At 62.3% G+C, this 56584-nt stretch carries 52 protein-coding genes, 2 tRNA genes and 3 pseudogenes (1 of these 57 cut by a window edge); 29 read left to right on the forward strand and 28 right to left on the reverse strand.

Annotated elements, in window-relative coordinates; all coding sequences use genetic code 11:
* Positions 1 to 74: 74 nt before the first annotated feature.
* A pseudogene (locus LB536_RS27555) lies at positions 75 to 614 on the reverse strand (SOS response-associated peptidase); the annotation flags it as partial.
* A 261-nt stretch (positions 615 to 875) separates the two neighbouring features.
* On the opposite strand from LB536_RS27555, the gene LB536_RS27560 reads away from it, so the two are divergent.
* Entirely contained in the window at positions 876 to 1355 is a 480-nt protein-coding gene (locus LB536_RS27560) for a hypothetical protein (protein ID WP_224598133.1), read from the forward strand.
* A gap of 69 nt (positions 1356 to 1424) precedes the next feature.
* Here LB536_RS27560 and LB536_RS27565 read toward each other — a convergent pair whose 3' ends face one another.
* Positions 1425 to 1829, reverse strand: a complete 405-nt coding sequence (locus LB536_RS27565; RefSeq protein WP_224598134.1) for a YgjP-like metallopeptidase domain-containing protein — start codon at positions 1827 to 1829, stop codon at positions 1425 to 1427.
* Positions 1830 to 2295: 466 nt separating this feature from the next.
* Between LB536_RS27565 and LB536_RS27570 the strand changes: the two genes are divergently transcribed.
* On the forward strand, positions 2296 to 3003 hold the full coding sequence (locus LB536_RS27570) for a hypothetical protein (protein ID WP_224598135.1): 708 nt from the start codon (positions 2296 to 2298) through the stop codon (positions 3001 to 3003).
* Positions 3004 to 3341: 338 nt separating this feature from the next.
* On the opposite strand, the gene LB536_RS27575 is transcribed toward LB536_RS27570, so the two are convergent.
* Together LB536_RS27575 and LB536_RS27580 are read right to left on the reverse strand one after the other, a co-directional pair.
* Positions 3342 to 4247, reverse strand: coding sequence for a hypothetical protein (locus LB536_RS27575; RefSeq protein ID WP_224598136.1), 906 nt, complete (start codon positions 4245 to 4247; stop codon positions 3342 to 3344).
* Between the two features lie 233 nt (positions 4248 to 4480).
* The gene (locus tag LB536_RS27580; RefSeq protein ID WP_224598137.1) at positions 4481 to 5344 is read right to left on the reverse strand and encodes a hypothetical protein; all 864 of its coding nucleotides are present in this window, start codon (positions 5342 to 5344) and stop codon (positions 4481 to 4483) included.
* 590 nt (positions 5345 to 5934) lie between these two features.
* Here LB536_RS27580 and LB536_RS27585 point away from each other — a divergent pair.
* The gene (locus tag LB536_RS27585; protein WP_224598139.1) at positions 5935 to 6168 is read left to right on the forward strand and encodes a hypothetical protein; all 234 of its coding nucleotides are present in this window, start codon (positions 5935 to 5937) and stop codon (positions 6166 to 6168) included.
* Positions 6169 to 6296: 128 nt separating this feature from the next.
* On the opposite strand, the gene LB536_RS27590 is transcribed toward LB536_RS27585, so the two are convergent.
* Positions 6297 to 6371, reverse strand: a tRNA-Thr gene (locus LB536_RS27590).
* A gap of 161 nt (positions 6372 to 6532) precedes the next feature.
* Between LB536_RS27590 and LB536_RS27595 the strand changes: the two genes are divergently transcribed.
* The 9 genes from LB536_RS27595 (at position 6533) to yacG (ending at position 12372) form a co-directional block, all read left to right on the forward strand.
* Positions 6533 to 6709, forward strand: coding sequence for a hypothetical protein (locus tag LB536_RS27595; protein WP_140758919.1), 177 nt, complete (start codon positions 6533 to 6535; stop codon positions 6707 to 6709).
* Positions 6710 to 6838: 129 nt separating this feature from the next.
* A complete protein-coding gene (gene murA / locus LB536_RS27600; protein WP_015316269.1) occupies positions 6839 to 8131 on the forward strand; it encodes a UDP-N-acetylglucosamine 1-carboxyvinyltransferase in 1293 nt (430 codons plus the stop codon).
* 304 nt (positions 8132 to 8435) lie between these two features.
* Positions 8436 to 8867: a DUF2948 family protein gene (locus tag LB536_RS27605; protein WP_140758918.1), complete on the forward strand. Its 432-nt coding sequence runs from the start codon at positions 8436 to 8438 to the stop codon at positions 8865 to 8867.
* Positions 8868 to 8874: 7 nt separating this feature from the next.
* Positions 8875 to 10167: a histidinol dehydrogenase gene (hisD, locus tag LB536_RS27610; RefSeq protein WP_224598141.1), complete on the forward strand. Its 1293-nt coding sequence runs from the start codon at positions 8875 to 8877 to the stop codon at positions 10165 to 10167.
* Between the two features lie 6 nt (positions 10168 to 10173).
* Positions 10174 to 10659, forward strand: coding sequence for a UPF0262 family protein (locus tag LB536_RS27615; protein ID WP_140758916.1), 486 nt, complete (start codon positions 10174 to 10176; stop codon positions 10657 to 10659).
* Positions 10647 to 11117 (forward strand): low molecular weight phosphatase family protein, encoded by a 471-nt coding sequence (locus LB536_RS27620; RefSeq protein ID WP_224598237.1) that lies wholly within the window; start codon positions 10647 to 10649, stop codon positions 11115 to 11117. The genes LB536_RS27615 and LB536_RS27620 overlap by 13 nt, the downstream gene beginning before the upstream one ends.
* 197 nt (positions 11118 to 11314) lie before the next feature.
* Positions 11315 to 11533, forward strand: coding sequence for a translation initiation factor IF-1 (gene infA / locus LB536_RS27625; RefSeq protein ID WP_006329283.1), 219 nt, complete (start codon positions 11315 to 11317; stop codon positions 11531 to 11533).
* An 18-nt stretch (positions 11534 to 11551) separates the two neighbouring features.
* Positions 11552 to 12178 carry a Maf-like protein gene (locus LB536_RS27630; RefSeq protein ID WP_140758914.1) on the forward strand — a complete coding sequence of 209 codons (627 nt, stop codon included), beginning with the start codon at positions 11552 to 11554 and terminating at the stop codon, positions 12176 to 12178.
* A complete protein-coding gene (yacG, locus tag LB536_RS27635; RefSeq protein ID WP_140758913.1) occupies positions 12175 to 12372 on the forward strand; it encodes a DNA gyrase inhibitor YacG in 198 nt (65 codons plus the stop codon). Before LB536_RS27630 ends, yacG begins: the two co-directional genes overlap by 4 nt.
* A gap of 32 nt (positions 12373 to 12404) precedes the next feature.
* On the opposite strand, the gene LB536_RS27640 is transcribed toward yacG, so the two are convergent.
* From LB536_RS27640 to LB536_RS27665, 6 genes are all read right to left on the reverse strand, one after another.
* Complete coding sequence (locus tag LB536_RS27640) at positions 12405 to 13775, reverse strand: alpha-glucosidase/alpha-galactosidase (RefSeq protein ID WP_224598143.1); 1371 nt, start codon at positions 13773 to 13775, stop codon at positions 12405 to 12407.
* Positions 13776 to 13794: 19 nt separating this feature from the next.
* A complete protein-coding gene (locus LB536_RS27645; RefSeq protein WP_140758911.1) occupies positions 13795 to 15462 on the reverse strand; it encodes an ABC transporter ATP-binding protein in 1668 nt (555 codons plus the stop codon).
* A gap of 10 nt (positions 15463 to 15472) precedes the next feature.
* On the reverse strand, positions 15473 to 16609 hold the full coding sequence (locus LB536_RS27650; RefSeq protein ID WP_224598145.1) for an ABC transporter permease: 1137 nt from the start codon (positions 16607 to 16609) through the stop codon (positions 15473 to 15475).
* Positions 16610 to 17617 (reverse strand): ABC transporter permease, encoded by a 1008-nt coding sequence (locus LB536_RS27655; RefSeq protein WP_140812931.1) that lies wholly within the window; start codon positions 17615 to 17617, stop codon positions 16610 to 16612.
* Positions 17618 to 17753: 136 nt separating this feature from the next.
* Positions 17754 to 19835 (reverse strand): ABC transporter substrate-binding protein, encoded by a 2082-nt coding sequence (locus tag LB536_RS27660; RefSeq protein WP_224598147.1) that lies wholly within the window; start codon positions 19833 to 19835, stop codon positions 17754 to 17756.
* A 161-nt stretch (positions 19836 to 19996) separates the two neighbouring features.
* On the reverse strand, positions 19997 to 21463 hold the full coding sequence (locus LB536_RS27665; RefSeq protein ID WP_140812933.1) for an alpha-glucosidase/alpha-galactosidase: 1467 nt from the start codon (positions 21461 to 21463) through the stop codon (positions 19997 to 19999).
* Between the two features lie 213 nt (positions 21464 to 21676).
* On the opposite strand from LB536_RS27665, the gene LB536_RS27670 reads away from it, so the two are divergent.
* Positions 21677 to 22585, forward strand: coding sequence for an AraC family transcriptional regulator (locus tag LB536_RS27670; protein ID WP_224598149.1), 909 nt, complete (start codon positions 21677 to 21679; stop codon positions 22583 to 22585).
* 22 nt (positions 22586 to 22607) lie between these two features.
* Here LB536_RS27670 and LB536_RS27675 read toward each other — a convergent pair whose 3' ends face one another.
* The 5 genes from LB536_RS27675 to LB536_RS27695 all read right to left on the reverse strand — a co-directional run bounded on the left by LB536_RS27675 (position 22608) and on the right by LB536_RS27695 (position 28885).
* The gene (locus tag LB536_RS27675) at positions 22608 to 24635 is read right to left on the reverse strand and encodes an aldo/keto reductase (RefSeq protein ID WP_224598151.1); all 2028 of its coding nucleotides are present in this window, start codon (positions 24633 to 24635) and stop codon (positions 22608 to 22610) included.
* Positions 24636 to 24671: 36 nt separating this feature from the next.
* Complete coding sequence (locus LB536_RS27680) at positions 24672 to 25751, reverse strand: ABC transporter ATP-binding protein (protein WP_224598153.1); 1080 nt, start codon at positions 25749 to 25751, stop codon at positions 24672 to 24674.
* Positions 25752 to 25759: 8 nt separating this feature from the next.
* On the reverse strand, positions 25760 to 26596 hold the full coding sequence (locus LB536_RS27685) for a carbohydrate ABC transporter permease (RefSeq protein ID WP_027146569.1): 837 nt from the start codon (positions 26594 to 26596) through the stop codon (positions 25760 to 25762).
* Complete coding sequence (locus tag LB536_RS27690; protein ID WP_224598155.1) at positions 26593 to 27453, reverse strand: carbohydrate ABC transporter permease; 861 nt, start codon at positions 27451 to 27453, stop codon at positions 26593 to 26595. Before LB536_RS27690 ends, LB536_RS27685 begins: the two co-directional genes overlap by 4 nt.
* A gap of 160 nt (positions 27454 to 27613) precedes the next feature.
* Positions 27614 to 28885 (reverse strand): ABC transporter substrate-binding protein, encoded by a 1272-nt coding sequence (locus LB536_RS27695; RefSeq protein WP_140758902.1) that lies wholly within the window; start codon positions 28883 to 28885, stop codon positions 27614 to 27616.
* 83 nt (positions 28886 to 28968) lie between these two features.
* Between LB536_RS27695 and LB536_RS27700 the strand changes: the two genes are divergently transcribed.
* Together LB536_RS27700 and LB536_RS27705 are read left to right on the forward strand one after the other, a co-directional pair.
* Positions 28969 to 29862, forward strand: coding sequence for a helix-turn-helix domain-containing protein (locus LB536_RS27700; protein ID WP_224598157.1), 894 nt, complete (start codon positions 28969 to 28971; stop codon positions 29860 to 29862).
* Positions 29863 to 30033: 171 nt separating this feature from the next.
* Positions 30034 to 30109 (forward strand) — tRNA-Phe (locus tag LB536_RS27705).
* Positions 30110 to 30394: 285 nt separating this feature from the next.
* Here LB536_RS27705 and LB536_RS27710 read toward each other — a convergent pair.
* Positions 30395 to 30621, reverse strand: a pseudogene (locus LB536_RS27710) (transposase); the annotation flags it as partial.
* A gap of 298 nt (positions 30622 to 30919) precedes the next feature.
* Here LB536_RS27710 and LB536_RS27715 point away from each other — a divergent pair.
* On the forward strand, positions 30920 to 33595 hold the full coding sequence (locus tag LB536_RS27715; RefSeq protein ID WP_224598159.1) for an EAL domain-containing protein: 2676 nt from the start codon (positions 30920 to 30922) through the stop codon (positions 33593 to 33595).
* A 20-nt stretch (positions 33596 to 33615) separates the two neighbouring features.
* Here LB536_RS27715 and LB536_RS27720 read toward each other — a convergent pair whose 3' ends face one another.
* Together LB536_RS27720 and LB536_RS27725 are read right to left on the reverse strand one after the other, a co-directional pair.
* Positions 33616 to 33837 (reverse strand): hypothetical protein, encoded by a 222-nt coding sequence (locus LB536_RS27720; RefSeq protein WP_224598161.1) that lies wholly within the window; start codon positions 33835 to 33837, stop codon positions 33616 to 33618.
* Between the two features lie 361 nt (positions 33838 to 34198).
* On the reverse strand, positions 34199 to 34378 hold the full coding sequence (locus LB536_RS27725) for a hypothetical protein (protein ID WP_224598162.1): 180 nt from the start codon (positions 34376 to 34378) through the stop codon (positions 34199 to 34201).
* Between the two features lie 123 nt (positions 34379 to 34501).
* Between LB536_RS27725 and LB536_RS27730 the strand changes: the two genes are divergently transcribed.
* The 4 genes from LB536_RS27730 (at position 34502) to LB536_RS27750 (ending at position 37568) form a co-directional block, all read left to right on the forward strand.
* The gene (locus LB536_RS27730) at positions 34502 to 35182 is read left to right on the forward strand and encodes a GntR family transcriptional regulator (protein ID WP_318013507.1); all 681 of its coding nucleotides are present in this window, start codon (positions 34502 to 34504) and stop codon (positions 35180 to 35182) included.
* Positions 35183 to 35760: 578 nt separating this feature from the next.
* Positions 35761 to 36057, forward strand: coding sequence for an adenylate cyclase (locus LB536_RS27740; protein WP_140758875.1), 297 nt, complete (start codon positions 35761 to 35763; stop codon positions 36055 to 36057).
* A 327-nt stretch (positions 36058 to 36384) separates the two neighbouring features.
* Positions 36385 to 36825 carry a hypothetical protein gene (locus tag LB536_RS27745; RefSeq protein ID WP_140758874.1) on the forward strand — a complete coding sequence of 147 codons (441 nt, stop codon included), beginning with the start codon at positions 36385 to 36387 and terminating at the stop codon, positions 36823 to 36825.
* Between the two features lie 254 nt (positions 36826 to 37079).
* On the forward strand, positions 37080 to 37568 hold the full coding sequence (locus tag LB536_RS27750) for a hypothetical protein (RefSeq protein ID WP_224598164.1): 489 nt from the start codon (positions 37080 to 37082) through the stop codon (positions 37566 to 37568).
* Here LB536_RS27750 and LB536_RS27755 read toward each other — a convergent pair.
* Positions 37557 to 37745, reverse strand: a pseudogene (locus LB536_RS27755) (hypothetical protein); the annotation flags it as partial. The gene LB536_RS27750 and the pseudogene LB536_RS27755 sit on opposite strands and share 12 nt — an antisense overlap.
* 306 nt (positions 37746 to 38051) lie before the next feature.
* On the opposite strand from LB536_RS27755, the gene LB536_RS31260 reads away from it, so the two are divergent.
* The gene (locus LB536_RS31260) at positions 38052 to 38393 is read left to right on the forward strand and encodes a hypothetical protein (RefSeq protein WP_135916977.1); all 342 of its coding nucleotides are present in this window, start codon (positions 38052 to 38054) and stop codon (positions 38391 to 38393) included.
* Positions 38394 to 38477: 84 nt separating this feature from the next.
* On the opposite strand, the gene ggt is transcribed toward LB536_RS31260, so the two are convergent.
* The 3 genes from ggt to LB536_RS27775 all read right to left on the reverse strand — a co-directional run bounded on the left by ggt (position 38478) and on the right by LB536_RS27775 (position 43821).
* Positions 38478 to 40217: a gamma-glutamyltransferase gene (gene ggt, locus LB536_RS27765; RefSeq protein WP_224598168.1), complete on the reverse strand. Its 1740-nt coding sequence runs from the start codon at positions 40215 to 40217 to the stop codon at positions 38478 to 38480.
* A 116-nt stretch (positions 40218 to 40333) separates the two neighbouring features.
* Positions 40334 to 41626, reverse strand: a complete 1293-nt coding sequence (gene rhaI, locus LB536_RS27770) for an L-rhamnose catabolism isomerase (RefSeq protein ID WP_224598171.1) — start codon at positions 41624 to 41626, stop codon at positions 40334 to 40336.
* Between the two features lie 92 nt (positions 41627 to 41718).
* Positions 41719 to 43821 (reverse strand): bifunctional rhamnulose-1-phosphate aldolase/short-chain dehydrogenase, encoded by a 2103-nt coding sequence (locus LB536_RS27775; RefSeq protein WP_224598174.1) that lies wholly within the window; start codon positions 43819 to 43821, stop codon positions 41719 to 41721.
* 187 nt (positions 43822 to 44008) lie between these two features.
* Here LB536_RS27775 and LB536_RS27780 point away from each other — a divergent pair, with 187 nt between their 5' ends.
* The 7 genes from LB536_RS27780 (at position 44009) to LB536_RS27810 (ending at position 51152) form a co-directional block, all read left to right on the forward strand.
* Complete coding sequence (locus tag LB536_RS27780; protein ID WP_140758870.1) at positions 44009 to 44812, forward strand: DeoR/GlpR family DNA-binding transcription regulator; 804 nt, start codon at positions 44009 to 44011, stop codon at positions 44810 to 44812.
* Positions 44813 to 44866: 54 nt separating this feature from the next.
* Complete coding sequence (gene rhaS / locus LB536_RS27785; protein WP_140758869.1) at positions 44867 to 45862, forward strand: rhamnose ABC transporter substrate-binding protein; 996 nt, start codon at positions 44867 to 44869, stop codon at positions 45860 to 45862.
* An 83-nt stretch (positions 45863 to 45945) separates the two neighbouring features.
* The gene (locus LB536_RS27790; RefSeq protein ID WP_224598177.1) at positions 45946 to 47487 is read left to right on the forward strand and encodes a sugar ABC transporter ATP-binding protein; all 1542 of its coding nucleotides are present in this window, start codon (positions 45946 to 45948) and stop codon (positions 47485 to 47487) included.
* Entirely contained in the window at positions 47484 to 48464 is a 981-nt protein-coding gene (locus tag LB536_RS27795; RefSeq protein ID WP_224598179.1) for an ABC transporter permease, read from the forward strand. The genes LB536_RS27790 and LB536_RS27795 overlap by 4 nt, the downstream gene beginning before the upstream one ends.
* Complete coding sequence (locus LB536_RS27800; protein ID WP_224598182.1) at positions 48461 to 49462, forward strand: ABC transporter permease; 1002 nt, start codon at positions 48461 to 48463, stop codon at positions 49460 to 49462. The genes LB536_RS27795 and LB536_RS27800 overlap by 4 nt, the downstream gene beginning before the upstream one ends.
* Positions 49462 to 49779, forward strand: coding sequence for an L-rhamnose mutarotase (gene rhaM, locus LB536_RS27805; RefSeq protein WP_224598184.1), 318 nt, complete (start codon positions 49462 to 49464; stop codon positions 49777 to 49779). Before LB536_RS27800 ends, rhaM begins: the two co-directional genes overlap by 1 nt.
* Positions 49776 to 51152 (forward strand): FGGY-family carbohydrate kinase, encoded by a 1377-nt coding sequence (locus tag LB536_RS27810; protein ID WP_224598187.1) that lies wholly within the window; start codon positions 49776 to 49778, stop codon positions 51150 to 51152. The genes rhaM and LB536_RS27810 overlap by 4 nt, the downstream gene beginning before the upstream one ends.
* Here the strand turns inward: LB536_RS27810 and LB536_RS27815 are convergent, their stop codons facing one another.
* The 5 genes from LB536_RS27815 to galE form a co-directional block, all read right to left on the reverse strand.
* Positions 51153 to 52085 carry an arginase family protein gene (locus LB536_RS27815; RefSeq protein ID WP_224598191.1) on the reverse strand — a complete coding sequence of 311 codons (933 nt, stop codon included), beginning with the start codon at positions 52083 to 52085 and terminating at the stop codon, positions 51153 to 51155.
* Between the two features lie 107 nt (positions 52086 to 52192).
* Entirely contained in the window at positions 52193 to 52408 is a 216-nt protein-coding gene (locus LB536_RS27820; RefSeq protein WP_224598194.1) for an alanine racemase, read from the reverse strand.
* Between the two features lie 24 nt (positions 52409 to 52432).
* Positions 52433 to 52636, reverse strand: coding sequence for a hypothetical protein (locus tag LB536_RS27825; protein WP_224598197.1), 204 nt, complete (start codon positions 52634 to 52636; stop codon positions 52433 to 52435).
* Between the two features lie 111 nt (positions 52637 to 52747).
* Entirely contained in the window at positions 52748 to 53998 is a 1251-nt protein-coding gene (locus tag LB536_RS27830) for a D-amino acid dehydrogenase (RefSeq protein ID WP_224598201.1), read from the reverse strand.
* 120 nt (positions 53999 to 54118) lie between these two features.
* Positions 54119 to 55114, reverse strand: coding sequence for a UDP-glucose 4-epimerase GalE (gene galE / locus LB536_RS27835; RefSeq protein WP_224598204.1), 996 nt, complete (start codon positions 55112 to 55114; stop codon positions 54119 to 54121).
* Between the two features lie 279 nt (positions 55115 to 55393).
* On the opposite strand from galE, the gene hemA reads away from it, so the two are divergent.
* Positions 55394 to 56584, forward strand: partial view of a 5-aminolevulinate synthase gene (hemA, locus tag LB536_RS27840; RefSeq protein WP_224598207.1) — the 5' portion only. 87 nt of this gene lie beyond the right edge of the window; the window shows 1191 of its 1278 coding nt (coding positions 1-1191); it begins with the start codon at positions 55394 to 55396; its stop codon lies off the right edge, out of view.

Genomic DNA, 56584 nt, shown 5'->3' on the forward strand with positions numbered 1-56584 from the left:
GAACGCTTCATTCGTCCGTCTCCTTGAGCGGGACGAACTCTACCAAAAACTGGAGGAGCTTCAGGGTCTCAGGTCACCGGCATAGCCTTCTCGTGGATCGGCGCTATGAGGGCATTGGGCTTAGTCGTTAGGAAGCCGTAAAGCTCGAAGTCGCCCGGCCCATCCTTGACCCTGCGGACCCCCTGCCAACGCGTCCACATGCCTGCGAAGAAGAACAAAGGCCGGCCCTCACTTCGGGCAAACCAGAAGTTCCGCTGTATGCCCGTCTCCGGGTCCTTATCGTTAGGCTTGGGGCTCGGCTCCGCGAAGCTCGTGACGGGCACCACACAGCGGTTCTCCACGCCAACATATTGCTGCCAATGGCCATACTGCGGATTGCGAATGTTGGTGGTGCCATAGTCCGCCTTGCCCTTCACCCGCTCTATCGGCGTTGGCATCCCCCAGAGCAGCTTGCCAAGCTCTCGCTGTCCGTCGGGGGCATTACGGACCACAGCCCCTGGCATGTTGGGATAGACATCCAGCGAGGGCTCAAGGTTACCCATGATGTCCCGCATGGCGCGGGTCCACTCCCGGATGGCGTCCTGGCTGGTGGTGATATTATAAAGGTTGCACATGATGGGATATGTGCCCGAAAGGCTTCAACCGCGCTAGAGTGGATTAGCTCTCGCATAGCAGAGTCCCTCCGCGTTGTATGCCGGCTCTGGGCTTCCCGAATTCAGTGCCCTCCATTGAAAGCGTCGCTCGCGCATCTTGGGCGGCCCGGTTGTCAGACGCTCATATTCTAGGCTGACCTCTGGGCAGTAGGCCCGTGGAAACTATCCTCGATTATCCGTGGCGGTCTGCTATGACCTCGGAGGTGACCGGGGAAACAAATCATGATCGAAAAGCAGGATCGTCAGAAGCAGCTCGCTGTTCGGATAGCGGAAAACGCCACGCCAAGCCAGAATCACGCTCTGCAGACCCTTGTGGTAAGGCTACTAGATCTTCGCCGATCGGATTTATCCGTTTATCAGAAGGCGCGGGAAGCTATCTCCGCGACAATCACGAGCAAGGCGATCTGGCCTGTGCTGAAGATCATCGCCTTAGAGACCAAGAAGCATGGCTGGGACAAGCGCACAGCCGCGCAGCGATTAGGGCTCAGTGCGGCCGCTGTGAGTGTAGCGATGTTCGGCGGAGCAAATGCAGGGATTGCGGCCCTCGGCAGTGCGGTTGGGGTTCCGCTTTGGGTGGTTTTGGGCGGCGGCGCGATGTTTGCTCGATACCTTTTTGAGGAACTTCAACGATCGCAAAAAGTCGACAGCGGTGTGACGTACTCGGTGTTGGATGGTGAACGCGTCGATCCGCCGAAGGAATAGTTCGACGAACGCTCATGGCGCCGCCCTTTGCCGCACATCACGTCTCGGACTCTCATCTCAACCCAAGCCTCAATCGTTCAAGATGATCTCGGCGCTGTGATCCAGCCGCGACTTGATGCCCTCCCAGCCTGGCATGGAGCGCGTCAGGAGGCGGAAGAACTCGGGGCTGTGATTGTGTTCCCTGAGGTGGCAAAGCTCGTGGGTGATGACGTAATCGATCGCTTCGCGCGGAGCCTTGACCAGGAACGGATTGAGGGTGACCGAACCGCCCGTCGCGCAGCTTCCCCACTGCCGCTTCATGTCGAGCAGACGAAAGCGCGGCGACTCCTGGACCCACGGCAGCGCCTTCGAGATTGCCTCGATGCGGCCGGCGAAATAGTCACGCGCTCTGAGGCGATACCAGGCCCGGATGCGAGCCCGAAGCGCCGACCTATCGATGCTGTCCGTCGCCACGATGAGCAGCCCGCGCTTCAACTTTATGGACCGCTCGGCCTTGACCGAGATCGAGGCGCTTGGTCATCGCGCAAGCGCCCTTGTGGATAAGGGCCGTCTGTTCTTCCCCAATGTACCGTCTGGAACTGGGTCCACGAAAGATGAAGGGATCAGAGTCCGCCTGCTGGATCAAGTGCTGCGGGCCTGCTACGTCGCTCGGCATCTAGTAGTACATGGTGGCCAAGACGGATTGGTCTTGAGAGGCCAAGTATGGGAATCTCGGCGGCGCTTCGTGATAATCCTTCAGGACGAGATGGCCGGCTCCCTACGTAGAGTGGGAGCGGACAGCAGGGGCGACCATGTGCCTATAGACCCTCGAACCTGGCAGAAACCGACCAGACCGCTTAAACTTCCCGTTGCAGATGAAAGGCAATCGCCTTGAACCTGCGTTGCGCTATTGCGGGGCAATGGCACGCGGTCCGGATGTGATCGATGGGATGAGAAACCAATGCAAGACCGCTATGCAGGCGACGTCGGCGATTACGCGAAATTCGCCTTTCTCAGGTGTCTAGCTCAAGGGCGCAGCCTTGGGATAGCTTGGTATCTCCATCCGGATGAAGGTCACAACTCGGACGGCAAGCATATTTCCTACCTGAACAGCCCGGACAATTGGAGGCACCTCGACCCGGTCCTTTTCGATACGCTTTCTACAGTGGTAGCCAACGGACGCTCTATATCATCCATTGAGCGTTCGGGCGCGTTGAAAGCTCAATTCTCAGGCGAAAAGCTCGTTTCCGCTTCCCTTCCGTGGCAACTACGCTCCCAATGGAGAAGAGCTTGGTTTCGGCGATTGGTGACAGACCTCGACGGAGCTGATCTCGTCTTTGCGGACCCTGATAATGGCCTTGTGGACGACGATCCTTCACGGCCAAAGCGAAGACCCTTTGGGAAGCAAATGCCGCTGTCAGAAGTGAACGCGCTTGCGCAAGGCCGAACCACCGTCGTCTACCATCACAACAGCCGTTTCAAAGGTGGCCATGACGCCGAAGTGGAGCATTGGCTTCGCCGCCTCGGCAACAGAACTATCGCCGTCAGGGCAACTGCATTTAACTGCCGCACATTCTTCGTAGTGAATCCTGATGACACAATTGTCGAGCGAGCGAAAGAGTTCTGCGGCCGCTGGTCAGGGCACAAAGTTCGTTTCCATGTCTCTTGACCCGTCTGTACGGCCCTGTGTACATCCGCTCTACTTGGCTTCAAAGACATTTAAATATCAAAGCTGGAACGTGCGGATGTCGTTCTGCCGGCCGGCGCCGTCGATAGGCTACCAGGCGGCGCATGTCACCATCAATATCGCCCCGCGAACCGTCGGCTTTCGGGTCAGGCGATTAATGGCTTCCCTCAAGGCTGGCGATGTCTGCCGTGGTGGCAATTTGGCGCATGATCCCCCCAGCAGTCCCGGCCCCTGGTGCTCCGCTACCCGGCCCGGGCGGAGCCCGCGCTCTGCCGCGCAGATTGGAGCCTTCGCGTGGGCGACCCCTTCTAGTGATCCGGCTACCGAGCTACACGGGTAAGAAAATCATAAATGACCTGATCCAGGACTTCCGAAGGGTCGTTAGAAAAATCGCGAACCGGCGTCCCAGCATCCGTTTCCTGGCGGACCTGTGTCTGGCGAATGTCGAGCATCTCCGCGAGGTGCTTGTCATGAAGCAACACGAAAAGCTTGCCGCCCTCCCGCATTGCCCCAAACGCTGCCAATTCCGCGTTCTCCTGAGGCTCTTTCCGACTGACCAGAAAGCAGACTGATCTCAAGGCGCTAACATTAACATAGCGCTCAGTGGAGTAGATTTGATTAGGCGTGATCCCGTCGCTGTAGTTCTTACACTCGAAGATGATCGCTCTTGTACGGAAGTCGCGAGTCAGCGTGTCCCAGAAAGGGTGCCCGGCCCTAACTCGGTAAACGATGTCCAGTATGTCCAGCCCCTCCTCGGTCCGGCTTTGCGGCTTGGGGTCGACCAGGAACCTACCAAAGAGATAGAAAACAATCTCCTGAATCACTGCCTCATAGGCCTTTGCGTGCTCCCGTCCTGGTGGAATGGCGGCCAGCTTGTTCCGAAGACGCGTGCCTTCGTATAGCGGGTCTTCCTTCCCGGCAGTAAAGCTTGCCGGCGCCCCTGACACTGAAAGGCGCCCGGTTTCTGCTTCCAAGCTATAGGGCGTCTCGGCAATGTTACGCGCCAGTTCGCCGACGTACTCGACCTCCGCAACTTCATGGAAGAACTTTGCGAAGCGTCCCATCAGGCCAGTGTGTCCAGAGGGAAGGCGATTCAATTCCTCCTCCAACTGCCTCCTATCCCACACCCGGATTCGGAAATTGCTCTGCGCCCATGCAAGATGACCAGGTTCAACATTGCAGCTCACGATGACCACATGGCTGCCGGCTTGGTCCACCAAGGACAACAAGGCCTTCGACCGAGCGACGGTATCTCTTAATTCGCTTAGGCTTGGTGGGTTTGATGGGACGACCTTTGTGTCAACCGAAAGACGTTCGCCCTTTGATTCGGCCAATATGTCAGCCGCCTGAGGCCAACCTTCCGTGGGCCGCCACTCCGTAGTGGTTGCGTAGCCCATGGCTCGAAGAAGTTCGGCGCAAAGTCTCCCGAATTCCTCCCCTAGCCTGCGAACCTCCATCACTATCCTCCGTTCGGCCGCGCAAACAATGACTCAATCTTCCTCAGTTCTGTCGCGAGTCCTGGCAGCATAACATCAGAAGAGCCATACTTCGCGTGGACCGTCTGGCTAGAATGCCCCGCGAGATACTCCGCCGCGCTCCCCTCCAGTCCATAGCGGCGACATAGCCCGACGAAGAGATGGCGGAGCCCGTGGTTAGGAGCAACCCCCGGCCTCACCAGCCCCACCGTCTTCCCTCTCACCCACCGGCCAATCAGGGACGTTGCGCCGTCCCTGAAGAGCTGGCCTTGAGGAGCCGCCTCGACCCACGCCAGAAATCCCTCCCCCTCCAATGCCGGATGGACCGGGATGCGCCTCTCGCTGTTTGTCGTCTTGAGGGAGCGCTTTCCGGCGCTGGTCACCTTGAAGAACCAGAGGCCCTCCGCCTGAAAGAAGTCGGACTTCCTAAGCGTGTTCGCCTCACTGATCCGCAGGCCCGCATAGAGGCACAGCCAGGGCAGCCACCGCTTGCTGGTATCGTCCTCCCTCCGCGCCGCGAGCAGAACCGAGCGGGCTTCCTCCATGGTATAGGAGGTCTCGTCTGCCGGCTTCTCCATATAGCTGGGCAACTCCACGCGCCCCGAGACGGTCTCTGCCTGAGCCATGGTGTCACGGTGGTCCCGCTGCTTCTTGCCCCAGTTGATGATGGTCCCGATGGCCACCAGCCTGTCGGCAATCGTGCGGTTCGAGACCCCGGCCTCGTCCTGCATGGCATCCAGCCAAGCCTCCACTTCGCGGACCGTCACGGTGGCCGCATTGTCAGAGCCGCGATGGGCAGCGAAGGTCTCCGCGATCCGCTTGTACTTCTTGACCGACTTGTCGGGCATCGGCCTGGAGCCCTGCCCCGCCTTCCGCTTTGTGGCCTGGGCGTTGATGATTGCCTCGAAGGTGACCCATTGCCACTCGCCTCCGTGGCAGGCTTCGTAGCTGTTGGGATGAACGGCGGAGCCTCATCCAACTCGGCAACCGGTCTATAGCGCCCCGCGCGGCGGTCTTCGAGGGCAAGCCCAACGGCGGCCATCTTGTGCGCCATCTGGAGGTTCAATAGGCGGCGCGTCTCGGAATTGACGTGAAGGCCGCGAGCCAAGAGGGCATCGTCGGACTGCTCTCCATGCATCGCCTCAATCATGGCCACAAAGTCTGGAGCGAGCGCGTTGCGGAGGGCTGGGTGGACTTCAAGGAGGCGGAGAGCCAGGCTGCCCCGCTCATCCTCGGCCGCCGAAAGATAGTGCTTGAGGTCCGCCAACAGCGCCTCCCGCGAGGCTTCGGGCAGCGAGGCAATGCTTCGAGCAAACCTTCCGCCATCGTCCACGGGCGGCGGCACTTGGCCTGCGACCGGGGGCGCGTCGAAGGGGTCTGCCTCATGAGCGGCGAGGAATGCCCTTGCTCGCTCCGCCGCTAGGGCCACGAGTTGCTGATGGCTGAGGCGCTGAGGGCCGGTGTCGAGAAGACCCTGCCAGGCCTCCAGGAGCTGCTCCCAGCTGTCGAGTTTATTGCGGTAGACGCGCGTTGCGTGGGCTCGATCCCGCTCCCCAAGGGACTTGGTGAACTCCTGGCTTTTCCCGATCCCAGTAGCCCCCAGCTTCAACAAATCGTCGCGCCGATCCCAGAGACGCTGGGGGATTCGGAACTTGCCTTGCCAAACCTCTGAGCCTTTGCGCTTGGATAGACCCCGCATTCTCCACCGAATTCCCGCCATACCAGAGCACATTCCCATAACAGTCCGCACATGCGGAAGCCACGGAAAACTCTAAGTTTTTGATGCCGCTTCGGAAAATCTGGTGCTGCGAGAGAGGATTGAACTCTCGACCTCTCCCTTACCAAGGGAGTGCTCTACCACTGAGCTACCGCAGCCGCCGATGGCGGGGCTTCTGCCATATCGAACCGGTAAGCGCAAGGCCAAGAACAACGCTTCTGTGAAAGCCTTTGCCGGATAGCTTTCCATGACATGGCGGCGCCACAATGTTGGCTATCCCTGAATGGCGGGTTGGCTGGTCGCCAGCCGGGGCGGGACGATGAGCGACAAGACAAATCCACCGAAGAGCAGCGAAACAATCCGCAAGAACCGGCTCGCCGAGCAATTGCGCGCCAATCTGCAGAAGCGCAAGGCGCAGTCGCGCTCGCGCCGCACAGGTGAGGCCGACCAGCGACCCGACGGGCTCACTGCTTCAAAGGAAATGCAGAAAGATTAACTCAAATCGGCCACTCTTGGACCGGGGTGGGCGAAATCCTATTTCTTGAACCAGATTGGCCAATGGTCTAGACGGGCCGATACTTAAACGATTGAACCGGCCTTTTCTGGCCGAGAGGGACGTTCTCCAATGGATCGCATCAGAATTGTCGGCGGCAACAAGCTTGCCGGAAGCATTCCGATCTCGGGTGCGAAAAATGCCGCCCTGCCGCTGATGATCGCCTCGCTTCTGACCGACGACACGCTGACGCTCGAAAACGTGCCGCATCTGGCCGATGTCGAGCAGTTGATCCGCATACTCGGCAATCACGGCGTCGACTATTCGGTCAACGGCCGCCGCGAGAAGCAGAACGAGGGCTATTCGCGCACCATCAACTTTTCCGCCCGCAACATCGTCGACACCACCGCTCCTTACGAGCTGGTGTCCAAGATGCGCGCCTCGTTCTGGGTGATCGGGCCTCTGCTGGCCCGGATGGGCGAGGCCAAGGTCTCGCTGCCCGGCGGCTGCGCCATCGGCACGCGCCCGGTCGACCTGTTCCTCGAAGGCCTGCAGGCGCTGGGCGCCGATATCGATGTCGACACCGGCTACGTCATCGCCAAGACGCGGAATGGCCGCCTTGTCGGCAACCGTTACGTCTTCCCCAAGGTCTCGGTCGGCGCCACCCATGTGCTGATGATGGCGGCATCGCTCGCCAAGGGCGAGACGGTGCTCGAAAACGCCGCCTGCGAGCCCGAGATCGTCAATCTGGCCGAATGCCTCAACGCGATGGGCGCCAGGATTTCCGGCGCCGGCACGCCGACCATCACCATCGACGGCGTCGAAGCGCTGTCGGGGGCGCGCGTTCGCGTCATCCCCGACCGCATCGAGACCGGCACCTATGCCATGGCTGTCGCCATGACCGGCGGCGACGTCGTGCTGGAAGGCGCACGGCCGGAGCTGCTGCAGACGGCGCTCGACGTGATTTCGCAGACGGGCGCGGAGATCACGCAGACCAATTCCGGCATCCGCGTGAAGCGCAACGGAGCCGGCATTTCGCCGGTCGACGTGACGACGGCGCCCTTCCCGGCCTTCCCGACCGACCTGCAGGCGCAGTTCATGGGCCTGATGACCATGGCCAAGGGCAAGTCGCGCATCACCGAGACGATCTTCGAAAACCGCTTCATGCACGTCCAGGAGTTGGCGCGGCTCGGCGCCCACATCACGCTTTCGGGCCAGACGGCGATCGTCGACGGCGTGGCGAAGCTGAAGGGCGCTCCAGTCATGGCGACCGATCTTCGCGCTTCCGTCTCGCTGGTCATCGCTGGCCTGGCGGCCGAGGGCGAGACCACGGTCAACCGCGTCTACCATCTCGACCGCGGTTTCGAGCGGCTGGAGGAAAAGCTTTCCAATTGCGGCGCGGTGATCGAGCGTATTTCGGCTTAGCGATCCGCGGTCGCTTGGCGAAATCATCTGCGAAGCGCCCTTCTCCCCTCGCTATACGGGTAGAAGTGCTTGGCAGCGGCCGATGAGGGGTGCGCAAAACCTGAGGCAAATCCCTCTACAGCATGTCGCGGCGAATAGGATTCGCCCGACCTGCTGTAAGTTTCTGATTTTATGCATGTCGTTATCCCGGAACCGAGGACACTTCCAGGCGACATGCATCAGCAGGACCCCTGTCGCGGTTGCACCGATCGGAAAGACCGCCTAACAGAAAGGCTGATTGCCAACCTTCAGGTGTGAAATCCGCATGGCCTTGAAACTCATTGCGCTCGACGACCAGGATCTGAGCATCGTCTCGGCTCATCTCCAGGACGCCGTGATGAAGGTCGCGGACCTCGAATTCCTGCCCAAGGCCAAACGGTTCGTGCTGACCATGAACCGTTTCGTGTGGGAGGCCAAATCCGGCCTGTTTCGCCAGCACAATGAACGACGGCAGGCCGTGCTGCATTTCGACCGGGTGCTGGGCGCCAAGACCAACGGCATCGCCCGCGACAAGCCGGCCGAAATCCTCTCCCTGCTGGCGATCAGCTTCATCGAGATCAGCAAGCCCGCCGGCATCGTCGAACTGATCTTTTCGGGCGGCGGCACGATCATGCTCGATGTCGAATGCATCGAGGCCCGCCTTGCCGATATCGGCGGCGCGTGGGAAGCCACGTCACGCCCCATACACAGGGCTTGAGCATACGATGGCCATCACGCTCCGCCAGTCCGACGCCGATTTCGAGCAGCGTTTCGCCGCGTTCCTCCTGACCAAGCGCGAGGTATCGGCCGATGTCGACGCCGTGGTGCGCGACATCATCGCGCGCGTGTGTGCCGAGGGCGACGCGGCACTGATCGACTACACGCAGAAATTCGGCGGAGGCGACCTCGCCGAGCTCGGCATTGCCGTCTCGGCGGAAGACATCGCCGGCGCCTATGCCGAGGCCGATCCGGCCACGGTCGAGGCGCTGAAATTCGCACGTGACCGCATCCGGTCCCATCACCAGCGGCAAAAGCCGCAGGACGAACGCTACACCGATGCCGCCGGCGTCGAGCTCGGCTCGCGCTGGACCGCGATCGACGCGGTCGGGCTCTATGTGCCGGGCGGCACGGCAAGCTATCCAAGTTCGGTGCTGATGAACGCCGTGCCGGCCAAGGTAGCCGGCGTCGAGCGCATCGTCATGGTCGTGCCGGCACCGCACGGCGTCGTCAACCCGCTGGTGCTGGTGGCGGCGGATATATCGGGCGTCTCCGAAATCTACCGCGTCGGCGGCGCGCAGGCGATCGCGGCACTTGCCTATGGTACGCAGACGATCAAGCCGGTGGCCAAGATCGTCGGCCCCGGCAATGCCTATGTCGCCGCGGCCAAGCGGCGGGTATTCGGCACTGTCGGCATCGACATGATCGCCGGGCCGTCGGAAGTGCTTGTGGTGGCCGACGGCGGCAATGATCCGGAGTGGATCGCGGCGGACCTGCTTGCCCAGGCCGAGCATGACGTGTCGTCGCAGTCGATCCTGATCACCGACGACCCGGCTTTCGGCAAAGCGGTCGAACAGGCGGTCGAACGCCAGTTGCAGAGCCTGTCGCGGGGCGAGACGGCGGCGGCGAGCTGGCGCGATTTCGGCGCCGTCATCCTGGTTCCGACCATCGAGGCGTCGCTGCCGCTGGTCGACCGTATCGCCGCCGAACATGTCGAGCTGGCCATCGACGATGCCGAGGGCTTCCTGGCGAAGATGCGCAACGCGGGCGCGGTTTTTCTCGGCCGCCACACTCCCGAGGTCATCGGCGACTATGTCGGCGGCTCCAACCACGTGCTACCGACAGCGCGCTCGGCGCGCTTCTCGTCGGGCCTGTCAGTGCTCGACTTCGTCAAGCGCACCTCGGTCCTGAAGCTCGGGCCGGAGCAGTTGCGCATGCTGGCACCGGCGGCGATCGCACTCGCGCAGGCGGAAGGGCTCGACGCGCATGGTCGCTCCGTCGCCATACGGCTGAACATGTAGGCCGGCATGACGGGCCACCATCAAACCCGCGCAAAACTGATCGATGTCGAACTCGATGAATCGATCGGCCGTTCGACGCCCGATATCGAGCATGAGCGGGCGGTGGCGATCTTCGACCTGATCGAGGAGAACAGTTTTAAGCCTGTCAATGACAGCGGCACAGGTCCTTACCGGCTGAAGCTGTCGCTGGCCGAGTCCCGCCTGGTCTTTGCCGTGGCGCGCGAGGACGGCGCCGCCGTCGTCACCCACATCCTGTCGCTGACGCCGCTCAGGCGCATCGTCAAGGATTACTACATGATCTGCGAGAGCTATTACGACGCCATCCGCTCCTCGACGCCGAGCCATATCGAGGCGATCGACATGGGCCGCCGTGGCCTGCACAATGAGGGCTCGCAGACACTGATGGATCGGCTCTCCGGCAAGATCGACATCGACTTCGACACGGCGCGACGCCTGTTCACGCTGGTCTGCGTGCTGCACTGGCGGGGCTGATCCTGGTCCCCGGCGCCCTGCCCCACTCGGTCCTGTTCCTGTGCGGCATGAATGCCGTGCGCTCGCCGATGGCCGAGCAACTGGCGCGCCGGGTGCTGCCCGCCACAATTTTCGTCGCCTCGGCCGGCGTGCGCGCCGGCGAGCGCGACCCGTTCGTCGACGCCGTGCTTGCCGAGGACGGCCTGATGCTGGGCGAACGCCATCCACGGAAGCTGGACGATCTCGAGGACGACTATTTCGACCTGATCGTGACACTGGCGCCGGAGGCGCACCATGCCGCGCTCGAACTCACCCGCTCGCTTGCCGTCGAGGTGGAATACTGGCCGACGCCGGACCCGACCGATGCCGGCGGCACGCGCGAACAGATCATGGCCAGCTATCGCGACGTGCGCGAGCGGCTGAAGTTGCGCATAAGCCGACGTTTTTTGCTTCCCGAAGCAAAAAACGCGACGGATTAAGCGTGTTCACAAGCGCACGATTATCATATAGGTTCCGCCGAAATTCCGGCTAGAGTCGGATGATTTCAGGTCTGTCCGACCTGAAATCATCCGACTCTAGGTCAAAGAAGTAGAGCATGATGTCGTCGGAAATCCGCTTCACACTTTTCGGCATCATGCTCTAGGCGCCGGAACTGTCATCCAAGCAAAGGTATCGAATGCCGAAGGAAGAAGTCCTCGAGTTTCCGGGTATCGTCACGGAATTGTTGCCCAACGCGATGTTCAGGGTGAAGCTCGAAAACGAACACGAGATCATCGCCCATACGGCCGGCCGCATGCGCAAGAACCGCATCCGCGTGCTGACCGGCGACAAGGTTCTGGTCGAGATGACGCCATACGACCTGACCAAGGGCCGCATCACCTACCGTTTCAAGTAAGATCAAGACCCGAGCGCGATGAGCATTTCGCAAAAGCTGGTGCTTGCCTCGGGTTCGCCGCGCCGCATCGAACTCTTGCAGCAGGCCGGCATCGAGCCGGACCGCATCCTGCCAGCCGATATCGACGAAACGCCGCTGCGTGCCGAGCATCCGCGTTCGCTGGCCAAACGCCTGTCGAAGGAAAAGGCCGAGAAGGCGTTCGCGTCGCTGAAGACCGAGACGGACTATGCGCCGAGCTTTGTGCTGGCCGCCGACACGGTGGTCGCGGTGGGGCGACGCATCCTGCCCAAGGCCGAAACGTTGGATGATGCCGCCAACTGCCTCGGGCTGCTGTCCGGCCGTTCGCACCGGGTCTATTCCGGCATCTGCCTGATCACGCCGGGGGGCAAAATGCGCCAGCGGCTGGTCGAGACGCGGGTGCGTTTCAAGCGGCTGCCGCGCGAGGAGATCGACGCTTATGTCGCCTCGGGCGAATGGCGCGGCAAGGCCGGCGGCTATGCCGTCCAGGGTCTCGCCGGCTCCTTCGTCGTCAAGCTCGTCGGCTCCTACACCAACATCGTCGGCCTGCCGCTCTATGAGACGGCGGCGCTGCTCTCGGGCGAAGGTTTCAAGGCCCATCAAAACTGGCTGTCCGCGCGGCCATGAGCCTCGACGACAAAGTGACGCCGTTGCGGCCCAAGCGCCCTTGCCCCGAATGCGGCAAGCCGTCAGCGCGCGAGACCTATCCGTTCTGCTCGACGCGCTGCAAGGACATCGACCTCAACCGCTGGCTGAAGGGCGCCTATGTCATCTCGGCGCGCGACGACGAGGAAGAACCGGACACTGACGAGCCGAAATGAAGCCAGGGCCGAAATGAAGCCAGGGCCGCCGGTCAGGCGGCCTGGTTCTTGCGATTTCCACGCGTCCAGGCTGGCAGCCAGTCGCCGTGAGCGGCCAGGAGATCATCGACCAGTGACCAGATCTGGTCGAGGTCGAGTTCGGCCGCAGTGTGCGGGTCCATCATCGCCGCGTGGTAGATGTGTTCGCGGTTTTCGCTCATCAGCGCCCGCACCGTCAGTTCCTGCACATTGATGTTGGTGCGGATCAGCGCCGTAAGCTGCGGCGGCAGGTCGCCGATATAGGTCGGCTGGATGCCGGAAGCATCGACGAGGCACGGCACTTCGGCGGCACAATCGCGGGGCAGCGAGGTGATGCATCCATTGTTGCGGACATTGCCGTAGATTACCGACGGCTCGCCGGTCCAGACCGAATTCATGATCGATGAGGCATATTCCTTGGACTCCTCGACCTCGATGCGCTGGGCCGAGTTATAGGCCTGCGCCTGGTCTTTCCAGCGCTCGATCTGCTCGATGCAGCGCTTGGGGTATTCATCGAGCGGAATGCCGTATTTCTCGATCAGATCGGGGCGGCCGTCCTTGATGAAATAGGGCGTGTATTCGGCAAAATGTTCCGAGCTTTCGGTGACGAAATAACCCAGCCGGGTCAGCATCTCGTAGCGCACCTTGTTGGGGCAGCGCGGATTCCAGCCAGGCTTGGGCGCGCGGCCTTCGCGATAGGCACGCAGCAGATCGGGATAGAGATCGCGGTAGGATCCGTCCGGCTGGCGATGCTCGAACTTCAGGTAGAAGGCCATGTGATTGATGCCGGCCGAGCGGTAACGAATCTCGTCGTAGGGAAGGTCGAGATCGTGCGCCAGTTCCATCGCCGTGCCTTGCACCGAGTGGCACAGCCCGACCTGCCTGATCTCGGGGTATTTCTCTGAGATCGCCCAGGTGTTGATCGCCATCGGGTTGACGTATTGCAGCATGATCGCCTGCGGACACACGGCAAGCATGTCCTCGCAGATCTTCCAAAGATGCGGCACGGTCCTCAGGCCGCGCATGATGCCGCCGACGCCGAGCGTATCGGCGATCGTCTGGCGCAGGCCGTATCTCTTCGGCACCTCGAAATCCGTAACGGTGCAGGGCTCATAGCCGCCGATCTGGAAGGCGACGACGACGAAATCGGCGCCCGCCAGCGCCTTGCGCTGGTCCGTGTAGGTTTCGGCCTTCGCCTTGACGCCGAGTGTGGCGATCAGCTTGTTGACGACGACGGCGCTTTCTTCCAGCCGCTGCGGATTGATGTCCATCAGCGCGATCGTGGCGCCCGAAAGCGCCGGGCGCTGCAGCACGTCGCCGACGATGTTCTTCATGAACACCGTCGAACCGGCACCGATGAAAGTGATCCTGGGATGTCTTGCCAATGTAACCTCCGGCATGTGTTCAGGCCACGTCGAAAGCGGCCCTGACGAGCCGTTCGGTGTAGGCAGTCTTGGGATTGGTGAGGACCTCGTCGACGGGTCCCTGCTCAACGATCTTGCCGTGCTGCATGACGATGACGCGGTGGCACAGCGCGCGCACCACCTTGAGGTCGTGCGAAATGAAGAGGTAGCTCAGGCCGCGCTCATCCTGCAGCTTGCGCAGCAGATCGATGATCTGCGCCTGGACGGAGAGGTCCAGCGCCGATGTCGGCTCGTCCAGCAGGATGAATTCGGGTTCGAGCGCGATGGCCCGCGCAATCGCGATGCGCTGGCGCTGGCCACCGGAGAATTCATGCGGAAACCGCGACAGGATATCGCCCGGCATGCCGGCGCTGACCAGCGCCTCGCGCACCCGCTCGACCCGTTCGCGCCGTGTCGCGCCGATGCTGTTGACGATCAGCCCTTCCTCGATGATCTGGCCGATCGTCATGCGCGGGTTGAGCGAGGAGAACGGATCCTGGAAAACGATCTGCATGCGCGAACGCAGCGGCCGCATCTGCGCTCGCGACAGGCCATGTATCGGCTGGCCATCGAAGCGGATCTCGCCGCGTTTGGCGTCGGTCAACCTCAGCAGCGCCTGGCCGAAGGTGGTCTTGCCGGAACCGGATTCGCCGACCAGGCCCAGCGTCTCGTGGCGGCAAAGCTTGAGGTCGAGATCGTCGACGGCAACCAGTTCACGCCAGTCGGGCTTCAGGAACGTGCCGTGGCGCAGCATGAAGCAGACGCGCACGCCGTTCGCCTCGAGGATGGTGCCTGAGCCCTCCGGCAGCGGTTGCGGTCGGCCGCGTGGCTCGGACGCAAGCAGCCGCTGCGTGTAGGGATGACGCGGAGCGGCGAAGAGCCGTTCGGTGACGTTGTGCTCGCACATTTCGCCATGCTGCATCACATAGACATAGTCGGAAAACTTGCGCACCACGGTGAGATCGTGGGTGATCAGGATCACCGCCATCCGCAGCTCTTTCTGCAGATTGCGGATCAGGTTGAGGATCTGTGCCTGGACAGTGACATCAAGCGCGGTCGTCGGCTCATCGGCGATCAGCACGTCGGGATCGTTGGCGAGCGCCATGGCGATCATCACGCGCTGCCGCTGCCCGCCCGAGAGCTGGTGCGGATATTGTTTGAGCCGCGCCTCGGGTTCGGGAATCTGCACATGCCGCAGCAGTTCGAGCGCCCGTGCCCAGGCTTGCCTGCGGCTCACCTTGCGATGCACCCGGATTGCTTCGACGATCTGGCTGCCGACCGTATAGATCGGATTGAGCGAGCTCATCGGCTCCTGGAAGATCATCGAGATGCGGTTGCCGCGCAGCTTGCGCCGGGCGCTTTCGGGGAATTTCAGGATGTCCTGACCGTCGTAACAGATGCTCGATTTCGGCGACACGGTGGCGCGGCGCGACAGCAACCCCATGACGGTGCGCGCCGTCACCGACTTGCCGGAACCAGATTCGCCGACGATCGCGATCGTCTCGCCGCGATAGAGCTGGAACGAGATGTCCTTGACCGCCTCGACGACGCCGTGCTCGACCTTGAAGGCGACCTCGATGTTGCGGGCATCGATGACGGGCTCTCCCTGGCGCCCATCATGGTCAAGGCGGAAGGCTGGTGCGAAGGGCTCGGCGAGTACGACGGTCATCCCGGTCCCCTCAATACGGATCGACGGCATCGCGCAGGCCGTCGCCCAGCGCGTTGAAGGCAAAGACGGTGACGAGCACGAAACCGACCGGCGACAGGATCCAGGGATAGGTGCCGATGACCGAATAGGTCGCGGTGTCCTGCAGCATCAGGCCCCAGGAGATCAGCGGCGGCTTGACGGCAAAACCGAGGAAGCCGAGGAAGGATTCGAGCAGCACCACCGTCGGGATCGCAAGCGTCACGGCGACGATCACGTGGCTCATCACATTGGGGAAGATGTGCTGCAGAATGATGCGTCGGTCAGTGGCCCCGACAGCCATGGCGGCGCGCACATACTCTATGCGCGCCAGCGCCAGCGTCTTGCCGCGCACCTCGCGCGACATCTGCGCCCAGCCGAGCGCCGACATGACGATGATGACGAAGGCGAGGAACACATCGGTCGGCGCGGTGACCGGGATCAGCGTCGTCAGCGCCAAGTAGAGCGGCAGTTGCGGGAAGGCGAGCACCAGTTCGACGAAGCGCTGCATCCAGACATCGAACCGGCCGCCGAAATAGCCGGAGACCATGCCGACGGTGGTGCCGATGACGGTGACGATGAAGACGACCGTCAGCGCGATCATCAGCGAGACGCGCGAGCCGTGGATGGCGCGCGACAGCACGTCGCGGCCGAACTTGTCGGTGCCGAGGAAATGCACCGGCTGGCCGTCCGTCGAGGCAAAGAAATGCCGGTTCGCCGGTATCAGCCCGAAGAGCTTGTAGGGTGCGCCCTCGACGAAGAAGCCGAGCAGCCTCGGATGGTCGTAGTCGGGGCCGACGATGGGCTGGAAGGTGACCGGATCGAGGTCGGCCGAATCGGCCAGCGCGTAGACCCTCGGCCGCGCGACGAAATTGCCGTCCTTGTCATGGAAGGACGGCAGCTGCGGCGGAGCGAAGCCGACATCGGTCGCCTTCGGGTCCATCGGCGCCAGGAATTCGGCGAACACGGCCATGACCAGGAGCAGCACCACCAGCCAAAGCCCGGCCATACCGGTCCAGGAGCGCTTCAGCCGGCGCCAGACCAGCGCCATGTAGCTCTCATTGCCGCGTGTGGGCGCCACCGTGGCTCGCTCGGCCGGCAGTGGCGGTGGTGAAGGGTCCCGTGCCAGCATCTAGCCCTCCCCGAACTGGCGCACGCGCGGATCGAGCAGGACGAGCAGCATGTCGGCGATGATGTTGCCGACGATTAGCGTCGCCGACAGCACCATCATGAAGGTGGCGGTGACATAGACGTCGCCGACCGCCATCGAGCCGACGATCGCCGGACCGACGGTCGGCAGCGCGAAGATGATGGCCGTCTCGATCTCGCCGGTCAGCATATAGGGCAGCACCACGCCCTGATACATGACCAGCGGATGCAGTGCGTTGGGCACCGCGTGGCGCATGACGACGGCTCCGCCGGTCAGTCCCTTGGCTCTCGCCGTCTCGACATATTGCGCGTTGAGCGTGTCGAGCAGATTGCCGCGCATGACGCGCATATTGTAGGCGAGGCCGCCGAAGGTGGCGATGGCCACCACCGGCCAGACATGCTTGACCAGGTCGACGAATTTGGCCCATGACCATGGCGCACCGCCATATTGCGGCGAGAAGAACGAGCCGATCTCCGACACGTTGAACTGGAAGACCAGGAGATAGACGATGATCAGCGCCATCAGGAAGCGCGGCACCGTCATGCCGAGGAACGAAATCGCCGACAGGGTCGAGTCGATCCAGGTGTATTGCCGGGTCGCCGCCCAGATGCCGAAGGTGATGCCCAGCACCGAGGCGAGCAGATGGCAGACCAAAGCCAGAAGCAGCGTGCGCGGCAGGCGCTCGCCGACGACGTCGGCCACCGGCTTGTTGTAATAGAGGCTGTAGCCGAAATCGCCGCGGGTGACGATGCCGCCGACCCAGTTGAGATACTGGACGGGCAGCGGCTTATCGAGGCCGTGTTCGACACGATAGGCCTGGGCTTGCGCGTCGGCCTCGGCGAAAGAGGCTCCGCCCTGGTTGATCAGTTGCGAGCGGATGTAATCGGCATAGTCGCCCGGCGGCGCCTGGATGATGGCAAAGGTGACCAGGCTCAGAATAGCGAGAACCGGTATTGCCGACGCTATGCGCGTGAGCAGGAATCGCAACATGGACGGTCCGCTTCCTCATCTCGCCGGCCGCTCCCTTGGAGGGGCGCTCGGAGGGTTGGTTTGTCCCGGCCGCGCCAGCGACGCGGCCGGGTCTCTCTCAGTCAGGGGAGGTAAACTTACATCGGGGCCCTTAAACTTACATCGGCCCCTTGTCTCCGGGCTTGCCGGGAAGCTCTTCGGGGAACAGTTCGTATTTGGCCTGCTTGTCGGCCGCGACGAAGACCCGTTCGCGGATGATCGAATCCTCGGCCCAGTTGAACATGAAGATCGGCGTGCCTTGCGGAATGTTCGAGAAGCGCTTGTTGATGATCAGCGCGCCGGGATATTCCGTCAGGCCGATATTGTAGACGTGTTCGGTCGAGATCTTCTGGAAGTCCCGCATCAGACTGGCGCGCTGGTCGTTATCCGCCGACGAGACGAACTTGTTGACGATGTCGACGAGATCCTTCTCGAAAGGCATCAGATCGACCTCGCCACTTTCCGGCGCGCGGTGATCCCAGCTGGTCTTGGGGCCGACTGGAGCGAGTTGCACGGTGTTCTGCACCACGGAGGTCAGTTCCTGCTCATTGCGCCGGATCAGCCAGTCGAAGCGGCCTGAGTATTGCGTTGCATCGCGCTGGGTGCCGTTAAGCCCGTTGAGCACGATCCGGAGGCCAAGCTTCTCCATCTGCGCGACCACGCCTTCGGCGAGGCTCTTGTCGGTCGTGTAGTCGTTGTTGACCAGCATCACGATCTCGACGTTCTTGCCGCCGGCGGTACCGGCCGGAAAGTTGACGAAGCCGTCGCCGTCGGTGTCCTTCAGACCGGCCTTGGCGAGTTCGGCCTTGGCGCCCTTGAGGTCGAAAGGATAGTAGACGGTGGATTTGCGGTCATAGAAGCTGGTGCCCGAGGAGAGGCCGCCCGGATAGATCGCGGTGAACGGCCCCTTGACCAGGGAATCGCCCAGCGCCTTGCGGTCAAGCGCCATGGTGACGGCCTTGCGGAAATCCTCGTTGCGGTTCAGTTCGCGGATCGCCTGGCCGCGCTCGTCCGGGTTGCCCCAGCCATTGGCGGAAAAGTTCAGGCGCAGATTGTAGCCGATCAGCCGCGGGCCGAAGGCCAGACGTGCCGGCGCATTCGGCTCCGCCGCGCGCTTCAGAGAGGCAACGAAGTTTTCCGGCTGCTCGAGATTGGAGAAGTCGCCTGCACCGGCGACCGCCTGAACGTCGCGGTCGGCCCAGGTCGACAGCTTGTAATGCAGCTCGTTGAGATAGGGCAGTTGGTTGCCCTTCTCGTCCACCTTCCAATAGTAGGGATTGCGGCGCATGACGATGATGTCGTCGGCCCGATATTCGACCGGCACCCAGGCGCCCATGACCGGCATGTTCATATATTCCGGCGGGAAGGCGTTCTTGAACTGGTCGTAGGTGTTCTTCGAATATTTCGGGTGCTGCGGCTTCAAGATGTGCGAGGGACCGGGGCAGAAGGTGCCATAGGCCATTGCGTAGAGGTGCTGTTTCGGGAAGGCATCCTTGAAGGTCCACTCGACGGTGTAGTCGTCGATCTTCTTGAGCGTCGTGCCGACGCCGAAGGTTTCCTGGGTGGCGCCATTGAGCGGCGAGACGTTGGGATCCATGACCTCGTCGTCCCAGTAGAACATGACATCGTCGGCGTTGAATGGCACGCCGTCGGACCATTTGGCACCTTCGACGAGATGCATGGTCAGCTTGTGGCCATCGGTTGACCAATCCCAGCTTTTGGCGAGGTTGGGCAGCGGCTCGGTGTCCTTCGCCTCGACCTGGAACAGCGGCGCGGTGCGCGTCAGGCATTCGGAAAGGCCGATGTCGATGCCGCCCCAGCCCTGGGTCTGGCCGGCGCCGTAGTTCCAGCCTTCCGGCCGGCTGCCGATGACATGGCGCATCGTATCACCATAGACGCCGATGCCGTCCGGCATATTGCCGGTCTTGAAGACCAGCGGCTCCTTCGGCAGCCTGTCCTTGACCGGCGGCAGCTTGCCTGCCTTGACGTATTTTTCCGTGACCCAGTCGGGCTCGTGATACTCGGGCAGCGCCTTGAACTCCAGGATGGAGTCGCGCGCCACGTACTTGATCTTGCCCTCGGCCGGAAACGTCGCCGGCACCGGCGCGACGGTCGGTTCGGAAGCGAAAGCGTTGAGCGCCGGAACGGAGACGCTCAGCGCCAGTCCAGCGGCAATGCCAATGCTGCGTAGGTTCCTCATTGTCTCCTCCCTCGTGTTCAGACGTCTGCTGCTGCTCGTCTTGCCTTGTTTATGCCTCGACGCAGTTCCAGGAAAACCGCTTCACACTTTTGCTGGAACTGCTCCCGGACGACTGACTGCGATGGACCTGCCTCCCGTGGGTCCGCCGCCGCGCCCGGTTCTCAGACGGCCTGTTTCAGCGCGGCTTTTTCGGCGCGCAATTCCTCGATCGAGCGCACGTTCCGCCGCGCGGCACCCGCCCAGTCGCGGGTCTTGACCGCTGATTTCGACAACCGCTCCTTGGCCGCCGGAACCGCATGGGCATATTGCGGCAACCACTGCGCCTGGGCGACAACCATTTCGTCGACCATTTGCCAGACCTCCTCCGGCGTCGAGACGGCGCCGACCAGCGGGTCGTGCAGCACGGCAAGCTTCAGAAGATCGATGTCGCCAGAGATCGCGGCATGGACCGACATGCGCTGGACATTGATCGAGGCCATGCAGGTGGCGGCACAGGCTTCCGGCAGCGTGATGCCGGCGGCCATGTTGATGCCGAAGCGGTCGACGAAACCGGGTGACTCGATGATGGCGTCGCGCGGCAGATTGGTGATTACGCCATCGTTCTTGACGTTGAAGTGGCCACGATAGACGCGGTTGGTTTCCAGCGCCTCCAATATGTGGCTGGCATGCTCGTTGGAGCGCTTTGACGCATCGATCGGCTTCGACGCCGCTTCGAGGAATTGCGGGTATTCGGTCTCGAACCAGTTGCGGGTCTCGGTGGAATAACGGAGGTAACCGCCCGTCTCGCCATGGATCCAGTCCGACATGTCGATCCAGCGCGTAATCTCGTCGGGACGCTTGCGGTACCAGGGCAGGTATTCGGAAAGATGCCCGTTGCTTTCGGTGGAATAGACGCCGAAACGCTTGAGCACGTCAATGCGCAGCTTTTCCTGCTGGGAATAGACCGGGTGCGCCTCGAAGGCGGCGACCAGTTCGTCCTTGCCGATTTCACGGCCGTTCAGCCGCAGCTCGATGAACCAGGTCTGATGGTTGATGCCGGAACAGACATAATCGAGTTCCCGCGGCGATTTCGCACCCAGCACCTCGGCGATCTGTTCGGCGCCGTGCTGGACGCCGTGGCAGAGGCCGACCGTGTCGACCTTGCCGTATTCGATCGCCGCCCAGGTGTTCATCGCCATCGGGTTGGCGTAATTGAGGAATTTCGCGTTCGTCTCCGCCACCTCGCGAATGTCCCGGCAGAAATCGAGGATCACCGGAATGTTGCGCTGGCCGTAGAGGATGCCGCCGGCGCAGATGGTGTCGCCGACGCACTGGTCGATGCCGTATTTCAAGGGAATGCGGATATCGTCCGCATAGGCTTCGAGGCCGCCGACCCGCACGCAGCTGATGATATAGCGCGCGCCCTCGATCGCCTTGCGGCGGTCGGTCGTCGCCGTCACCCTGGTCGGCAATCCGTTCGCCTCGACGATCCTGTCGAGGATCGCCTTGATCATCCCAAGATTGTGCTCGCTGACGTCGGTCAGCGCGAATTCGATGTCCTTGAATTCGGGCACGCAGAGAATGTCGGTGAACAGCTTCTTGGTGAAACCGACGCTGCCGGCGCCGATAATAGCGATTTTGAAACTCATCACCTTCACCTCGATCCAATCGAATGCTAGGCAAGGAGCAGCAAGGGAGGAAAACGGCCACACGCCTTGGCGTGCAAGCCATTCAAGCCGGAATCCGGCTTTCTCTCCTCCCGCCCGCTCCTCGATCGCGGGTTATTCGCGTTCTTCGAGGCGGGATTATGCGCATATTCGCGGGCGCGGCCAGAGAAGGATTATGCTTTCAGGGGTAATTTTGTGCTGCGGGATTTGATCGCCAACGGACAGTCGATGCGCACGGTCTCGCTGCCGCGCGGCCGCCAGCGCCTGCATGCCATGCCGACGAGCACGGGCTATGAAGTGCGCGAGGACGTGACCTATGATTGGGACGGGCGAAAGCGCGGCCAGACACCGTTCACCGTACTCCAGCATACGATCAGCGGCACCGGCCGGCTGCGCTACGAGAACCGTGATTACCGTCTGCAGACGAACGACACGCTGCTGGTGCTGGTGCCGCACAACCACCGCTACTGGCTGGCGAAGGGCGACCGCTGGGAATATTTCTGGATCTCGATGAACGGCGAGGAGGCGTTGCGCATTCACAAATCGATCCTCGACGTGTCGGGACCGGTCTTTCGGCTGCAGCCGGCGACGATCGATCATCTCGCCGATTGCAGCCTTCGCCTCATCCAGGGGGCCGCTTCGCCAGGCGCTGCTTCGGCCATCGCCTACGAGGCTGCGATGGCGCTCTATGACGATGTGTTCGGCTCGCACGCCTTTGCCGAAAAACAGAGCGCCATGCAGCCGGTCATCGATCACATCAACGCCAATCTCGACAAAGCCCTGCCGGTGGCGGACCTCGTCCAGATCAGCGGGCTCAGCCGGGCTCATTTCTCGCGCTGCTTCGCCGAGAGCGAAGGCCTGCCGCCCGCCGAGTTCGTGCTGCAGCAGCGGCTGCAACGGGCGGCGAAACTGCTGACCAAGGCGGACTTCCTGCCGGTGAAGGAAGTGGCCATCCTGTGCGGTTTCGAGGACGCGAATTATTTTTCGAAGGTCTTCCGCCGGCTCTACGGCACGACGCCCAGCCAGTTCCGCACGACCGGCATGTATGCCAGCCTGCAAATGCCGGCCAGGCGCGGCGTCAGGCTGTCGGACGACGAAGCCTGACGCCGCTTGGGACCTTCTTTTGTCAGGCCGCGTGCAGGCTGCCGCCGTCCAGCCACTCGAGTTCGGCAGGCGAAAGCGCGATGTCCAGCGCACGCAAGCTGTCGTCCAGTTCGCCCAGCGTGCGGGGCCCTATCAACGGAACCGACGGGAAAGGCTGATTGAGCACATAGGCCAACGCAATGTGGATCGGGCTCTTGCGCAGCCGTGCGGCGAGTTCGATCGCGCGGTCGCGGCGGCCGAAATTGCGCTCGGAGTACCAGACCCGAACCAGTTCCTCGCTGTCGCGCCTGTCGCGCCCGGCGCGGTCGGTGAAGAAGCCCCGCCCCTGGCTCGACCAGGCGAAGTTCGGCATCTGCCTGGACGTCAGCCAGGCTTTCCAATCATCGGTGGAGGAGGTGACGCAGCCGGACCAGATCGGCTCCAGCATTTCGGCCAGCGAGAAGTTGTTGGAGAGCACGCCGGGCTTCTGCTTGCCGGTGCGCTCGGCATAGGCAATCGCCTCGTCCATGCGCTGCATCGTCCAGTTCGAGCCGCCGAACGGACCCCGAATGCGCCCGGCCTTGACCTCGCGGTCCATGGCGTCGACGAATTCGCCGACCGGCACGTCCGGATTGTCGCGATGCATGAAATAGACATCGACATGGTCGGTCTGCAGGCGGTCTAGCGACTGGGCAAGCTGCTTGGCGATCACGTCGGGATAGCAGAGCGGCGAATGCGCGCCCTTGGCGATGACGACCGACTGCTCGCGCACGCCACGGTTCCTCAGCCATTGGCCGAGCAGCGTCTCGGTGTAGCCGCCGCCATAGACATAGCCGGTGTCGAAGAGATTGCCGCCAGCCTCGAAGAAGGCGTCGAGCAGGATCGACCCGGAGGAAAAGGTGCGGAAATCCTCGAAGCCGAGCGCCACCACGGAGGCCGGCTTCGCCAGGCCCGGAATGGTGCGCTTGCCGATCGCGGTGCCGCCCGGGCGCAAGGGTCGCCCGGAGATGGTGTTGGTGCGCAGCGAGGCCTTCTCGATCTCATATTCCAGCCCCACCGCCGCGCGCCATCTGTCGAGCACGCGCAAGGTGCCGAGGCTGTCGGCCCAGCCCATGCCCGGCCAGGCGAATTCCTGGCGCCCGGCACGGATCGCCTCGCCGGCGGCATCGACCTCGAAGGAATAGACATGGCGCTTCTCGTTGACGCTGATGGTCTCGCGCGCGCCGTCGGCACCGATCACGTCGATCCGGCCGAGGCCGACATCGCGGTCGCCGCCGGCGAACCAGAAGTCCGGCACCTCGATACGCCCCTTGGTGCCGAGGATGCGCAGGACATTGTCCTGGTTGAGCGAGATGCTGCAGGAAACCTCGGCGACGACACCGCCGGGAAAATGCAGGACAGCGGAGGCCCACTCGTCGACGCCGGACTGGCCAAGATGGGCCGCGCCGGCCACCTTGTCGGGCTCAGCGAAGGGCGCTCCGATGGCGGCGCCGGCAATCAGCCGCACCATCGAAACGGGATAACCGCCGACGTCGAGGATGCCGCCGCCGGCGAGGTCGTTGGCATAGAGCCGGTGCCGCGGCATGAAACCAGGCATGGCGAAGCCGAAGCTCGACTTGATCATTCTGATTTCGCCAATGACGCCCGACTTGATCAGGTCGACCAGTTGCAGCGTCTGCGGATGCAGCCGGTACATGAAAGCCTCGCCGAGGAAGATGCCGGCCTTGCGCGCCGCATGCATCATGGCGTCGGCCTCGAAGGCGGTCAGCGCCAGCGGCTTTTCGCACAGCACATGCTTTCCGGCTTCCGCCGCCCTGATCGCCCATTGCGCATGACCGGGATGCGGGACCGCGATATAGACCGCGTCGATCTCAGGGTCGGCGAGCAGAGCGTCATAGCCATCGAGGACGCGGGCGCCGGGAAAGCTCTCGGCCAGGCCCGGCTTGCCGGGATTGCGCGCGCCGATGGCGACCAGTTTGCCGGTATGCGAACCGGCGACGCCGCCGGCAAAGGCCTTGGCGATGCCTCCCGGCCCAAGAATGCCCCAGCGAATGGGCGTGGTTGAAGTCATGTCATTCTCCTTGCGGGCTGGGAAAGGGGCGGCCGGTCAGCGCAGCCGCAGCCCTTTTTCGTCGAACAGGTAGGATTTGCGGATGGAAACGGTGACATCTGATGTCTCGGGGACTTTTGCCGCGTCGCGCTGGATCACCACGTCCTCGCCATGGGCCGTCCTGGCATAGAGAAAGCTCGTGCCGCCGAGGTGCTCGACCACGTCGATTGCGACGACAAGATCGGCGTCGCCTTCACCGGCACCGCCGAAATGCTCGGGCCGCACGCCGACGATGACCTTGCTGCCGGGTTCCGGCGCGGTATCCGTCAGGGGCTGCGTGATGCGGGTTTTCTCCTCGCCCGCCAACTCGATCACAACGCCTTTTGCATCACGCCCGACAATGTGGGCCTTGATGAAGTTCATCTTCGGCGAACCGACAAAGCCGGCCACGAAAATATTGTCGGGATTGTCATAGAGATCGAGCGGCCGGCCGATCTGCTCGACATGGCCGCCGCGCAGCACGACGATCCGGTCGGCGAGCGTCATCGCCTCGGTCTGGTCGTGGGTGACATAGACCATGGTGGCGCCGAGTTCCTTGTGCAGCCTCGAGATCTCGACCCGCATCTGGACGCGCAGTTCGGCATCGAGATTGGAGAGCGGCTCGTCGAAAAGGAACACTTGCGGCTCGCGCACGATGGCGCGGCCGATGGCGACACGCTGGCGCTGGCCACCGGAAAGCTTCTTGGGGCGGCGATCCATCAATTCGCTGATGCGCAGGATCTCGGCCGCGCGCTTCACCCGCCGCTCGGTGTCGGCCTTGGGGTTGCCGGTCATGCGCAGCCCGAAGGAGAGGTTCTGTTCGACGCTCATATGCGGATAGAGCGCGTAGGACTGGAACACCATGGCGATGCCACGGTCGGCCGGCTCGACATCGTTGACCACCTTGCCGCCGATGGCGATCTCGCCGCCGCTGATGTCCTCCAGCCCGGCGATCATCCGGAGCAGCGTGGACTTGCCGCAGCCCGACGGGCCGACGAAGACGACGAACTCGCCATCGGCGATGTCGATGTTGGCGCCATGGACGACCTCGAAGGCGCCGAAGCGCTTGGCGACATTTGTGAGTGTGACGGTGGCCATTCTGCTCCCTACTTGACCGCGCCGGCGGCGATGCCGGCGATGAAATGACGCTGCAGGAGCACGAAGACGATGAGCATCGGCACGGTCAGCATCACCGCGCCCGCCATGATGCCGCCCCACGATACTTTGGTCAGGCCGATCAGCGTGCCGAGCGCCACGGGTGCTGTCATCGAACCCGGCTGGCTGTTGATGAGCAGCGGCCACAGATAATTGTTCCAGGAGGCGAGGAACAGGATGATGCAGAGCGCGGCCAGCATCGGTCGCGCCAATGGCAAGGCGATGAAGACGAAGATGCGCCACTCCTTGACGCCCTCGACGCGGGCGGCATCGAACAGATCGTCCGGCATCATGGAAAAGCTCTGGCGCATGAACAGCACGCCAAGCGAATTGAACAGCGGTGGCACGATCAGCGCCACCCATGTGTTGGCGAGCTTGAAGTCGCGCGCCACCATGATGAATTGCGGGATCAGCACCACCGCATAGGGGAGCGTGATGGTGCCCAGGATGATGGCGACGACCACGCTTTTGCCGAAGAACTGGTAGCGGGCCAGCGCCCAGCCGGCCATCGATGTCAAAAGCACCGACAGGACGGTGTAGGTCACCGCCACGCAAACGGAGATGATGATGGCGCCGACGAAGTCGGTGTCGCGCTGCAGATTGTTGAAATTGTCGATGAAATTGCCGTGCGGCAACAGTTCGATGCCCGGACTGAAGATGCCGTTGTCCGGCATGGTCGAGAACACCACCATCATCCACAGCGGAAACAGCCAGATCAGCGCCAGCGGCGTGAGGAAGAGGTGCAGCGCGATGCTTCGTTTCAGTCTTGCCGATGAGAGCGAGCTCATTTCGGTTCCCTCGTCAGCCACAGCTGCACCAGCGTGATGGTGATCGCGAGACCCGCCATGGTGTAGGCGACGGCCGAGGCATAGCCGAAGTTGAGCGAGCGGAAACCCTGGCGGTAAAGCAGCAGGCCGAGCGTCTCGGTGCCGCCGCCCGGCCCGCCACGCTCGGTGATCAGGAACGGCTCGGTGAACAATTGCATGGTGCCGATGATCGACAGCACGGCGCAGAAGACGATGACCGGCTTCAACAGCGGCAGGGTGATGTGGAAGAATTGCTTGAGCTTGCTCACCCGGTCGAGCGTCGCCGCCTCGTAGACATCGTCGGGAATGGATTGCATGCCGGCCAGCAGGATAATGGCGTTGTAGCCGGCCCAGCGCCAGGTCACCGCGATCATGATCAGCGCCATGGCCGGCGTGACATTGGAGAACCAGTCGATCTTGGGCAGGCCGATGCTGTTCAGGAGCTTGTTGACGATGCCGAAATCGAGGCTGAACATCAGCCGGAACACCGCCGAATAGGCGACCTCGCCGACGACGACCGGGGCGAAGAAGGCGAAGCGGTAGAGGCCGCGCGCCTTGAGCAGCGGCGAATTCAGCAGCACCGCCATTACCATGGCCAGCGCGATCATCACCGGAACCTGGATGACAAGGATGAGCAGCGTGTTCTTCAGCGCGTTGAAGAAGGCAGGGTCGCCGATCAGCCGGCCCCAGTTGAAGCTCGGTGCGAAGCGCCACGGCACGGTGCGCGTCGCCTGGAACGAGATCAGGAACGAGGAGATGATCGGCCACACCCAGAAGATGGCGAAGATCAGGAGATAGGGTGTGAGGAAGCGATAGGCCGTGGCATTGCGGTTGCGCATCTTTTCTCCTCCTCCTTTCTGCTTTTCTGGTTTGTGCAGGCGGCAATTGCCGAAGTAGGCGCCGCCCCTCATCCGCCTGCCCGTCCTCCGCAGCAGCTGCGGAGAGTGGACCGGCACCTTCTCCCCTTATAGCGACGGGGAGAAGGAAGCTGTCAGCACCTCAGGATTTGACAGGCAGCCCAGTCGCCGAGGCGATCTGGCTGGCGGCATCGTCGAGTGCCGCCTTGGCGTCGGGATAGCCGCCGGCCAGATATTTGGTCTGCACGGCGCGCACGATGATCTCGGCATCGCTCTGGAACTGCGTGCCGCGGCTCGGAACAACCTTGGGCAAAGTGCCCAGAATATCCTTCCACACCGCCTGGCCGCCCCAGTAGGGCAGGCCCTGGCTGACATAGGGGTCGTTCAGGGCCGAGACCAGCGAGGGGACGAGACCGAACTCCTTCAGCATGGTGATCTGGCCTTCATTGGTGCCGAGCGTGTATTTCAAATACTCGTAGGCGGCTTCCTTGTTCTTCGACGCCGAGGTGATGGCGAGCGAGGAGCCGCCGAGATTGGCGGCGCGCGGGCCGTCCGCGGTCAGGCTCGGCATCAGGTAGACGCCCCATTTGCCGTTTTCGCCGGCCGATTCGGTGCGGATGGTGCCCTCGTACCAGCCGCCATAGACCTGGGTGGCGACGGTTCCGGCGGTGTTGTTGGTGATCTTGGTGCTCCAGTCGGCGGAAGAGACGATGCCGGCGTCCTTCATCTCCTTGACCTTGGTCATGGCGTCGACGCATTTGGGCTGGTTGACCGTGATCGACTGGCCGTCCTCGGCGAAATAGGCGCAGCCCTGTTCGTTGGAGATCATGCGGAAGAATTCACTGTCGCCGTTGAAATCGGCGTTGGTCATCGAGACCCCCGGATTGGCGGCCTGGATCTTCTTGCCGGCGGCGATGAAATCGTCCCAGGTCTTGATCGATGCTGGGTCGACGCCGGCCTTCTCATAGAAGTCGCGGCGATAGAAGGCGGCGACCGGGCCGGAATCCCACGGCATCGCATAAGCCTTGTCGCCGACTTCGAGTTCGGTGCGCTTGAAATCGGGGAATTTCTTCTGGTCCTCAGCCGTGTAGCCCAGCGTGTGCAGGTCGACGAAACAGTCAGGGAACTGGCTCCAGTAATTCTCGGCCTCGCCGTTCTCGATGGTGACGATATCGGGCAGGCCGACGCCGCCGGCCGCACATCCGGCGATCGACTTGTCATAGGTCGGCTGGTTGCCGAGATCCTGGACCGTGACCTTGATGTCGGGATGCAGCTTGTTGAAGCCGGCAACCGTTGCTTTCAGGGATGAAGCGGCGATATTCCAGCTCCAGATCGTGATTTCGCCGGATTGCGCGAAAGCCGGGGCGGAGCCCAGGGCAAGCGCTAGCGCGGCGCAGGACAGTGTGATGCGCATTGAAATCCTCCCATTTCATTTGCTCTCTCTGCGAGCGTGGCTAGACTAGGCGCCGGCAAAGGCCTGTCCCTGACAGAGGGAATATGAAATTGGCGGAAAGTAAGATGTCTGACAGGCCGTTTTACCAGCCCGGCGCCAGCAGCGTGGAAGGCCTGCCGCTGCTGTTACAGATGTTCCACACCAATCCGCTGGTGATGCTCAAGCCGCACTGGCACGCCCAGGTCGAGGTGAATTTCATCGTCCGCGGCACCGTCCACTACCGCATGAACGAGCACCAAATAGCGCTTTCGGCCGGCGAGATGTGCCTGTTCTGGGGCGGCCTGCCGCACCAGATGGACGATTTGAGCGACGACGCCGTCTATGCCGGCGCGCATCTGCCGCTGGTGCATTTCTTCCGGCTGCATCTGCCGGCGGATGTTCGCCACCGGCTGATGACGGGTGCGACGCTGGTGACCAGCGCCACCGATCAATCCGACAACGACAATTTTGCCCGCTGGAACCGCTATGCCCGCTCTGGCGATCCGGCCAAGGCCGAGCACGCCGTCAACGAACTCCTGCTCAGGCTGGAGCGGGTGCGGTTCGAGCCCTACCGGCTGGCGCAGGGAAACGCCGCTGCGCAGGAAGGGGGCAGTCCCTTCGACCAGCAGTCGTCTCGCAATGTCGGGCGTATGTGCGATTTCATCGCCGAGAATTTCCTCTACGACATCGATTGCATGAACATAGCGGCGGCCGCCGACATCCACCCGAAATACGCCATGAGCCTGTTCAAGAAATCGACCGGCATGACGCTCAACGAATATGTCAACCTGTTGCGGCTGAGCTACGCGCAGGCGCTGTTGATGCATCAGGACGCCAATGTGCTGCGCGTCGCCATGGATTCAGGCTTCGGCTCGCTCAGCGCCTTCAACAAATCCTTCCGCAAGCTGGCCGGCATGACGCCGTCCGACTTCCGCAAGAGACTGGCAAGCGCCAGATAGGCGTGCGCACGGCATGGAAACAGGCCGATCGAACGGCATTTCTTTTCCTCAAGGAAATCCACATCTGGGCGCTGGACAGGCCGAATTCCCGTGCTATAACCCACGCGCTTTCAAGGGGCGCCACGGCGTCGCCATGAAATCCGGAACACGAGTTTTCGTTAGCCGGAGCAGGCCCAGATAGCTCAGTTGGTAGAGCAGCGGACTGAAAATCCGCGTGTCGGTGGTTCGAATCCGCCTCTGGGCACCACCACCTCTTTTCCCGACACTCCCTTTCGCCGAAGCTTCTACGCTTCCGCCTCCGCAAATCGCTGACTTTGGCGACATTTTCGGCGCGGAGTATCTGCTTGAGCGAGTTTCATCGCGGTTCGGCAAATTTCGTCCAACGGGGCGAGGTTAGTATTTTTGTTGGTATCTGAGAACGTGTTGGTATCGAAGCGCCAACAGGAGGTCCACAAATGGCTCTCTCCGACGTGAAATGCCGCAACACCCTGCCGCGGCATCGCGGCATTCCGATTTTCGGGGTAACGGCACAGACTCCGACGAACCAGTGGAACAGAAAATCATATTCCTGGCGCTCCATCAAAAGCCGCTCCGAGCGGATCGAGTGGAATGCCTGCAACCGGATCGCCCGCAGCAGCTTCCCTGGCGGTTCGACGGTCTCCCGATCGGCGAATACAGCGCAGCAAAATCATGCTCCAGCGAGATTCTTGGCTTTGAGGCAAGCATGACGCGCTTTTGTCGAAGCAGTGTCCGTATCATATGGCAACAGACGCCGCGCAAGGCTCATGGCCGACCTGCTGATCGAGCGCTGACATCGGCGAACTTCTATAGCGCAATTCGCTTTGTCTTGTAGATGACCACCGCTTCAATTTTCCGCCGCCGATCGGCCAGATGACCAACCAGACAATCTCGAGGTCAATCCGCGGAAGATGTTCACGGACAATTAGTAGACATCAATTAGCATGGCGACGATCTTAGCTCATTCCCGGCCAAATTGTTTTGCTCGGCAGGCCGAATTGGAGAACGCTACTTGGTCGCGGAATCGTCAAGGACCGCTGTGGAGACAGCCGGTCAGACCCATCTGGCCGCGCTGTCGCGGTTGGCCGTTGCCTCCTATGAAACCCTGGAGCGCGAGCTCAGGGCCACGATTGCCGTGCTCGAAGCCCAGGCACGACGCTTCGAAATGGCAATCGACAACATCCCGCAAGGCATCTGCTTCTTCGACGTCGATGAGCGGCTGATCCTGTGCAACCGCCGCTACGCCCAGATATACGGCATCGCGCCTGACAAGCTGCAGGCGGGCATTACACTTGCCGATGTCGTCGAACACCTGGTCGCTGCGGGGACATCCACGATGGACGGCAAGGCCTATCTGGCTTTCGCCCGCTCGATTAAATCCAGCACCGAGTCGACGACCTGGATCGCCGAACTCAAGGACGGTCGTATCATCCAGGTCGGCCGTCAGCCGATTCCCGGCGGGGGCTGGGTGTCGACACATGAGGACGTCACCGAACTCGCCGCCACCCGCGTGATGGTCAGCGAACGCGTTTCGCTGCAGACGCTGATCGATTGGGTTCCCGACTATCTGTGGGTCAAGGATTCCGAAAGCCGTTTCGTCGTGGCTAACAAGGCCCTCGCCGCGGACCACGGCAGGCAGCACCCGAGCGAGATGATCGGCCTCAACGACTTCGACCTGCACGCGCCCGAACTCGCCCGGCAGTTCCGTGCCAGCGAGCAGGACCTGCTGCGCAGCGGCCAGCCGATGGTCGACAAGGAGGAATTCATCGTCGATGCTTCGGGCACCGGCAAATGGCTGTCATCGACGAAAGTGCCCCTGCGAAACGCCGAGGACGAAATTTTCGGCCTGGTTGGCATCGCCCGCGACATCACGGCGCGCAGGCAAGCGGACGATCTGCGGGATGGACAGGCGCATATCCTGGAAATGATCGCGACAAGTGCGCCGCTTCCCGAGGTGCTCGAACGTCTGATGCGCCTCATCGAGTCGCAACTGAGCGGTATAGTGGGCTCGGTGCTGCTGCTCGACAAGGACGGCACTCATCTGCACCACGGTGCGGCGCCCAGCCTGGCGAAGGAGTACACCCACGCCATTGACGGCACCCGCATCGGCCCCAAGGTCGGCTCCTGCGGCACCGCCGCCTACCGGCGCGAGCGTGTCATCGTCACCGACATCGCAAGCGATCCCTTGTGGGAGGATTTTCGCGACCTGGTGAGGCCCTATGGCTACCGTTCCTGCTGGTCGACGCCGATCCTGTCGCATACCGGCGTGGTGCTCGGCATCTTTGCCATGTATTCGAAGACGGTGCGCGAGCCGACAAAGGCCGAGAGCAATCTCATCGATTTCACCACCCGCATCGCCGGCATCGCCATCGAGCGCAAGCTTGCCGAAGACCGCATCCATTTCATGGCCAACCACGACACGCTGACCGGGCTGCCCAACCGCGCCCTGCTCGGCGACAGGCTCTCGCAGGCCATCCTCTATGCGCAGCGCTACGACCGCTGGGTGAGCGTGGTGTTCATCGATCTGGACAATTTCAAGCTGGTCAACGATACGCTCGGCCACAATGCCGGAGACATGCTGTTGAAGACCCTCGCCAGCCGCATGGTCAGATGCGTCAGGGCGACCGATACCGTCGTGCGGCTGGGCGGCGATGAATTCGTCGTCGTGCTCTTCGACCAGGATCCGGATGTCGACCTGGTTGGCGAGACCTTGCAGAAGCTCCGGACGGCGATCGCGGAGCCCGTTTGTCTGGGTGAGCGTCACATCAGGGCAACGGCCAGCATGGGCGTTGTCAATTACCCTGACGACGGCGCGACCGCCGATGTGTTGCTGGCCAATGCCGATGCCGCGATGTACCGCGCCAAGGAGCTTGGCCGCGACAATTTCCAGTTCTATGCGCCCGAATTCAACGCGACGGCCCACGAGAAATTCCTGCTGCAGGAGGAGTTGCGCAACGCGCTGGCGCGCGGCGAATTCACACTGCTCTACCAGCCGCAGGTCGATCTTCGCTCCGGCAACGTCTTTGCTGCCGAGGCATTGATCCGCTGGAACCATCCGAGCCTCGGACTGATCGCACCGATGAAGTTTATCCCAATGGCCGAGGAGACCGGCCTGATCGTGCCGATCGGCGACTGGGTGCTGCACGAAGCCTGCAGACAGAACAAGGCCTGGCAGGACGCAGGCCTGCCGCCGCTGGTGGTGTGCGTGAACGTATCGGCAAGGCAGTTCAAGGAAAAGAACCTGATCAGCCACGTGATCGACGCGCTGGAGGACAGCGGCCTGGAGGCGAAATATCTCGAGCTTGAGCTGACCGAAAGCCTGATCATGCAGAATGTCGACACGGCGGTGGCGATGATGAACGCGTTGCAAGGCCTCGGCGTGCAGATCTCGATCGACGATTTCGGCACCGGCTATTCCAGCCTCAGCGCACTGAAGACCTTTCCGGTGGCGCGGCTGAAGATCGACAAATCCTTCATCAACGATCTCGCTACCGACGAGAACGACCAGGCCGTCGCCAGCGCCGTGATCTCGCTTGGCCAGAAGCTCAATCTCAGGGTGATCGCCGAAGGCGTCGAGACGGATGACCAGGTGGCGTTCCTGCGCAAGAACAATTGCGACGAGATGCAGGGCTATCATTTCAGCAAGCCGGTCTCGGCCGAGGGGATCGCGAGACTGCTCGACAAGGAGCAAGGCGGTCACACTTCGCCAGAATGAGATTCATTTGGCGAAGCCGCCTACTTGCCGTACCGCGCTTCCAGCGCGTTGGCGAAGCGCTCGCAAAGCAGTTCTCCGGTCGCCGCGGTCAAGTGAAGGCGCAGGCGACTCCCTTGGGCATCCACCAAAGTCATGACAATTCCTCGATCGGAATATCCGGCCTCCTCAAAGACGTCGGTGACAACGAAATCCTGTATCTCACGGACCCGCTGTGGATCTTTTGGCATCATTGTTTCCAGCATCGAACTGATCGTGGGCGGAAGCTCCGTCAGTCTGTCAGGCTTACGGCCGCCTAAATTAGCAGATCAGCCAACCACCCGTCGATACATTAGTGATAACTAATTGTCTTTGGTCGTTACGGACAAGAAAGAGTTCCAAAGATCCCTGCACCAAAAAGTGTGGAGGAGAGGACGATCTTGCTAGCTCACGCGCTAAGAACTATCGGCATCTAGAATATAATTCAGGTGCATCGGCACGGGAAATGCCCGTGCGACATTCGGGAACAGAACCAACCCACAGAAATATTTTGTTGGGATTTCTGTTGGCTGGCATCGCCACCTTGCCAGTCGCAACCATCTGAAAAGAACGAGAGTTTCTTTCTTTTTAGATTCCGCCTCTGGGCACCATCCTCTCTTGGTCCGTTCCGGCCGGCTCGACCGAGCCGACATTGTTCTTGGTGACGACGGTCAGCGGGATCGGCAGCCGGTCCCTGACCTCCTTGCCGTCCATGATCTCGGCCATGGTGATGTTCGCCAGGCGGCCATCCTCGACCGGGGAAGGCACGATGCAAGCTGGATTCCGTGACCTGAGCAATCACTCCATCGTCGGCAGAGATTACCCTCGGATTGGGTGCATTCCGATTTACATTCTAATATACCTGATCATTTCCGCTGAACGAAGCTACGGATTTGCCATGACCTGGATCCTTCGACCCTCAATCGGGCTCTGCCGCTCCGCGATCAGATCTATCAGAAGATCCGCAACCTGATCGTCGTCGGGCAGATGAAGCCGGGGGAAGTGATCAACGAGGTGGCGATCGCCGAAGCGCTCGGCGTCTCGCGCACGCCGGTGCGGGAAGCGGTCAAGCGCATCAGCGACGAGGGTCTGGTGAAGATCCTGGCCCAGACCGGCACTTATGTCGCGCCGATCAGCCGCGCCGACCTGGAGGAAGCTTATGTCATCCGCCGGGCGCTGGAGATGGAGAGCGCCAAGCGCGCGGCCGTCAAGCTCACGCCGGCGTCAGCGGAATTGCTCGAGGACAATATGGCGGCCCACCGGCTCGCCATATCGCGCGGCCGATACGCCACCGCAATCCAGCTCGACGACGTCTTTCATCGCACCATTGCCGAGATCTGCGGCCTGCCGATGATCTGGCGGGCTGTCGACATCTCCAAGGCGCAGATGGACCGCGGCCGCTACCTTGCCATTCCCAAACCCGGCTATGGCGAACAGACGATCGAGCAGCATGAAGCCATTCTCGACGCACTCAAGCGTCACGACGCCGAAGGCGCCGCGAAGGCAATGGAGCACCATCTCGAGACGTCGTTCCGCAACACGCTCGAAGTCGCCGCCGACCTGCTCGGCTGAAGCCGCCGGCACGGGCAACCGAACCGGATCGTCACATGCGAAGAATGGGGCTTTGTATCGGCCTGAAGGCGGAGGCGATCGCGGAATACATGCGCGTCCACGCCGCAGTCTGGCTGGAGGTGCTGGCGGTTAGGCCGCGCCGACATCCATTCGATTTACGTGCGCGAGCCCGAGAACCTTCTTTTCGTGGCGTCGCTTAGGTTTTCTTGTCGCCATTGGGGTTTGGTGCCGGCGCCTCTCGCACGTCTCGCGGTGGTGGATCGATATGCTCAAGCTCCGACGGTGCTTCCTTGTCCGACCGACTGACTGGCGGCTGCGGGCCGGGCTTCGGCTGTGGTTCTTTGATCTTGGCTGGCATATCCAGTTAACCGGAATCCATAGGCTCTTGTTCCCTTAGATCTTACTTAAAAGGCGTGAAGGCCGAAGCCGCCGGGCCAAAAGCGTGTCTCGGTGAACAAACAGATCACAGTTTGCGACAGTCGGGATGAATGGTGGTCCGAAGAGCGTTCTAACTTTAGTTCGCCGGGTGCTCACAAGACCCCGAGCACCCAAAATCAAATGCTTTTGGGAGAACGACCATGAAACATCTCCTGGTTCCGATGATGGCAGGCTTACTGATGGGTTCCATTGGCATGGCCCTGGCCACCAATGTCCACACGGTGACGGGCACGACAGGTCAGCCCGGCCAAACCATCGGAACCCCTCAAACAGGAAGTGCGACCCCCGGCCACGCCAGCTCTGCTCCGGGCTCGGCCTTCAACCCGGATGGAAATGCCGGAACACATTACGCGGGCACCCAGCCGCAAAACTCGAAAAATCCGAAGAGCGTATCTCAGTACGACGTGGCCGGCTTCCAGCAGTCCCATAATCATTAGGTGGCAGCACGATCCGCGGATCACTGGCCCGGTCGCCGAAGCAGCCGGGCCAATGCATTCACCAGTCGACATCACTTGCCGGCGCGGACCAGGCCGGAAACTCCTCAGCACCGCGCGAAAAAGGGGCGAATCTGCTGCCCCGAACGTTTTCCAACCTCGGATTTCGGAAATTATCGGGACCAGGCCCACGTCCGTCGGCCTGGTGGGGCCCGTCACAAAGATCGATCGACGGAACGACTTTGCGCTCACCGGACTTCTGTCGGATTCAATTTGCTTGGTGATCCATCGACCGTAGGGCAAACTTCCCGCGGGGCTGCAGGAGGTGAAATGAGAGCACGCGCAGCAACGCTCGGGGACCTCGAGGACGTCTTCCATGGCCTGTCCAAGCGGATGTCGGAGGAATACGCGGCGGCCGGCAAGGACAGCAAGATCGCCTACGACAATCTGATGATGAACTTGAAGGAAGGCCGGGCGCACGCGCTTGTCGAGGGCGAGAAGGCCGTGGCGATCATCGCCTGGCATGAGAACAGCGACGCCGCCGATACGCTGTTTGCCGCGCAGGAGGATTTCTTCCGCGGCTCGACCGTCCGTTTCTGCAAGCGGCATATCAGGCATATCCAGGCGCTCGCCGGCAACCTTCCCATCCACTCGCGCAGCTGGCTGCAGGGGCCTGATGTCGCCAGATGGTTCGGCATCATCGGCTATGTCGAGCGCGGCCAGGAGAACGGCGCCAAGCTGTTCGAACTGCCGCCGGCTCGCCTCCGCTGAGGAACTCCGGCTGCGGCGGGTGTTCCTCCTTGCCGCGAACGCCGACTGTATGTCGCCCGCCCGCGCAAATTGGTTGATGCGATCACCGTCTTCGGCTCCAATCGCTTTAACTCGGCGGCCTTGCGAATTGCTGCACTCGGCCGCCTTATGGACTGCCTCAGCAAGCGGCTTGCGCAGGGCGAGATTTGGCGGGATGTTGCCGGAGGGCAACCGGGGCCAAACCGGCAGGCCGAGATCGATATGGCTGCTGTAAAATGTCGCGAGCTTGCTTCGCCTTTCTTACCTTTGTTGCCTTGCTGACGCCGGTAGAGGCAAGCGAGCGTATGTCTCATCTGTTTGACCGCTCCAACCTGCCGATCGCCTATTTTCGCGAATCGGATCTTGTGACCGCATACACGACTGCAATGGCGCGCTTCCGTCTGCAGTTCGCAGGGCATGCCGGCGAAACCAATCTTGCGATCCCCCTCGAACCATTGCTTTTGCGAGCGGAATTCCGTGCGCGGACATGGCGCTCGGCGGACGGGAGCTTGTTGCAAGGCTTCGCCGGCAAGGGCGGCTTCCGGTTGACTATCGGTAACTGCCTGGCACGTATTTGCGCAGCCAGCGAATGCAGCGATGCCGGTTGGCCGGTTTACGCCTGCAGCGACGGACGCAAGCGCAAGATGTCCGTCACCGATTTTGTGACGGCAAGATTCGATGGCATCCCCTATCGTCGATTGAGCGCCTCCCCTTCACAGGAATGATGGCGCGAGGTGATTCTTACCCAGGCAGGTGTTCAGCCAGGCGGTATTCCTTTCCCGCACCGCGAAAGCCGCCCGCACCGCGCGGTTGACCGTCACCGGCAGGATCGACGTGTGGTCTTCGCCGGCGTGCAGCTCGAAGCTCGCCCGCAGGCCTGGGAGCGCGTCGAGGCGTTGCGCCGAGGGCAGTGTGCCGAACAATCCGGCCGGGACCTGCCGGGCGCTGCGACTTCCCGCCGCAGCCGCCTAGGCCTACCGGAGCCGAATTGATCGGCGGCATTATCTTTTCCCCGCGGACACGGGCCATATGGGTGGGCGTGCCATCCGGGCGGCGACGCCGTTGCATTCGAGCCAGGTGGCCGAAAGAACGGTGACAAGTGCGGCCGGAAAGTGTTTGAAGATGTCGGTCAACATGGAGAGGGACGTGCGATCGGGTTGCGCTCGGCAGGCGTTGATGGTTTGTTGCCGGTCAGCGGAGATCAAGTGATGCGAGAATCCATGGGTCAAGACGAATACGGGTCGGCGAGCCCCTTCGATCCCGACGACCTGCCGAATCTGAACGCGATCGGACCAGGGATCGGCAACAACGACTTCGAGAAATACGCGGTCGCCGTGATCATCGTGTTCGGCGCCCTGATCATCGGCGGCCTGATGGCCGCATCGATGACTTTCGGCCATCGCAACGGCTTCCTCTTCGCGCTGGGCGGCGCCACGTCGGCCTGGATATCGGGTAACGCGCTGCTGCTCGACCGGCCACGCATCTATGCGCTGTTCGTCGGCATCGCCGCCTTGATGCTAATTGCATCGACCATCACGCTGGTGACCTGACAGCTGCTGCCGGGCCATGAAGCGGAGGCCGGTCCCGAAAGGCGGAATCCGGCCTCGTCAGGCAAGGAACAGGCTTGCGGCCTGTCAATATCCAAGCGCTTCGCCCGATGCCGCGCGGCTGTCTATGGCGCCATTGTAGCGCGCGCCACCGCCCTTCTCGATTTCCGCCAGGCTCTTGCCACCGACCAGGATTCCGGCCGCCTGACCCCAGGTCTGGTCAGCGAGATCGAGGTGATACCCCATGCCGGCCAGCAGCCTTTCGGTGTCGGGCGAAAGTCCGAACGGCTCGACATAGACGGTGTCGGGCAACCATTGATGATGGATACGCGGCGCGTCGATCGCTTGCTGGATGTTCATGCCGTGATCGATGACGTTGACGATCGCCTCCAGCGTGATGGTGATGATGCGCGAACCGCCGGGGCTGCCAATGACCATGAACGGCTTGCCGTCCTTGGCCACGACTGTCGGGCTCATGGAGGACAGCGGCGTCTTCTTCGGCTGGATGGCGTTGGCTTCGCCCTGCACGAGGCCATAGAGGTTGGGCACGCCGGGTTTCTGGGTGAAGTCGTCCATTTCGTTGTTGAGCAGGATGCCGGTGCCGTCGGCGACGACGCCAGCGCCGAACGAGCCGTTCAGCGTGTAGGTGACCGCGACCGCATTGCCGTCCTTGTCGATGATCGAATAATGCGTCGTCTCCTTCGATTCGCCGAAGCCCTTCGGCATGAGGTCCTGCGACACGCCGGCGCGGAACGGATCGATCTTGTCGCGGATGTCCTTGGCATAGGCTTTATCCAGCAGCTTGGAGACCGGGTTGTCGACGAAATCGGGATCGCCGAGCGCCGAGTTGCGGTCGACATAGGCGTGGCGCATCGCCTCGACCATGACATGCACGGTCTCGGCCGAACCAGCGCCAAGATAGGAGAGCGGATAGCCCTCCAGCACGTTGAGGATTTCGCAGATGATGATGCCGCCCGAGCTCGGTGGCGGCGAAGAGATGATTTCGTAGCCGCGATAGGAGCAGGTGACGGGCTTCAGTTCGCGCACCGTATATTGCTCGAAATCACTCTTGGCTAGGATACCACCCTTGGCGCCGCTCGCCTTGACGATGGCGTCGGCGATGGCGCCTTTGTAGAAGGCATCGGCACCTCTCTCCGAAATGGCCGAGAGCGACGCGGCAAGGTCGGGCTGAACCAGCTTCTCGCCAATGCCATAGGGCTTGCCTTCCGGTTTGAGGAAGATGGCGGTCGCCGCTGGGTCCTTCGCCAACCTTTCGGCGCCGCCGGCAAATGAAGCCGCATCGCCCTGATTGAGGATGAACCCCTCCTTGGCATAGGCGATCGCCGGCGCCATCAGGTCCTGCCTGGACAAGGTGCCGTATTTCTGGCGCGCCATTTCGAAACCGGCGACGGAACCGGGGACGCCGACCGCGAGATAGCCGTCGAGGCTGGCGCCCTTCACCGGGTTGCCGTCCTTGTCGAGATACATGGTCTTGGTCGCGGCAAGCGGCGCCCGCTCGCGGAAATCGAGGAAGGTCGATTTACCGTCCTTGAAACGGATGGTCATGAAGCCGCCGCCGCCGATATTGCCGGCATTGGGGTAGACCACGGCCAAGGCATAGCCGACGGCGACCGCGGCATCGACGGCGTTGCCACCCTTCTTCAACACCTCGACGCCAACTTCGGAAGCCAGATGCTGTGCCGTGACGACCATGCCGTTCTCGCCCTTGGCGGGTGCTGGAGAGGCAGCAAAAACGGCCGACAGGGGCGCAAGGGCGAAGGTCAGCGAAAGGCTGGCGGCGATCAGTGTGCGACGGGTGAAATGCATGGCAGGTCTCCGGGCGGGGACACCTAGAAAACCCTCTCGGAGAGACCGAGTCCATTCACAAAAATAGGCTCCCACGAAGCACGTCGTGAGGGGAACATCCGCAGTCGAATCCGCCTTCACACAATCCCGCCGGAGCCGCCGGCGACCGCCGGGCGTTCCGCCGCGACCTTGGCGCGGTAGCCCGCTGACCGGTAGGCGGCGACAGGATCGATGGCGCCGCCGGTTTTCAGCCGCGCCATGGCCAGGATCGGTTCGACGTCGGTGCGGTAAGCTGCCTTCAGCGTCTGCGTCGCCATCAGCGCGTCATTGCCGTCCTGAAAACCTTCGAGCGCCTTGCGGTCGACCAGCAGCGCCTGCGCATAGGCGCGCTGCACCTCGACCGCCGACAACATCAGGCTTTCGATCGGGTCGGTGACGTTGTGGCTTTGGTCGAGCATGTGCGCCGGGTCGAAACCCTCGGCGCCGGAAAGCTCGGCATCGACCAGTTCGTTGAAGACGAGGAAAAGCCGGTAGGGATCGATCGAACCGGCGTCGAGGTCGTCGTCGCCATATTTCGAATCGTTGAAGTGGAAACCGCCGAGTTTCTTGAACTGGATCAGCCGCGACACGATCATCTCGATGTTGACGTTGGGTGCGTGGTGGCCGAGGTCGACGAGGCAGAACGCCCTGTCGCCCAATTCCTTGGCGATGATGTAGTTGGTGCCCCAGTCCTGCACGACGGTGGAATAGAAGGCGGGCTCGTACATCTTGTGTTCGGTGAACAGCTTCCAGTCGGCGGGCAGGCCGGCATAGACCTCCCGCATGGCATCGAGATAGCGCTCGAACGCCTTGGCGAAATTGACCTGGCCAGGGAAATTCGAGCCGTCACCGATCCACACTGTCAACGCTTTGGAGCCCAGCGTCTTGCCGATCTCGATGCATTCGAGATTGTGCTCGACCGCTTGCCGGCGGGTGCCGGCATCGGCATGCGACAGCGAACCGAATTTGTAGGAGAGCTTCTGGTCCTTCGCGTCCGAGAAGGTGTTGGAATTCATGGCATCGAAACCGAGGCCGAAGCGGGAGGCCGCCTGCTTCAGCCGGTTCGGGTCGGCCTTGTCCCACGGGATGTGCAGAGAGACGGTCGGGGTCGCCTGCGTCAGCTGGCTGATGACGGCGCAATCCTCGATCTTGTCGAAGATGTCACGCGGTTCGCCGGCACCGGGGAAGCGGGCAAAGCGCGTGCCGCCGGTGCCAACGCCCCAGGACGGGATCGCCACGGCGAATTTCTCGACCTTGTCCCTGATCGCATCGATGGCGATGCCGCGCCGGTCCAGCCGCTCGCCGAGCGAGGCGTAGTCGCGCTCGAGGTCGGCCTTGCGCGCGGCATTGTTCTTATCGACGATGTCGGCGGAAATGATGGTTTCGGACACTGCTGTTCCTCCCAATACTCGTTCGGCTGGCGCCGCCCCTCATCCGCCCTTCGGGCACCCTCTCCCCGTGAAACGGGGAGAGGGAAGGGTCCTTAGCGTGTAAAGCTCTGTGCGTTGCCGGCGTCGACATTGATGATGTTGCCGGTCGACTTGGCCGACATGTCGGAGGCCAGGAAATAGATCGCCTCGGCGATGTCTTCCGGAAAGACCGAGCGCTTCAGCATCGAACGCGAGCGGTAATGCTCTTCGAGATCGTCGGTCGACATCTTGTACGCGGCAGCGCGTTGTTCCTTCCACTCGCCGGTCCAGATCTTCGAGCCGCGCAACACCGCATCCGGGTTGACGACATTGACCCTGATCTGCGCTTCCGCGCCTTCCAGCGCGAGACAGCGGGCCAGATGAATCTCGGCCGCCTTGGCCGTGCAGTAGGCAGCGGCATTGGGTGACGCGGCAAGGCCGTTCTTGGAGGCGACGAAGACGACGTTGCCGCCGATCTTCTGCACCCGGAAAAGCCGGAACGCTTCGCGCGAGACCAGGAAATAGCCGGTCGACAGGATGTCCATGTTCTTGTTCCACAGCGCCAGCGTCGTCTCCTCGATCGGCGCCGAGGAGGCAAGGCCAGCATTGGAGACCAGAATGTCAATGCCGCCGAACTCGACTGCCGTCTCGGCGAAGCCGGCGACGACCTGATCTTCAGAGGTGACGTTGATGAGAGCCGCCCGGACGAAATCCTTGCCATAGGCCTTGGCCAGTTCCTCATTGGTGCCGGCGAGCGCCGCCTCGTCGATATCGGCCAGCACCACGCAGGCGCCTTCGCGCAGCAGGCGGTTGGCCGTGGCCCGGCCGATGCCGCCGGCGCCGCCGGTGACCAGCGCTATCTGGCCGGCGAGAGACTTCGGCTTCGGCATGCGCTGCAGCTTCAAATCCTCGAGCAGCCAGTATTCGATGTCGAAGGCTTCCTGCGCGGGCAGGCCGACATAGGACGAGACGGTCGAGGCGCCGCGCATGACGTTGATGGCGTTGACGTAGAACTCGCCCGAGATGCGCGCCGTCGCCTTGTCGCCGGCGAAGGTGAACATGCCGACGCCGGGCATCAGATAGACTACCGCGTTGGGGTCGCGGATGGCCGGCGAATCCGCATGCTTGCAGCTGTCGTAATAGGCCTGGTAGCCGACACGATATTCGGCAATGTCGTCTGCGAGGCGCGCTATGACGGCATCGACATCAGGCTTTGCCGGATCGAATTCGATGACCAGCGGGCGGATCTTGGTGCGCAGGAAGTGGTCCGGGCACGATGTGCCGAGTGCGGCCAGCGGGCGCAGATCCCTGGAGTTGACGAATTCGAGGACGGCGGAAGAATCGTCGAAATGGCCGAGCTTGTGGCTCTTTTCCGAGATTAGGCCGCGGATTTTCGGCATCAGCTTGGCCGCAATGGCACGGCGATCGGCGGCGTCGAGCGACTTCACCACCTCGCCTCCGAAGATCGCCACGCCTTCGGAGCGGCGCTCGAACCATTCGATCGCCTGGTTGATCACCGAAATCGTCGTCTCGTAGCACTCCTTTGGCGTGTCCCCCCAGGTGAACAGGCCGTGGCTCTCGAGAATGACGCCCTTGGCGGCGGGATGTTCGAGGCAGAATTTCTCCAGCCACAGGCCAAGTTCGAAGCCCGGCCGTTTCCACGGCAGCCAACCAATGGCGTCGCCGAAGATTTCATTGGTCAGCGCCCTGGAATCCTTCGCGGCGGCAATGGCGATTATGGCATCGGGATGCATGTGGTCGACGAAGGGCTTCGGCACGTAGGCGTGCAGCGGCGTGTCGATCGAGGCCGCGCGCGGATTGAGGTTGAAGGTGCAGTGGGGCAGATAGCCCACCATCTCGTCCTCGTGCTCGACGCCGCGATAAAGCCCCTTCAGTGCCCGCAGCTTGTCCATGTAGAGGGTGGCGAAGCCGTCCAGTTTGATCGAGGCGCTGTCGCCGCCCGAGCCCTTGACCCACAGCACCTCGACATTCTCGCCGGTGAGCGGATCCTTCTGCCATATCTTCGAGGATGTATTGCCGCCACCATAATTGGTGACGCGCTTGTCGGAGCCGAGCGTGTTCGAGCGATAGACCAGAAGCTCGGGCTCGCTCATCCCCTTCGCCTTCGCATCATCCCACAGATTGGCGAGGCGCGAGCCGGAGCGCTTGTCGAGCATAGGTAATCCTCCCTTGGGGCGCGGACGATGCGCTCCTTTTTCGCCGGGGAATGTCTACGCAAGAGGCGAGCTTGTCAATCACAAACGATCAATATCAATCATATTGCACTGCACAATGAAATTATATGATCGGAAATGATTGACACTGCTCGTTTTGAGTGCCTAGATGCCGAGGCAGGGAGGAACCATGCACGAAAAAGAGCGCCACAGGATCATTCTGTCCGCCGTCCAGGAAAAGCCTGTGGTGACGGTGCAGGAGATGGTCGACCTGACGGAGTCGTCCGAGGCGACGATCCGGCGCGATATCGCGGCCCTCCATGTCCAGAAGCGCCTGCGCCGCGTGCGCGGCGGCGCCGAGGCGATCTCGCCGCCTCAGTTCATCGGGCTGGCCGGCCGTCCCTTCTCGGTCAACGAAACACTCAACGCCGCGCAGAAGCGAGCCATCGCACGCGAAGCCGTGGAATTATGCAAGGACGGCGAGCCGATCATCATCAATGGCGGCACCACCACCTTCCAGATGGTGCATTTCCTGACCGGCCGCCGCATGCCGATCTTCACCAACTCGTTCCCGATCGCCGAGCATCTGCTCAAGCACTCCAAGAACACGGTGATGCTGTCGGGCGGCACGATCTATCGCGAGCAGAACATCATCCTGTCGCCCTTCGACAATGACGTGACGCGCAATTTCTATGCGCGCCGCATGTTCATGGGCGCGCAGGGGTTAGGGCCGCTCGGCCTGATGGAGGGCGATCCGCTGCTGATCCAGGCGGAGCAGAAGCTGATCGACCAGGCCGACGAACTGGTGGTGCTGGTCGATTCCTCGAAATTCCGCAAACGCTCCAGCCTGATCCTGTGCGGTCTTTCGCGCATCGCCACCGTCATCACCGATGACGGCATCGAGGACCGCGAAGCCAAGATGCTGGAAACCGCGGGGGTGACGCTGATCGTCGCCCGCAAGTCGACAAGGGAAGAATCTTCACTGCAGGCCTGAGACGAACTCACGCCGCAGCGGCGATGGAATGCAACGCTCAAGGGAGGAAATTCGATGAGCTTCTTGAAGAAACTGATGGTCACGGCGGCCTTCTCGGCCGCCATGTTCGTGAATGCCGCCTATGCGGAAAACGTCAAGATCGCGCTGGTGGTGAAGTCGCTCGGCAACGGCTTCTTCGATGCCGCCAACAAGGGTGCCGAAGAGGCAGCCAAGGAACTCGGCGATGTCGATATCATCTACACCGGCCCGACCAAGGCGACCGCCGAGGCGCAGATCGAAGTGGTCAATTCGCTGATCGCGCAGAAGGTCAACGCCATCGCGATTTCCGCCAATGACGCCGACGCGCTGGTGCCGGTGCTGAAGAAGGCCATGGAGCGCGGCATCACCGTGATCTCCTGGGATTCGGGCGTCGCCAAGGAAGGCCGCCAGCTTCACCTCAACCCGTCCGATACCGGCTTGATCGGCGAGACCATCATCAAGCTTGCCGCCGACTATCTGCCGGAAGGCGGCGACGTCGCCATCCTGTCGGCCTCCTCGACCGCGACCAACCAGAATTCCTGGATCGAAGCGGCCAAGAAGGTGCTGCCGGAGAAGTTCCCCAAGATCAAGCTCGTCGCCACGGTCTATGGCGATGACGACTCGGCCAAGAGCACCGACGAGGCCAAGGGCCTCTTGAAGTCCTATCCGAACCTCAAGGCGATCATCGCGCCGACCACCGTCGGCGTCGTCGCCGCCGCCCAGGTCGTCACCGACGAGAACCTGATCGGCAAGGTCAACGTCACCGGCCTGGCGCTGCCGTCGGAATTCAAGAAGTTCATCGACAACGGCGCCAGCCAGGCGGTTGCGCTGTGGAACCCGATCGATCTCGGTTACTCCGCCGTCTACCTCGCCCATGACCTGGCGGTGAAGAAGGAAGAAGCGAAGCCCGGCGCCACGCTGTCGATCGGCCGTGTCGGCAAGGTGACGCTCGACGACACCAATTCGGCCGCGATGGCTCCGCCCTTCAAGTTCGACAAGAGCAACATCGAGAAGTTCTCCAAGATCTATTGATCTCTGAGCCTTTCAAGCAGACGCGGCGGGGCTTTGGTCCCGCCGCGACTTCCAACGGACCTAGTTTCAGGGCTTGATACGATATGGACACGACGGCCCAACACAGCGAGACGAAGGAGCGGCCTCCAGCTTCTGCTCCACGCCTGACGCTGTTCGGCATCTCCAAGAGCTTTCCCGGTGTGCGGGCTCTGCACAATGTCAGCCTGACGCTCTATCCGGGCCAGGTAACCGCGCTGATCGGCGAGAACGGCGCCGGCAAGTCGACGCTGGTCAAGATCATGACCGGCATCTACCAGCCCGACGCAGGTACCATCAGCATTGACGGCCAGGCCGTTACGCTGCCCAGCGCGCATGCGGCCTTCGGAATTGGCGTCACCGCCATCCATCAGGAGACCGTGCTGTTCGACGATCTCAGCGTCGCCGAAAACATCTTCCTCGGCCATGCGCCGCGCACGCGCTTCGGCACCATCGATTGGCGCACGATGCGCAAGAATGCGCGCGAAGTGCTCGACACCATGCATGCCGGCCATATCGACGCCGATGCGCGGCTCAGGGACCTCGGCATCGCCAACAAGCATCTGGTCGCCGTCGCGCGCGCCATGTCGATCGACTCTCAGATCGTCATCATGGACGAGCCGACGGCCGCGCTTTCGATGAAGGAGATCGAAGAGCTTTTCCTCTTGATCGAATTCCTCAAGGAGCAGGGCAAGGCGATCCTGTTCATCAGCCACAAGTTCGACGAGATCTATCGCATTGCCGACCGCTATACCGTGTTCCGCGACGGCGAGATGGTCGGCGAAGGCCTGATCAGGGATGCCGGCCAGAGCCAGATCGTTCGCATGATGGTCGGCCGTTCGGTTGACCACATCTTTCCGCAACGCAAGGCCGAGATCGGCGCGCCGGTGCTTTCCGTTTCCGGCCTGTCGCATCCGACCGAGTTCAACGACATCGGTTTCGAACTGCACAAGGGCGAAATCCTCGGCTTCTACGGCCTGGTCGGCGCCGGTCGCAGCGAGGTCATGCAGGCGATTTCAGGCATCACCCGCACTAGCGGCGGCACAATCACGCTGGAAGGCAAGGCGATCGCGCCGAAATCGGCGGCTGAAGCAATCGAGGCCGGCATCGTCTACGTGCCGGAGGAACGCGGCAAACAGGGCGTGGTGATCGGCCTGCCGATCTTCCAGAATGTTTCTCTGCCATCGCTCGCCCGCACCTCCAAATCCGGCATGCTTCGGCTGGCGGAGGAATTTTCGCTCGCCCGTTCCTACACCGAGCGGTTGGATCTGCGCGCCTCTTCACTCAGCCAGGATGTCGGCACGCTTTCGGGGGGGAACCAGCAGAAGGTGGTCATCGCCAAATGGCTGGCGACGACGCCCAAGGTGATCATCCTGGACGAACCGACCAAGGGCATCGACATCGGCTCCAAGGCCGCCGTGCACGGGTTCATGGCGGAGCTTGTGGCGCAGGGCCTGTCGGTGATCATGGTGTCGTCGGAACTGCCTGAAATTCTCGGCATGTCCGACCGCGTCGTCGTCATGCGCGAGGGCCTCGTCGCAGCGGTCTACGACAACAAGGGACTGGACGCCGAGACGCTGGTCAGGACAGCAGCGGGGATCGCGGCATGAAGGCTTTCCTGAAATACCGCGAAATCTGGCTGCTCGCGGCCATCGTCGTGCTGATCGGGCTGATCTCGACGCGCTTTCCCGCCTTTGCCGATGCTGGCAACCTGCGCCAGGTGTTCAACGACACCTCGATCCTGATGATCCTGGCACTCGGCCAGATGGTCGTCATCCTGACACGCTCCATCGACCTGTCGATGGCGTCCAATCTTTGCTTCACCGGCATGGTGGTGGCGATGCTGAACGCCGCGCATCCGGCGATCCCGATCCCGCTGCTGATCGTCATCGCGCTGGCGGTCGGGCTGGTGCTCGGGGCCATCAACGGCCTGCTGGTGTGGCGGCTGAATATCCCCTCGATCGTGGTGACGCTGGGCACGCTGACCATCTATCGCGGCGCCACTTTCGTCCTGTCCGGCGGCGCCTGGGTCAATGCCGACAAGATGAGCCCGGACTTCATCGGCTTCCAGCGCGCGGCCTTCCTCGGCATTCCTGTGCTATCCTGGATCGCCATCCTGGTCATCGCGCTGTTCTTCGTGCTGATGACACGCACCGCGCTCGGCCGCTCGATCTATGCCATCGGCGTCAATCCGACGGCATCCGTCTATACCGGCATCGATGTCGGCCGCACGAAATTCATCGTCTTCTGCATCTCCGGCATAATCGGCGGCCTCTGCGGTTATCTCTGGATTTCGCGCTACGTCATCGCCTCGGTCGAGGTCGCCAACGGCTATGAACTCAACATCATCGCCGCTTGCGTCATCGGCGGCATCTCGATCGCCGGCGGCATCGGTTCGGTCGGGGGCGCCGTGCTCGGCGCGCTGTTCCTCGGCATCATCTCCAACGCGCTGCCGGTCATCAACATCTCGCCCTTCTGGCAGATGGCGATTTCGGGCAGTGCCATCATCCTGGCCGTCGTGCTCAACGCGCGCGGCGAACGCCAGCAGGGCCGCATCATCCTCAAGAAAGTGGAAGCGGTGACATGACCGACGTCCCTGCCCCGCGCCACATTCCCGACCGACTCGACAAGCCGCTCTCTTCGGCGATCTTTTCCTGGGAAGCGCTGCTGGTCGTGGTGGCCATCGCGATCTTTGGCATCAACAGTTTTGCCTCGCCCTATTTCCTCGATCCGTATTCGCTGTCCGATCTCACCTTCAACTTCACCGAGAAGGGTCTGATCGCCTTTGCAATGGCATTGCTGATCATCTCCGGCGAGATCGATCTGTCGGTGGCCGCCATCATCGCGCTGGCATCGACCATGATGGGCATGGCGGTGCAGGCCGGCGCCGGCACGCCAGTGCTTGTCCTGATCGGCATCGTCGTCGGCCTCGGCTGCGGCGCCTTCAACGGGCTGCTGGTCACGCGGCTCGGCTTGCCGTCGATCGTCGTCACCATAGGCACGATGAGCCTGTTTCGCGGCATCGCCTTCATCATTCTCGGCGACCAGGCTTACAAGGGCTATCCCGAAAGTTTCGCCTTCTTCGGCCAGGGTTACGTCTGGTGGGTGGTGTCGTTCGAACTGGTGCTCTTCCTCATCGCGGCTGTCGTCTATTGGTCAGTGCTGCATCGTACGAGTTTCGGCCGCCGCGTCTTCGCCATCGGCAACAACCCGGTCGCGGCACAGTTTTCCGGCGTGCGAGTCGGCCGCATAAAATTCATCCTGTTTTGCCTGACCGGCCTGATGTCGGGCATCGCCTCGGTGCTGATCACCTCGCGGCTCGGCTCGACCCGGCCGTCGATCGCGCAGGGCTATGAGCTTGAGGTGATCACCATGGTGGTGCTCGGCGGTGTCAGCATTCTCGGCGGCGCCGGCAGCATCGTTGGTGTCGTGCTTGCCGCCTTCATCATGGGGCTGGTGACCTTCGGCCTCGGCCTGCTCAACGTGCCCGGCATCGTCATGTCGATCTTCATCGGCCTGCTGTTGATCATCGTCATCGCGCTGCCGATCGTCTGGCGGCGGTTGCGCGGGGGACGCCTGGCCTGATGCCCGAGAAATACGCATTCAAGATGATGCTCAAGCCCGGCATGAAGGCCGAGTACAAAAAGCGCCACGACGAAATTTGGCCGTCACTGGTCGCGCTGCTGAAACAGGCCGGCGTCTCCGACTATTCGATCCATCTCGACGAGGAGACCAACATCCTGTTCGGCGTGCTGTGGCGGCCCGATGGTCACGGCATGGCCGATCTGCCGAAGCATCCGGTGATGCAGCGCTGGTGGGCTGAAATGGCCGACATCATGGAGACCAGGCCTGATAACGAGCCGGTGGCGGTGCCTCTGGAAATAATGTTCCATATGGAATGAGCGCGATCCGCCACATCGCCGTCATCGATATCGGCAAGACCAACGCCAAGGTGGCGCTGGTCGATCTCGCCACATTGAGCGAGGTGGCGCTGCGCCGCATGGCGAACGCACCGGTGCGACAGGCGCCCTACCCGCATCACGATGTCGAAGCGCTGTGGGCGTTCATCCTCGACAGCCTTGCCGTCCTCAACCGCGAACAGCGCATCGACGCGATTTCGATCACCACCCATGGCGCGACAGGCGTGCTGGTAGATGACTCCGGCGAACTCGTGCTGCCTGTTCTCGACTATGAATTCGACGGGCCCGACGAGCTTGCGGAAGGCTATGACGCGATCCGCCCGCCCTTCGCCGAGACCGGCACGCCGCGCCTGCCGCTCGGCCTCAATCTCGGGGCGCAATTCTTCTGGCAGCAGCAAAGCTTCCCGACGGAGTTCGCCAGGGCCGCCGCGATGCTGATGTACCCGCAATACTGGGCGCTGCGCCTGACTGGTGTCGCCGCCAACGAGGTCACCTCGCTCGGCTGCCACACCGATTTATGGAACCCATGGACGGCGGATTTTTCGGCGCTTGTCGACCGCATGGGCTGGCGCGACCTGATGGCGCCCGTGCGGCCGGCCAGGGATCGTCTTGGCCCGATCCTGCCCGAGCTTGCGCAGCGCACCGGCCTCGACCCACAAACGCCGGTCCTTTGCGGCCTGCATGATTCCAATGCCTCCCTACTGCCGCATCTCCTGTCCGACGCACCGCCCTTCTCGGTGGTCTCGACCGGCACCTGGGTGGTATCGATGGCGGTCGCCGGCACGGCGGTGGCGCTCGATCCGGCAAGGGATACGCTTGTCAATGTCAATGCACTTGGCAACCCCGTGCCCTCGGCGCGGTTCATGGGCGGCCGCGAATTCTCGCTACTAACCGAAGGCTCGGCGCAGAACTGGAACGATAGCGATGTCACTGCGGTGCTGGCGCGCAAGACAATGCTTTTGCCTTCGATCCAGCAAGGCTCGGGGCCATTTCCGTATCAGACCGCCGCATGGCGCAAGGGCGAGGCCATCCCTCCCGGCCAGCGCTTTGCCGCCATCTCCTTCTACCTGGCGCTGATGACCGCCACCTGCCTCGACCTGATCGGCAGCGATGGTCCAACGACCGTCGAGGGACCTTTCGCGCGCAACCAGTTGTTCACGCGGATGCTTGCCGCGAGCACCGGCCGCCCGGTCATCGCATCGGAAGCCGCTACCGGCACCAGCATCGGGGCCGCCCTGTTGGCGTCGGATCAGCGGGCCGTGCATGGCAAGGGCCAGACACAAGAGCCGCCGGCCGATCCGGCCTTGGCGGAGTATGCGCGCGCATGGCGAGCCGCGGTCAAGGCTATTGGCTGATCAGAGGATCCGCTTGCCGAAGGCCGACATGACGAAGTTGACCGCGTCGGTGCCGATCCTGGGCTCCAACTCGGCAGTCAGCCCCGAAACGCTCATCGACAGCAATCCGCCGGAAAGCGCGATCGCCTCCATCGCCTGATGCGTCTCGCGCACGGTGAGGCCGCCGGAACCAGCCGCCCAGCCGGCGAATTCGGTCACATCAGCCGAGTAGCTGACGTGAAAGCCTTGCGTGCCCGAGGTGGCGATGCGGATCGCCTCATGCATCAGGTCGCGCATGCCCATGGCGTCGATGTCGGTCATGGTGAAGGCCGAGACGCGCGAATCCTTCAGCACCCGCACTTCGGCCGGGTCGGCATGGCGCAGTCCGATGATGACGACGTTTTCCGGCGACAGCTGCGGCTGCAGCGCGCCGGCCTTGTGGTCGAGGCCAAGCGCGCGCGCCAGCACCGACACTTCCGGCAGGTCGATGCCGTCCTCTTCCTCCGGCATCAGCGCGGCGATGGAATCGATCCAGATCAGGCCGAAGGAATGCGTCGCACGGGCCGTCGCCGTCAGCGCCTTGTGCGCAATGCGTCGATCGGCGCCCGCGGCAAGCCGGATCAGGCCCGAGGGCGGCCGATCGATGTCGGCCAGTTCGACGACGTCGAAATTCATTGCCTCCAGCCGGGCACCGGTTGCTTCGCGCGCGAGGATGCGAGCCGCTTCCGCTTCGGCCGAGATCGACACCATCTTGCGGCCGGAGAAATCCGCGACATCGTGCGTCGGTGCTTTTTCCACATATTCCGAGGTCATTGCCAAAAGCATGGCGCCATAGCTCATGCGGAAGGCGACGCGATCGCCAACGGCGAGCGGCGGATCAGCGTCCTGGACATCGAGCAGCAGATGGTCGCTCGACGCCCCCGGGACCCGTATCCCCTTGGCGATCGGCGCCAACCCTTCGACCAGTACGTCCTCGCGGCCGATATTGGCGATGGCGCGTAACCTGTCGCCTTCGTCGGGGAAGACAGGCTGGTTGCCGAAGGCGTCGTAGCCGGAGGTGCCTATCGGCCGTGACGTAGACGGCGGATGTTCTCGAAGCGCGATTCGGCGATCCAGGCGACGCCGCCGCGCAGCATGGCGCGCGCCACCTGCGGCATGCCGCAAGTGCCCTTGGTGACGCCGAACACCTTGATGCCCGAAAGCGCGCAGCGGTCAACGACGGTGCGGGCATTGCGCTCGATGCGGCCAAGGTCGATGGCGACTTGCGGTCCCGACATTCTTTTTACTCAGAGTGGTAGATACTATTGAGCAGATACTTCCATCGGTCCAACATGGTTATTGCGACAATGCCAGACACGAGAGCTCTTGTATGTGGGCACATCTTCCGCAAAGAACGGCAGGTCACATTGGTCGTTCGTCATGCCGATGGGGAGTGGCAACTGACGTGCGGCGAACACGATCATCCCGCGGACTGTGGAGATTTTGAAGTCGTAGGTCTCAAGCATCTAGCTGACCGGCAAGAAAATCTGGCACAGATGGCAAACTTGAGCCTGGCTGGCTTGCAGAATGGATGCAGGGCGAATGGACTCGGTGTCGCCACGACGATTAGTTCCCGCTCAGCTCCTGTAGACCAGGCCCTGCGGGTCGATCTCCGGCTTGCGGCCGGCGACGAGGTCGGCGAGGAATTTTCCCGAGCCGCAGGCCATGGTCCAGCCGACATGGCCGTGGCCGGTGTCGAGGTAGAGGTTGCGGTATTTCGCCTGGCCGATGACCGGCACCGAGTTCGGCATCATTGGCCGCAAACCTGCCCACAGCTCGGCTTTTTTCTCATCGAAGGCGCCGGGGAACAGGTCCTTGCCGGTCCTGAACATGGTGGCGAAGTCGCTGGGCTTGTGGGTACGGTCGAAGCCGGTGAATTCGGCGGTCGAAGCCAACCGCAATCGATTGCCGAGGCGCGAATAGGCCATCAGCTGATCCTCGTCGGCGCCGCCCATGGTCGGGCCCTTGCCCTCATCCTCCAGCGGAATCGTCGCCGTATAGCCCTTCACCGGATAGACTGGCAGGTCGATGCCGTAGCGCCGGCCGAGCAGACCGCTTTCGGGACCCATCGATATGACGACGGCGTCGCCGGTGACCGGTCCGGCCGACGTCATCACCGCGCGGATCCGGTCGCCCTCGATATCGAGGCCCTCGACCGTGGTGCCGTAGCGAAACCTCACGCCAAGCTTTTCGGCGGCATAAGCAGCGAGCTTTTCCACGAACTGCCGGGAATCGCCGGTCTGGTCGATCGGCGAGTAGACGCCACCGGCGATCTTTTCCTTCACGCCGGCAAGACCTGGTTCAAGCTCGACCAGCCGGTCGCGGCCGACGATCTCGATCGGCAGGCCATGCTCGGCCAGATAGCGGTAATTGCCGGTGCCGGTGTCGAGACTGTGCTGAGAGCGGAAGAAGTAGAGGATGCCCTTCTTGCGCTCGTCGTAATGGATGCCGGTATCGGCTGAAATGGCGTTGATGCAGTCGCGCGAATAGAGCGCCAGGCGCAGCTTGACCTGGCTGTTGGCGCGCAGGCGGGCCACCGTGCACTGGCGCAGGAAGCGCAGACTCCAGGCGAGGAAATAGGGATCGAAGCGCAGCCGCACCTTGATGCCGAGATCATGGTTGTAGAGCCCGCGCAGGAACGTCTTGAGTGCCGCCGGCGAGGCCCAGGCGGTGGCATCGCCCGGAGACACCAGCCCGGCATTCGACTGGCTGGTGCCCCGCGCCGGCGCCGGATGACGCTCGATCACCGTGACTTCGTGACCGTCGGCGGCCAGGTAATAGGCCGCCGCCGTACCGACGACGCCGGCTCCAAGCACCGTTATCTTCATGCCATCCCCCAAAGCTCTTCGCGGCACCGCGCCTCCACGCCGTGTCGCGAATGCTTCCATAGCGCTTCGCCGCGCGCCTTGCGAGCCCCTGGGAACTTGTAAGCCGCTGGGGAAAGCGCCTCAGCTCCGCGCGGAGTTCTTGCTGGTCAGGATGCGCTCCCAGGCCAGCGCATCGTTGACGATCTGGTCGAGATCGTCACGCTGCGGGGTCCAGCCGAGTTCCGACCGGGCGAGATCGGAATTGGCAACCACCGCCGCGGCATCGCCGGGACGCCGGTCCCCCATCCTGACCTCGAAATCATGGCCAAAAGCGCGCCGCACGCTGTCGATGACCTCGAGCACCGAATAGCCGTGGCTGTAGCCGCAATTGGCGACGAGGCTGGCGCCGCCGGCGCGCAGCCGTTGCAGCGCCAGACGATGCGCGGCGGCCAGATCGCTGACATGGATATAGTCGCGCATGCAGGTGCCGTCGGGCGTCGGATAGTCGGTGCCGAAGACCTGCATGAACGGGCGCTTGCCGAGCGCGGTCTCGCAGGCGACCTTGATCAGATGGGTGGCGCCCGGCGTCGACTGGCCGGTGCGGCCCTTCGGGTCGGCGCCGGCGACGTTGAAATAGCGCAGCGCCGTGTAGCGCAGGTCATGGGCCATTGCCGCGTCGCGCAGCATCCACTCGCTCATCAGCTTGGACAGGCCATAAGGCGATTCCGGCGCCAGGCGGGCATCCTCGCGCACCGGCTCCAGTCCGGCGCCGCCATAGACGGCGGCTGTCGAGGAGAAGATGAAATTCGGCACGCCTTCGCGCACCGCGGTTTCGATCAGCGTGCGTGTCTTCGAGGTGTTGTTCTCGTAGTAGGCGAGCGGGTCGGCGACCGATTCCGGGACGACGATGGAACCGGCGAAATGGATGATCGCGTCGACCTTGTTCCCTCTGATGACCGAGCCCACCAATTCCTTGTCGGCGACGTCGCCGACAATCAGGCTTGCCTCCGGCGCCACCGCCCATTCGAAGCCGGTCGAAAGCCGGTCGAGAACGACGACACTTTCGCCCGCATCCAGCAATTCCCAGACCATATGGCTGCCGATATAGCCGGCGCCGCCTGTCACCAAAACCGTCATCCAAATCCTCGCTTACCCAAGATTTATCGGAAACTGTCTCAACAACCGCCTTACTGGAAAGTCTGCCGTCTGCCCATTAAAACCCAAGGTAACCAGCGTTCACTTGATGTGGCATCGTGCTGAAACAAAAGTGAACCAAAGAGTGTGCCACGGATTGGGAATAGGCCACGATCCGCCGTCGTTAGGAACAGGTCCGAGGCGTGGCATTTTGACCAAATCGGCCCGGTGGACGACCAATAGGGCAATGATTATGATCCCGCGCAAAATTGGGAAGCCGACATGAATTACCAGCGTTTCTTCGAGGAGGCGATCGACCAGCTGCATGCAGAGCGTCGCTACCGCGTTTTCGCCGACCTCGAGCGCATCGCGGGCAAGTTTCCGCGCGCCATCTGGCGTTCCAACGGCCGCGCCGAGGAAATCACCGTCTGGTGTTCCAACGACTATCTCGGCATGGGCCAACATCCCGACGTCATCGCCGCATTCCAGAACGCGGCCGGCAAGATGGGCTCCGGCGCCGGCGGCACCCGCAACATCTCCGGGACGTCGAACCCGCTGGTCGAGCTCGAGCATGAGCTTGCCGACCTGCACGGCAAGGAAGCCGCCCTGGTCTTCACCTCCGGCTTCGTCTCCAACGAAGCCTCGATCTCGACCATCGCACGGCTCTTGCCCAATTGCCTGATCATCTCGGACGAGCTGAACCATGCCTCGATGATCGAAGGTGTCAGGCGCTCGGGCGCCGAGAAGAAGATCTTCCGCCACAATGACGTCGCGCATTTGGAAAGCCTGTTGCAGACGGCCGGGCGCGAACGCGCCAAGCTGATCGTCTTCGAAAGCGTCTATTCGATGGATGGCGACATCGCGCCGATCAAGGAGATCGTCGAACTCGCCGAGCGCTACAACGCCATGACCTATATCGACGAGGTCCATGCGGTGGGCATGTACGGTCCGCGCGGCGGTGGCATCACCGAACGCGAGGGCCTGGCCGACCGTATCGACATCATCGAAGGCACGCTCGCCAAGGCGTTCGGCACGCTCGGCGGCTACATCACCGGCACCAGCGCCGTCATCGACGCGGTGCGCTCCTATGCGCCGGGCTTCATTTTCACCACCGCGCTGCCGCCGGCGATCGCCGCCGCGGCCACGACGTCGATCCGGCATCTGAAGCGCTCACAGGCCGAGCGCGACGCCCAGCAGCAGCAGGCGAGCCGAACCAAGCAGATCCTGTCCGCCGCCGGCCTGCCGGTGATGGAGTCCGCCACCCATATCGTGCCGGTGCTGGTTGGCGACCCGGAACTTTGCAAGATGGCCAGCGATCGCCTGCTCGGCGTGCACGGTATCTATATCCAGCCGATCAACTACCCGACGGTGCCGCGCGGCACCGAGCGGCTGCGCATCACGCCGACGCCGTTCCATTCGGACGCGTTGATCGCCGAATTGCAGGATGCGCTGGTCGAAACCTGGGACGCGCTG

The sequence above is a fragment of the Mesorhizobium sp. ES1-3 genome (genome assembly GCF_020164795.1).
Classification (GTDB): Bacteria; Pseudomonadota; Alphaproteobacteria; order Rhizobiales; family Rhizobiaceae; genus Mesorhizobium.

Excerpts from the sequence above, each read along its gene's own strand:
- LB536_RS27560 (WP_224598133.1), top strand. The coding sequence starts at position 876 with ATGATCGAAAAGCAGGATCGTCAGAAGCAGCTCGCTGTTCGGATAGCG.
- LB536_RS27570 (WP_224598135.1), top strand. The coding sequence starts at position 2,296 with ATGCAAGACCGCTATGCAGGCGACGTCGGCGATTACGCGAAATTCGCC.
- LB536_RS27580 (WP_224598137.1), bottom strand. The coding sequence starts at position 5,344 with ATGCCCGACAAGTCGGTCAAGAAGTACAAGCGGATCGCGGAGACCTTC.
- LB536_RS27585 (WP_224598139.1), top strand. The coding sequence starts at position 5,935 with ATGGCTGAGGCGCTGAGGGCCGGTGTCGAGAAGACCCTGCCAGGCCTC.
- LB536_RS27595 (WP_140758919.1), top strand. The coding sequence starts at position 6,533 with ATGAGCGACAAGACAAATCCACCGAAGAGCAGCGAAACAATCCGCAAG.
- murA (WP_015316269.1), top strand. The coding sequence starts at position 6,839 with ATGGATCGCATCAGAATTGTCGGCGGCAACAAGCTTGCCGGAAGCATT.
- LB536_RS27605 (WP_140758918.1), top strand. The coding sequence starts at position 8,436 with ATGGCCTTGAAACTCATTGCGCTCGACGACCAGGATCTGAGCATCGTC.
- hisD (WP_224598141.1), top strand. The coding sequence starts at position 8,875 with ATGGCCATCACGCTCCGCCAGTCCGACGCCGATTTCGAGCAGCGTTTC.
- LB536_RS27615 (WP_140758916.1), top strand. The coding sequence starts at position 10,174 with ATGACGGGCCACCATCAAACCCGCGCAAAACTGATCGATGTCGAACTC.
- infA (WP_006329283.1), top strand. The coding sequence starts at position 11,315 with ATGCCGAAGGAAGAAGTCCTCGAGTTTCCGGGTATCGTCACGGAATTG.
- LB536_RS27630 (WP_140758914.1), top strand. The coding sequence starts at position 11,552 with ATGAGCATTTCGCAAAAGCTGGTGCTTGCCTCGGGTTCGCCGCGCCGC.
- yacG (WP_140758913.1), top strand. The coding sequence starts at position 12,175 with ATGAGCCTCGACGACAAAGTGACGCCGTTGCGGCCCAAGCGCCCTTGC.
- LB536_RS27645 (WP_140758911.1), bottom strand. The coding sequence starts at position 15,462 with ATGACCGTCGTACTCGCCGAGCCCTTCGCACCAGCCTTCCGCCTTGAC.
- LB536_RS27650 (WP_224598145.1), bottom strand. The coding sequence starts at position 16,609 with ATGCTGGCACGGGACCCTTCACCACCGCCACTGCCGGCCGAGCGAGCC.
- LB536_RS27655 (WP_140812931.1), bottom strand. The coding sequence starts at position 17,617 with ATGTTGCGATTCCTGCTCACGCGCATAGCGTCGGCAATACCGGTTCTC.
- LB536_RS27660 (WP_224598147.1), bottom strand. The coding sequence starts at position 19,835 with ATGAGGAACCTACGCAGCATTGGCATTGCCGCTGGACTGGCGCTGAGC.
- LB536_RS27665 (WP_140812933.1), bottom strand. The coding sequence starts at position 21,463 with ATGAGTTTCAAAATCGCTATTATCGGCGCCGGCAGCGTCGGTTTCACC.
- LB536_RS27675 (WP_224598151.1), bottom strand. The coding sequence starts at position 24,635 with ATGACTTCAACCACGCCCATTCGCTGGGGCATTCTTGGGCCGGGAGGC.
- LB536_RS27680 (WP_224598153.1), bottom strand. The coding sequence starts at position 25,751 with ATGGCCACCGTCACACTCACAAATGTCGCCAAGCGCTTCGGCGCCTTC.
- LB536_RS27685 (WP_027146569.1), bottom strand. The coding sequence starts at position 26,596 with ATGAGCTCGCTCTCATCGGCAAGACTGAAACGAAGCATCGCGCTGCAC.
- LB536_RS27690 (WP_224598155.1), bottom strand. The coding sequence starts at position 27,453 with ATGCGCAACCGCAATGCCACGGCCTATCGCTTCCTCACACCCTATCTC.
- LB536_RS27695 (WP_140758902.1), bottom strand. The coding sequence starts at position 28,885 with ATGCGCATCACACTGTCCTGCGCCGCGCTAGCGCTTGCCCTGGGCTCC.
- LB536_RS27700 (WP_224598157.1), top strand. The coding sequence starts at position 28,969 with ATGAAATTGGCGGAAAGTAAGATGTCTGACAGGCCGTTTTACCAGCCC.
- LB536_RS27720 (WP_224598161.1), bottom strand. The coding sequence starts at position 33,837 with ATGCTGGAAACAATGATGCCAAAAGATCCACAGCGGGTCCGTGAGATA.
- LB536_RS27740 (WP_140758875.1), top strand. The coding sequence starts at position 35,761 with ATGAAACATCTCCTGGTTCCGATGATGGCAGGCTTACTGATGGGTTCC.
- LB536_RS27745 (WP_140758874.1), top strand. The coding sequence starts at position 36,385 with ATGAGAGCACGCGCAGCAACGCTCGGGGACCTCGAGGACGTCTTCCAT.
- LB536_RS27750 (WP_224598164.1), top strand. The coding sequence starts at position 37,080 with ATGTCGCGAGCTTGCTTCGCCTTTCTTACCTTTGTTGCCTTGCTGACG.
- LB536_RS31260 (WP_135916977.1), top strand. The coding sequence starts at position 38,052 with ATGCGAGAATCCATGGGTCAAGACGAATACGGGTCGGCGAGCCCCTTC.
- ggt (WP_224598168.1), bottom strand. The coding sequence starts at position 40,217 with ATGCATTTCACCCGTCGCACACTGATCGCCGCCAGCCTTTCGCTGACC.
- LB536_RS27775 (WP_224598174.1), bottom strand. The coding sequence starts at position 43,821 with ATGCTCGACAAGCGCTCCGGCTCGCGCCTCGCCAATCTGTGGGATGAT.
- LB536_RS27780 (WP_140758870.1), top strand. The coding sequence starts at position 44,009 with ATGCACGAAAAAGAGCGCCACAGGATCATTCTGTCCGCCGTCCAGGAA.
- rhaS (WP_140758869.1), top strand. The coding sequence starts at position 44,867 with ATGAGCTTCTTGAAGAAACTGATGGTCACGGCGGCCTTCTCGGCCGCC.
- LB536_RS27790 (WP_224598177.1), top strand. The coding sequence starts at position 45,946 with ATGGACACGACGGCCCAACACAGCGAGACGAAGGAGCGGCCTCCAGCT.
- LB536_RS27795 (WP_224598179.1), top strand. The coding sequence starts at position 47,484 with ATGAAGGCTTTCCTGAAATACCGCGAAATCTGGCTGCTCGCGGCCATC.
- LB536_RS27800 (WP_224598182.1), top strand. The coding sequence starts at position 48,461 with ATGACCGACGTCCCTGCCCCGCGCCACATTCCCGACCGACTCGACAAG.
- rhaM (WP_224598184.1), top strand. The coding sequence starts at position 49,462 with ATGCCCGAGAAATACGCATTCAAGATGATGCTCAAGCCCGGCATGAAG.
- LB536_RS27810 (WP_224598187.1), top strand. The coding sequence starts at position 49,776 with ATGAGCGCGATCCGCCACATCGCCGTCATCGATATCGGCAAGACCAAC.
- LB536_RS27820 (WP_224598194.1), bottom strand. The coding sequence starts at position 52,408 with ATGTCGGGACCGCAAGTCGCCATCGACCTTGGCCGCATCGAGCGCAAT.
- LB536_RS27825 (WP_224598197.1), bottom strand. The coding sequence starts at position 52,636 with ATGCTTGAGACCTACGACTTCAAAATCTCCACAGTCCGCGGGATGATC.
- LB536_RS27830 (WP_224598201.1), bottom strand. The coding sequence starts at position 53,998 with ATGAAGATAACGGTGCTTGGAGCCGGCGTCGTCGGTACGGCGGCGGCC.
- galE (WP_224598204.1), bottom strand. The coding sequence starts at position 55,114 with ATGACGGTTTTGGTGACAGGCGGCGCCGGCTATATCGGCAGCCATATG.